The organism is Bacillus cereus group sp. N8, assembly GCF_016483685.1.
Taxonomy (GTDB): Bacteria; Bacillota; Bacilli; order Bacillales; family Bacillaceae_G; genus Bacillus_A; species Bacillus_A proteolyticus.
Map to the genome: position 1 here is coordinate 574,080 of NZ_JAEHBK010000001.1, position 57,671 is coordinate 631,750.

A 57,671-nucleotide genomic window follows, 5' to 3' on the forward strand; every position below is an offset into this window, starting at 1 on the left:
ATTGACAGTGGGAATCAACTTTACGACCCGTTAACAAAAACACCCGTAATGATTATGCATGTTTCATCATTAGAACATTGTTTGCCATCTTGGTTAACAGAACAAATTTATTCCAAAACAGAAATTCCTCAAATACCAGAAAATGATTCTGGATGGGCGACAAAATTACGTTTAATTCCTTTCCGAGCAGTAGGAGTAGAGAGTCAATTTTTGTGGGCAATTAAGCCTGATAGTGTGCAAGTTGATCATGAAGGTAGTTCAATCGTTGTAAACAAAGTATTGATTGGATTAAATACACAACAACTGTCTACCAATGGAGAGTATCAATGCATTGTGCATCCAAAAATGTTGATTTCACAAAAGATGGTAATTGCTTAATTATGAGAGGCGGGATAATATGATGAAATTAAAATTTTATTTAGTATACCTTTGGTATAAAGTATTGCTGAAACTAGGAATTAAGACCGATGAAATTTATTACATTGGTGGAAGTGAAGCGTTGCCACCACCATTAACGAAAGAAGAAGAGGAAGTTCTTTTGAATAAATTGCCAAAGGGAGATCAAGCTGCGAGGTCATTGCTTATTGAACGTAACTTACGGCTCGTTGTATATATAGCAAGGAAGTTTGAAAATACAGGGATAAATATTGAAGATTTGATTAGCATAGGAACAATCGGCCTTATTAAAGCAGTCAATACATTTAATCCAGAAAAGAAAATAAAATTAGCAACTTATGCATCTCGTTGTATAGAAAATGAAATTTTAATGCATTTGCGCCGAAATAATAAAAATCGGTCAGAAGTTTCTTTTGATGAACCGCTTAATATTGATTGGGATGGGAATGAACTGTTGTTATCAGATGTATTAGGTACAGATGATGATATTATTACAAAAGATTTAGAGGCTACTGTAGACCGTCACCTTCTAATGAAAGCATTGCACCAATTAAATGATCGGGAAAAACAAATTATGGAGCTTCGATTTGGGCTTGCTGGAGAAGAGGAAAAAACGCAAAAAGATGTGGCGGATATGCTTGGGATTTCACAGTCATATATTTCGCGTTTAGAAAAAAGAATCATAAAAAGGTTACGAAAAGAATTTAATAAAATGGTGTAAAGAGTAAGACCAGCCTTTATGTAGGCTGGTCTTACTCTGTTTAGTTGTAGTAGAAGAGGTAACTAAAATGAAAAATGAAGAGAAAACCACATGCATAAAATCCCCTTCAAAGGAAATACTTTACACTGTACAGCAACTCCCGATAGGAGGGAACACTTTGACGAGAAACAAAGTAGAAATTTGCGGTGTTGATACAGCTAAACTTCCAGTACTAAAAAATGAAGAGATGCGTAAATTATTTCGTGAAATGCAAAGTGGAGAGATAAGCGCAAGAGAGAAATTAGTGAATGGAAACTTACGTCTTGTACTGAGCGTCATCCAAAGATTTAATAACAGAGGAGAATATGTTGATGATTTATTTCAAGTTGGCTGCATTGGACTTATGAAATCCATTGATAATTTTGATTTAGGCCAAAATGTAAAATTTTCAACGTATGCTGTGCCGATGATTATTGGGGAAATACGCAGATATTTGCGTGATAACAATCCAATTCGCGTATCTCGCTCGTTACGAGATATTGCGTATAAAGCATTGCAAGTAAGAGAGAAATTGATTGCTGAAAACTCGAAAGAACCGACAGCAATGGATATTGCCAAAGTTCTTGAAGTGACGCATGAAGAAATTGTTTTTGCGTTAGATGCTATTCAAGACCCAGTTTCACTATTTGAACCGATTTATAATGATGGGGGAGATCCTATTTTTGTTATGGATCAGTTAAGTGATGAAAAACAAAAGGACGAGCAGTGGGTTGAAGAACTAGCGTTGAAAGAGGGGATGAAGCGTTTAAATGATCGTGAGAAAATGATTATTCGAAAACGTTTCTTCCAAGGGAAGACACAGATGGAAGTTGCCGAAGAAATTGGGATTTCTCAGGCGCAAGTATCACGTTTGGAGAAGTCTGCTATTAAGCAAATGAATAAGACGATTCAAGGATAAGGCCCTCACCAGTTATGGTGAGGCCTTTTTTATATGATATTTTGCGCTCATAGTAAAGTAGGTCGGTTCATATAATGAAAATAAAATGGATGCTCTATTAGTAGCAGTTAAATACTATTTATCTCGCATCAACTGTCCGTAAAAGTCCGATTAGCATGGGGTAATAGTTAGTAGCGAGGAACAAAAGCTCCACTGATTAAGGTTGCACTTTATTTGAGAGCGTACTTACAATTCATGATATAAGGGAGAGGATGAATATGATACGAATTTCGGAGTTTCAAATGAAGGATGTTGTGAATATTTCAGATGGAAAAAGGCTTGGAAATATTGGAGATATTGATTTTGATATAGACACAGGAAAGATTAGGGCAGTAATTATTTCAAAGCAGACACGAATGCTTGGACTATTTGGAAAGGAAGTAGAATTTGTAATCCCTTGGGAGAAAATTATGAAAATTGGGGAAGATGTCATACTTGTGAGAGTGGATAATATTAATTCTGTAACAGAATCAATACAAACACCGACAATTTCTTAAAGAATATTACAAATTCCTCTTTTTTTTCAGTTGTCATTATGAAAAAATAAAAGTATGGTAAAATAGACAGGAAGTACCATGCTTTTTTATGTTATTTTAATTAAAAGGAGCCCTTTATGAGAGAACCATTTAAATATGTGGACGGTATACTGTATTTACAAGCGTGGAAAGAACTTGGAAACATTACTGTTGGATTTACGACAAAAGATGGTGGAGTAAGTACAGGCTCCTTTCATGCGATGAATTTAGGATTACATGTGAATGATATCGTGGAGAATGTTCATGAAAATAGAAGCATTTTAGCGAATAAGTTACAAAAACCATTAGAAAAATGGATTTGCTCTGAACAAGTTCATGACCATCATGTTGAAAAAGTAGGATTGCAAGAAAAAGGGAAAGGCGTTTATTCATATGAAGACGGTATCCCAAAAACGGATGGCATTTATACGACGAACAAAGATGTTCTCTTAACATCTTGTTACGCTGATTGTGTTCCGCTCTATTTTTATGCACCATCACATGATATGATAGGACTTGCGCATGCTGGGTGGAAAGGGACTGTAACAGAGATTGCGAAAGAAATGATTCAAAAGTGGAATGCAGAAGGTGTTTCAAGTGATGAAATTCATGTCGCAATTGGGCCGGCAATCGGATCGTGTTGTTATGTTGTTGATGATCGTGTATTAACAGCAGCGCAGCAAGTAGTAAACGGATCTGTTCCTTATAAAGTAATTTCTGATGGTCAGTACGCAATTAATTTAAAAGAAGTTAATCGTATATTATGTGTACAAGCAGGTATAAAAGAAGAACATATTGTAATGTCATCTCTTTGTACAAGCTGTGAAGAACAATTATTTTTCTCTCATCGTCGTGATCAAGGTAAGACGGGGAGAATGTTGAGTTTCATAGGTTTTAAGGAGGAGTGAAGCAAGTGACAGTGCAAGGGAATTTAGCAGCTGTAAACGAAGCAATTAAAGAATCTTGTGCACGAGCTGGACGTTCGATGAAAGATATTAAGCTCGTTGCAGTTACAAAAACTGTAGGGATTGAAAAAACAAACGAAGTAATTGAAGCGGGAATTATTGATTTAGGTGAAAATAGAAATGAAGGTTTCTTACAAAAATACGAGCATTTCGGTTCAAAAGTGAATTGGCATTTTATTGGCTCATTGCAAACGAGGAAAGTAAAAGAAATCATTAACGAGATTGATTATTTACATTCATTAGATCGCCTTTCGCTTGCAAAAGAAATTCAAAAACGCGCTGAAAAGAAAATTAAATGCTTTATTCAAGTGAAAACATCATCAGAAGAATCAAAGCAAGGATTAGCGATAGAAGAAGCAATTCTATTTATTCAAAGTTTGCAAGAATTTGATAAAATTGAAGTGGTTGGACTAATGACAATGGCGCCTTTTACAGCTGAAGAGGAAGATATTCGTCGCTGCTTTAAGGAATTGCGTATGTTACAAGCAGAGGTGCAAGAGCTAGAGTTGTTACATGCGCCATGTGAAGAATTATCAATGGGAATGTCCAATGATTACACGATTGCAATTGAAGAAGGGGCTACATATATTCGTTTGGGCACGATTTTAGTAGGGAAAGCGTAAAAGGAAGGAGAATATTATTATGAGTTGGTCAAAAGTAAAATACTTCTTTTTTGACACACCAGAAGAAAAAGAAGCAGCTCAATATAGTTATGAAAAGGAGCAAACAGACATGAAAAAGCAACAAGATCCCCCAGAAAAACAGGATGTTCCGTTTGCAAAAGTGCAACCGAAACAAAATGTTGTGAGCATTGAAACGGCGAAGCAATCTTCAAAAGTTGTTTTACTAGAACCGCGCACATATTCGGAAGCACAAGGGATTGCGGATCACTTAAAAGGTAGACGAGCTGTTGTAATTAATTTGCAAAGAATGTCTACAGATCAAGCGGTGCGTATCGTTGACTTTTTAAGTGGTACTGTATACGCTATAGGCGGGGATATTCAAAAAATAGGACCGAAAACATTTATGTGTACACCTGAAAATGTAGATATTGTTGGTGCAATTTCAGAGTTGTTCGGTGAAGAAGAAGAAACAAATATAAAGAGGTGGTAATACGCCATGGCAACAGTTTTAACAGTTTTACTTTATGCTATCGAGATTTACTCGTGGGCACTTATTATTTACATTCTCCTATCATGGTTTCCTGGTGCAAAGGAATCAACTTTTGGAGAGTTCCTTGCACGTATTTGTGAACCATATTTAGAACCATTTCGCAGGTTTATTCCGCCACTTGGTATGATTGACATCTCTCCAATCGTTGCGATTCTTGCGTTAAAGCTTGCTACAAATGGTTTAGTAAGTTTATTCCGCTATTTCTTATAATAAGAGGTTACTTGCATGAGCATCTACGAGCATTTTAGACCTGATGAAGAGGTCTTTGTGGATAAAGTATTAGAGTGGAAACAGGCGGCTGAGTACCATCAAGTCAAGTTAACAGATTTTCTTGATCCAAGACAGCAACAAATTGTCTCTATGGTAATAGGACAAGGAGAGGTTGCTGTACGCTTTGATGGTGCGATGCCTGAATCTGAACGAAAAAGAGCACTAATTTATCCAGACTATCTAGAATTAAATGAAGAGGAATTTCAAATAGAAGTATTAGAAATTGACTATCCTTCCAAATTTTACACGCTAGAACACAGGCAAATATTAGGTGCATTTATGTCACTTGGTTTAACAAGAGAAAAATGTGGTGATATTTTGCTTCAAGAAAATCGTGCCCAAATTGCAGTTGCAAAAGAAGTTGCATCGTATATTGAAATGAACTTACAATCAATAGGGAAAGTGAAAGTATATCTCACGCCTGTACAAGCAGAACAAATTTTGCGTGTAGGTGAAAAGTGGGGAGAAAAATCTGGAACAGTTTCGTCACTTCGTCTAGATGTTTTGTTAGCTGAAATGCTACATATATCCAGGCAGAAAGTACAGCCTCTTATAAAAGGCGGCTTAGTAAAAGTCAATTGGAAAACAGTAGAGCAAACTGCGTATGAATGTTTTCCAGGGGATGTATTCTCGGTTAGAGGATACGGAAGAAGTAAAATATTTTCTGTAGAAGGTAGAACGAAGCGCGACAAATGGAGAATTTTGTATGGTATACTAAAATGATTGGTTTTTTTAGCAGGAAATCCTCCTATTTTGTCGAAGAAAAGATATAATTAAAAGAGGAAATTTAGATAACTACTTGGAGGTGGCGTTGTGCCGTTAACACCATTAGATATTCATAACAAAGAATTTGGTCGCGGATTCCGTGGCTATGATGAAGATCAAGTAAATGAGTTTCTTGATCAAATCATCAAAGATTATGAATTAGTCATTCGTGAGAAAAAAGCTTTAGAAGAAAAGGTTGCGCAATTAGAAGGAAAGTTAGATCATTTTTCTAATATTGAAGATACGCTAAACAAATCTATCGTTGTTGCACAAGAAGCAGCGGAAGAAGTAAAACGTAATGCGCAAAAAGAAGCGAAATTAATTGTACGTGAAGCTGAAAAGAATGCGGATCGTATCATTAACGAAGCGTTAGTAAAATCAAGAAAAGTTGCATTTGATATTGAAGAATTAAAAAAACAAGCAAAAGTATTCCGAACTCGTTTCCGTATGCTATTAGAAACACAGCTTGAAATGTTAAACAACGATGATTGGGATAAGTTAATTGAGTTAGAAGACGAAGTAGATGAGCTGTTGAAAAAAGAAGAAACAGTGTAAGCTTGACGTTTTTCTCATTATTACATATAATTTTAAACAACATATTTATTAAGAAAAACGAAGATAGGGATAAGTACCTTTTTCATACCTTATATAGCGAACTGAGGACGGTGTAAGCTCAGGATAAGGAGATAATGGGAATATCACCCTGGAGTTCCGCGCTGAACAAATGAAGTAAGCGTAGGCGTATATTCGCGTTAAGAATATAAAGAGGATTTTATACATATGTATAGGATCTACTAGGGTGGTACCGCGGGAGACTTTCTCGTCCCTTTTGGGATGAGAAAGTCTCTTTTTTATTCCGTTTTTTAGGTCTTTCTTTTATACATGTAAGGAGGAATTGAGCATGGAGTACAAAAATACATTACTAATGCCAAAAACAGAGTTCCCAATGCGTGGGAATTTACCAAAACGTGAGCCTGCAATGCAAGAAAAATGGGCTGAAATGAATATTTATGAAAAAGTACAAGAACATACAAAAGGCCGTCCTTTATTTGTATTGCATGATGGACCTCCATATGCGAATGGTGACATTCATATGGGACATGCATTAAATAAAGTGTTAAAAGACTTTATTGTTCGCTATAAGTCAATGACTGGTTTCAGTGCACCATATGTTCCGGGTTGGGATACGCACGGTTTACCAATCGAACAAGCGTTAACGAATAAAGGTGTAAAACGTAAAGAAATGACAGTTGCTGAGTTCCGTAAGTTATGTGCAGAGTATGCATATGAACAAGTAGAACGTCAACGTGAACAGTTTAAGCGTCTAGGTGTACGTGCAGATTGGGATAATCCATATATTACTTTAGAGCCAGCTTATGAAGCACAACAAATTAAAGTGTTTGGTGATATGGCGAAAAAAGGTTATATCTATAAAGGACAGAAACCAGTTTACTGGTCTCCAACAAGTGAGTCTGCTTTAGCAGAAGCTGAAATTGAATACCAAGATAAAAAATCAGCATCTATTTACGTAGCGTTCCCTGTAAAAGACGGAAAGAACGTATTAGAAGGTGATGAGAAATTTATCATTTGGACAACAACTCCTTGGACATTACCTGCAAACTTAGGTATTTCTGTTCATCCAGAGCTTGAATATAGCATTGTAAAAGTAAATGACGAGAAATATATTATCGCTTCTGAATTATTTGAGACAGTTGCAAAAACGTTAGAGTGGGAAAATGCTGAAGTTGTGAAAACGGTAAAAGGTAGCGAACTTGAGTATACAGTTGCAAAACACCCATTCTACGATCGCGATTCATTAGTTATGCTAGGAGATCACGTAACAACAGATGCAGGTACAGGTTGTGTTCATACAGCACCAGGACACGGGGAAGATGACTTCGTTGTTGGTAAAAAGTATGGATTAGAAGTACTTTGCCCAGTTGATGATAAAGGTGTATTAACAAATGAAGCACCTGGATTTGAAGGCTTATTCTATGATAAAGCTAACAAGCCAATTACAGAAAAATTAGAAGAAGTAGGCGCGTTACTGAAACTAACATTCATTACGCATTCATACCCACATGATTGGAGAACGAAAAAACCAATTATTTTCCGTGCGACAGCACAGTGGTTTGCATCTATTGAAGCATTCCGTAAAGAGTTATTAGAAGCTGTTGCGGAAACGAAATGGATACCAGCATGGGGCGAAACTCGTCTTCATAACATGGTTCGTGACCGTGGTGACTGGTGTATTTCTCGTCAGCGTGCATGGGGTGTGCCAATTCCTGTATTCTATGCAGAGAATGGTGATCCAATTATTACAGATGAAACAATTAACCATGTAGCAGATTTATTCCGTGAACACGGTTCTAACGTATGGTTTGAGCGTGAAGCGAAAGATCTATTACCAGAAGGATTTACACATCCAGGTAGCCCAGATGGTGAATTCCGTAAAGAAACAGATATCATGGATGTGTGGTTCGACTCAGGTTCTTCTCACCAAGCGGTATTAGAAGAGCGCGATGACTTACAACGTCCAGCCGATTTATATTTAGAAGGATCTGACCAGTATCGTGGTTGGTTTAACTCTTCATTATCAACAGCAGTTGCTGTAACTGGTAAAGCTCCATATAAAGGCGTACTAAGCCATGGTTTCGTACTAGATGGTGAAGGACGTAAAATGAGTAAGTCGATTGGAAACATCGTCGTACCGAAGAAAATTATGGATCAATTAGGCGGAGACATTTTACGCTTATGGGTATCTTCTGTTGACTATCAATCTGATGTACGTATCTCAGATGATATTTTAAAACAAGTAGCAGAAGTGTATCGTAAAATCCGTAACACATTCCGTTTCTTATTAGGAAACTTAGATGACTTTAATCCAAGTGAAAATACAGTAGCGGTAGCTGAACTTCGTGAAGTAGATCGTTACATGTTAGTGAAGTTAAATGATTTAATTACAAAAGTAAAAGATGCATATGAAACATATGACTTTGCTGCTGTATATCATGCAATTCACAACTTCTGTACAATTGATCTAAGTTCATTCTACTTAGACTTTGCAAAAGACATTTTATACATTGAAGGTGCAAATCACGCAGATCGTCGTGCAATTCAAACTGTATTATATGATGTTCTTGTTGCATTAACGAAACTTGTAACGCCAATCTTACCTCATACAGCTGATGAAGTATGGCCATATGTTCCTGGTGCAGAAGAAGAAAGCGTACAGTTAACTAATATGCCAGAAGCTGCAGAAGTAGAGGGTTCAGAAGCATTAAGAGCAAAATGGGATGCATTTATGACATTACGTGATGACGTATTAAAAGCTTTAGAAGTAGCTCGTAATGAGAAAGTAATTGGTAAGTCATTAAATGCGAGCATTACGCTATATCCGACTGCAGAAATGAAGGCTATGTTAGAGTCTATTAGCGAAGACTTAAAGCAATTATTCATCGTCTCTGAGTATAAACTTGGTGGTACAATTGAAGAAGCGCCAACAGAAGCACCAAAGTATGAGCATACAGCTGTAGTTGTAGCACAGGCGACAGGTGAGACGTGTGAACGTTGTTGGGTTGTTTCAGAAACAATTGGTAAAGATGCAGAACATGAAACATTGTGTGAGCGTTGTGCAACAGTTGTTAAAGAAAACTATGTAAAATAATAAAAAACTGACTGCGAGTAAGTGCAGTCAGTTTTTTTTGTTTTTTTCGTTGATGATATATTGAAATAATTTTCACTCTCTTTCCTATGAAGGAAAAATGTGTGTGAGGTAAGCGTGAGAATTTCGGACACACTAATCGTACATTGCAGCTGGGAGGAATGTACACGTGAATGAAATATATATGGAAATAAAAGAAGAATTGCAATTGATGAGAAAAGAGTTGCAAGAGAGACTAGCTAAAGAAGTCATGCACAAATATGATACAGAGTTTAGCGGGGAGCTTGGATATGAAATAAAGGAAGAGATAAAGAAAAAATTGCTATTACATGATATAAAAGAAGATTTAAAAGATGTAGAACGTGCATTGTTTAAAATGGAAATAGATATGTACGGTATTTGTGAAGAAACTGGGAGAGCGATTTCTACAAAACAAATGAAAATAATGCCGACTGCTCGTACGATTCATGAATTTTTCTATGAAAAGGTAAATGTATGAATACGCACAACGATATTATGTTACCTTTTTTTAATTTATTTTATTCTTCTATAAAGGTTCATTGTGAAAAGGTAGCAGCTATGCTAAAATTTTGAGGTACACTGTCTTTGTGGGGGAAATGAAAATGATATATTATGTAATAGCGTTATTTGTCATTGCCATCGATCAAATATCGAAGTGGCTAATTGTAAAGAACATGGAATTGGGTACGAGCATTCCGATTATCGATAATGTATTATACATAACATCACATCGAAATAGAGGAGCTGCCTGGGGTATTTTAGAAAATAAAATGTGGTTCTTCTACATTATTACAGTCGTTTTCGTAGCATTTATCGTATTTTATATGAAAAAATATGCAAAAACGGACAAACTTCTAGGTATTTCATTAGGTCTAATTTTAGGCGGAGCAATTGGCAATTTTATTGATCGTGTATTTAGACAAGAAGTAGTGGATTTCATTCACGTGTATATTTTCTCGTACAACTATCCAGTATTCAATATAGCTGACTCAGCATTGTGTATTGGTGTTGTATTAATTATTATTCAAACAGTATTAGAAGGAAAGAAAACGAAGGAGTAATTGAATGAGTGAAGTAGTACAAGTAACAGTTGCAGAAGAACAAAAAAGCGAGCGAATTGATAAATTCGTTGCAGAAATAAACAGTGAATGGTCACGTTCACAAGTACAGCAATGGATTAAAGATGCCGTTGTGACAGTAAATGGGAAATCAGTTAAAGGGAATTATAAAGTAAAAGGAAATGATGAAATTACGGTAACAATTCCTGACCCAGAAGAGTTAGATATTCAACCGGAAGATATGAATTTAGAAATTTATTATGAAGATGCAGATGTACTCGTTGTAAATAAGCCACGTGGTATGGTTGTGCATCCGGCACCAGGACACACAAGCGGTACGCTTGTAAACGGACTTATGCATCATTGTACAGACCTATCAGGTATTAACGGTGTAATGCGTCCTGGTATCGTGCATCGTATTGATAAAGATACATCTGGACTATTAATGGTTGCTAAAAATGATATGGCGCACGAATCACTTGTAAATCAACTTGTAGCAAAAACAGTAACAAGACGCTACAAAGCGATTGTACACGGTGTAATTCCACATGATAAAGGAACAATTGATGCGCCAATTGGTCGTGATAAGAAAGAGCGTCAAAGTATGACAGTTGATGAAAATGGTAAGAATGCTGTTACGCACTTCCAAGTGTTAGAACGCTTTAAAGACTTTACACTTGTAGAATGTCGCTTAGAAACGGGACGTACGCACCAAATTCGTGTTCATATGAAATATATTGGTTATCCACTTGCAGGGGATCCAAAGTATGGTCCGAAGAAAACATTAAATCTGAATGGGCAAGCACTTCATGCAGGAATTTTAGGCTTCGATCACCCTCGTACTGGTGAATATATTGAGTTTGAAGCACCGATTCCAGAAGTGTTTGAAGAAGTACTAAATATTTTACGGAAATAGTATTGACAAATCGTAAGAAAACTGAGATACTGACAACAGTTAAATAATGATCCTTTAACACAGCCCCGTGAGGTTGAGAAGGTAACGGTTTGAAACACTTAGGGTATGTTGTACCCTTTTTTCAAAAGTCCTCTCGCACACGTTGAGAGGACTTTTTTTATACCATTACTCTCACGCAAGAAAAAAAGCTTGGAGGTGTAGAGCATGCAAGAGAAAGCTGTCGTTTTAGATGACCAAATGATTCGCCGCGCTTTAACACGAATTAGTCATGAAATCGTGGAACGAAATAAAGGTGTCGATAATTGTGTTCTTGTCGGAATTAAAACTCGTGGAATTTTTATTGCACAACGTTTGGCAGAACGAATTGGTCAAATTGAAGGAAAAGAAATGGAAGTTGGAGAGTTAGATATTACGTTATACCGTGATGATCTAACACTACAATCGAAAAATGAAGAACCACTTGTAAAAGGTTCTGATATCCCTGTAGATATTACGAAGAAAAAAGTTATCCTTGTGGATGATGTGTTATATACAGGAAGAACAGTTCGAGCAGCAATGGATGCTCTTATGGATTTAGGTAGACCATCACAAATCCAATTGGCTGTTCTTGTTGATAGAGGTCATCGTGAATTACCAATTCGCGCTGATTATGTAGGAAAGAACATTCCAACATCTAGTGAAGAGCGTATCGAAGTTGATTTGCAAGAGACAGATCAACAAGATCGAGTAAGCATATACGATAAGTAAAGCCCTTTTAAATGTAGTCCTGTGAGGCTGCCAAAGGGTCTTGGCTTTCATATGTCAAATTTGGCATACGAAGGTATAGGACTCTTTGTGCACAGGCACAAAGAGTTTTTTTATTGCAAAGATTATAACTGAAGGAGGATGTAACAATGGAACAAAAGCCAGTGTTAGACATTCATGAAGTACCGAAACCGGGAAAATGGTTATTATTAAGTATACAACATTTGTTCGCGATGTTTGGATCAACAGTGCTTGTTCCGTTTTTAACAGGACTGAATCCATCAGTAGCTTTAATATCAAGTGGATTAGGAACGCTAGCGTTTCTTCTTATAACGAAAGGTCAAGTACCAGCATATTTAGGATCATCATTCGCCTTTATTGCACCAATTATTACAGCAAAAACAGCAGGTGGACCTGGAGCAGCAATGCTTGGTGGAATGCTAGCGGGACTTGTATACATCTTAATCTCAATCGGAATTAAGAAATCTGGATCAGAGTGGATTATGAAATTACTTCCGCCGATCGTAGTTGGTCCGGTAGTAATGGTAATCGGTCTAGCTTTAGCACATACAGCAGTTAATATGGCGATGAACGGTGCAGATGGCAAGTATAGCTTTACACACTTTTCAGTAGCATTAGTAACATTAGCAATTACAATTATCTGCTCTATATTCGGAAGAGGATTTTTCAGCATCATACCAGTACTGCTTGGCATCATCGGCGGATATATCTTCGCTTACTTCCAAGGGCTAGTAGACTTAAAGCCGGTAGCTGAGGCAAAATGGTTTGTTGTACCAGATTTCACAGTACCGTTTGTAACATACACTCCGGAGTTCTCGTGGAAGATTGTACTTTTAATGGTACCAGTTGCACTAGTAACAATTTCAGAACATATCGGACATCAAATTGTACTAGGAAATGTTATTAAAAGAGATTTGATTGAAAAACCAGGCTTACACCGTTCAATATTCGGTGATGGGATAGCAACATTGATCGCATCACTAATAGGTGGACCACCAAATACAACGTACGGTGAAAACATAGGTGTGCTAGCAATTACGAGAGCATACAGTGTATACTTATTCATCGGTTCAGCAGTGTTCGCAATCATGTTTGGATTTATCGGGAAGATTTCAGCACTGATTCATTCGATTCCAACACCGGTTATGGGTGGTGTATCAATCTTACTATTCGGTGTAATCGCATCAAGCGGTTTGCGCATGATGGTAGATGATAAAACAGACTTAAGCGACAAACGAAACTTAATGATTGCATCAGTTATACTAGTAATCGGTATTGGTGGGGCGGTACTACACGTAGGTGAATCATTCCAAGTAGAAGGAATGGCACTAGCAGCAATTATAGGTGTACTGTTAAATCTATTACTACCAGAAACAAAACAAGTAAAACAATCTAAGCAGATTGCTTCATAAAAACAACCTTTTAATTCAGTCCTGTGAGACAGAGAAGGGGGGCTTCTTCCTTGCACCCTAGTCTCACACGACTAGGGTATTTTTATGCGGATATTGTTATATAAATACAAAAGTGATAACATAAAATCAGAAAGATGAGGGATGACGATGAGCCATTTGTTAACGATGAGTGAATTATCGGAACGAGAAATTTCAGAAATCCTAAAAGACGCAGAAGATTTTGCGAATGGAAAAGAGAGAAAAACGACAGAGCAAACATTTGTTGCAAACTTGTTCTTTGAGAATAGTACGAGAACGAGATTTAGCTTCGAAGTAGCTGAGAAGAGATTAGGTCTTGACGTATTAAACTTTTCAGCAGATTCATCTAGCGTACAAAAAGGAGAAACTTTATACGATACGATAAAAACACTAGAATCAATCGGAACAAAAGCGGTAGTCATCCGCCATGAGCAAGATCGTTATTTCGATGAATTAAAAGATCAGGTAAACATCCCGATCTTAAACGCAGGTGATGGATGCGGAAATCATCCAACGCAATGTCTGCTGGACCTTCTAACAATTAAACAAGAGTTTGGAAGATTTGAAGGTTTAAAGATTGCGATAGTAGGAGATGTTCGTCATAGCCGAGTAGCACGTTCTAATGCAGAGGCTTTAACAAAAATGGGCGCGACAATTTACTTTGCAAGTCCAGAAGAATGGAAAGATGAAAATAACACATTTGGAACATACAAAGCATTAGATGAACTTGTTCCAGAAGTGGATGTGATGATGTTACTACGTGTACAACATGAGCGTCATGATCATTATGAAACAGACATCATGAAAGAGTATCACAAGCAACATGGATTAACAGTTGAAAGAGAAAAACGTATGAAAGAAGGAAGCATTATTATGCATCCAGCTCCTTTCAACCGTGATGTTGAAATTGCAAGTGAACTTGTTGAGTGTGAGCGTTCGCGCATATTCAAACAAATGGAAAATGGAGTTTACGTAAGAATGGCTGTACTAAAACGCGCCTTACCAAATGTATTAGGAGGAATGAAACATGAACTATTTGTTTAAAAATGGTCGTTATATGAATGAAGAAGGAAACATCGTAGCAACAGATCTTCTCGTACAAGACGGTAAAATTGCGAAAGTAGCAGAAAATATTACGGCAGATAATGCTGAAGTAATCGATGTAAATGGAAAGTTAATCGCACCTGGATTAGTAGATGTACACGTTCATCTTCGTGAACCAGGTGGTGAACATAAAGAAACAATTGAAACGGGAACATTAGCAGCAGCAAAAGGTGGATTCACTACAATTTGTGCAATGCCAAATACACGTCCAGTACCAGATTGCAGAGAACATATGGAAGACCTGCAAAAACGTATTAAAGAAAAAGCACATGTCAACGTACTACCATACGGAGCAATTACAGTACGCCAAGCAGGTTCTGAAATGACAGATTTCGAAACATTAAAAGAACTTGGAGCATTTGCTTTCACTGATGATGGTGTAGGCGTACAAGATGCGAGCATGATGTTAGCTGCTATGAAGCGTGCAGCGAAATTGAATATGGCAGTAGTTGCACACTGTGAAGAGAATACACTTATTAATAAAGGTTGTGTACATGAAGGGAAGTTTTCTGAGAAACACGGACTAAACGGTATCCCATCAGTATGTGAATCTGTACATATTGCAAGGGATATACTGCTTGCTGAAGCGGCAGATTGTCACTATCATGTATGTCACGTAAGTACAAAAGGATCTGTACGTGTAATCCGTGATGCGAAACGCGCTGGTATTAAAGTAACAGCAGAAGTAACACCGCATCACTTAGTGTTATGTGAAGATGATATCCCGTCAGCTGATCCTAACTTTAAAATGAACCCACCGCTTCGTGGAAAAGAAGACCACGCAGCGTTAATTGAAGGGCTATTAGATGGAACGATCGATATGATCGCAACTGATCATGCCCCGCATACAGCGGAAGAGAAAGCACAAGGAATTGAAAGAGCACCATTCGGAATTACTGGTTTTGAAACAGCATTCCCGCTTCTATACACAAACCTTGTGAAAAAAGGAATTATCACACTTGAGCAGTTAATTCAATACTTAACAGAAAAGCCAGCTGATACATTCGGTTTAGAAGCAGGTCGCCTGAAAGAAGGTAGAGCAGCTGACATTACAATCATTGATTTAGAACAAGAAGAAGAAATTGATCCAACAACATTCTTATCAAAAGGAAAAAATACACCATTCGCAGGTTGGAAATGCCAAGGATGGCCGGTAATGACAATCGTTGGTGGTAAGATCGCATGGCAAAAGGAGAGTGCATTAGTATGAAAAGACAACTTATCTTAGAAGATGGAACAGTATTAATTGGAAAAGGTTTCGGAGGAGAAATCGAAAAGTCAGGTGAGGTTGTATTTACAACAGGAATGACTGGATATCAAGAAACATTATCTGATCCATCATATTGCGGTCAAATTGTAACATTTACGTACCCATTAATCGGAAACTACGGCATTAACCGTGACGATTTTGAATCAATTCACCCATCTGTAAATGGTTTAATCGTAAACGAAATTTGTGATCACCCATCAAACTTCCGTAATGAAATTTCGTTAAATGATTACTTAAAAGGAAGAAACATCCCAGGATTAGCAGGAATTGATACGAGAAAATTAACGAGAAAAATTCGTCAATACGGTACATTACGCGGACGTCTTTGCAATATGGATGTGGATGTAGAGGACATCGTTAGCCAATTGAAAGCAACTGTCTTTACAGATCATGTAAAACGTGTATCAACAAAAGATCCATATCCAAGCCCAGGTCGTGGTCATCGTGTTGTACTTGTAGACTTCGGAATGAAACATGGTATTTTACGAGAATTAAATAAGCGTGACTGTGATGTAATTGTAGTACCTTACAATACAACAGCAGAAGAGATTTTACGCCTTAGCCCAGATGGAATCATGTTAAGTAACGGACCTGGAGATCCAAAAGATGTACCAGAAGCGATTGAAATGTTAAAAGATATTATCGGTAAAGTTCCTTTATTCGGAATTTGCTTAGGACATCAACTATTCGCTCTAGCATCTGGTGCGAATACAAGTAAGTTAAAATTTGGTCACCGTGGTTTAAATCATCCAGTGAAAAATCTTGCAACTGGAAAAGTAGCAATTACATCTCAAAACCATGGTTATGCAGTAGAAGAAGAATCAGTTAAAAATACAGAACTTGAAATTACACATGTTGCTTTAAATGATGGAACAGTAGAAGGTCTTCGTCATACGAAGTTCCCAGCATTTACAGTACAATACCATCCAGAAGCTTCAGCAGGACCAGAAGATGCAAATGATTTATTCGAAGATTTCTTAGCAATGATTGAAAACTTCAAGAAAGAAGGGGAAGAGTTATGCCAAAACGCCTAGACATTAACACAATTTTAGTAATCGGATCAGGACCAATTGTAATTGGGCAAGCAGCAGAGTTTGATTACTCTGGTACACAAGCTTGTCAATCTCTTAGAGAAGAAGGTTACAAAGTAATCCTTGTTAACTCGAACCCAGCAACAATTATGACAGATACTGCAACAGCAGATAAAGTATACATTGAGCCATTAACATTAGAATTCGTAAGCCGTATTATTCGTAAAGAACGTCCAGATGCAATCTTACCAACATTAGGTGGTCAAACAGGATTGAATATGGCTGTTGAACTTGCGAAATCAGGCATACTTGAAGAGTGCGGAGTTGAAATTTTAGGAACAAAATTATCAGCAATCGAGCAAGCGGAGGATCGTGATTTATTCCGTACATTAATGCAGGAATTAAATGAACCAATTCCATCTAGTACGATTATTCATACGCTGGAAGAAGCACATGAATTTGTAAAAGAAATTGGTTATCCAGTTATTGTTCGCCCAGCATTTACAATGGGGGGAACAGGCGGCGGAATCTGTAGTAATGAAGAAGAACTAATTGAAATCGTATCAGGTGGATTAAAACATAGTCCAGTAACACAATGTTTATTAGAAAAGAGTATTGCTGGTTGTAAGGAAATTGAATATGAAGTAATGCGTGATTCAAATGATAACGCGATTGTAGTATGTAACATGGAAAATATTGACCCAGTAGGGGTACACACAGGTGATTCAATCGTTATAGCGCCGAGCCAAACATTAAGTGACCGTGAGTATCAAATGTTACGAAACACTTCATTACGAATTATTCGCGCATTAGGAATTGAAGGTGGATGTAACGTTCAGCTTGCACTTGATCCACATAGCTTCCAATACTATGTAATCGAGGTAAACCCACGTGTAAGTCGTTCATCTGCACTAGCATCTAAAGCAACTGGATATCCAATTGCGAAGTTAGCGGCGAAAATTGCAGTCGGTTTAACATTAGATGAAATTATAAATCCAGTAACACAAAAAACATACGCTTGCTTCGAGCCAGCATTAGACTATGTCGTTTCAAAAATTCCACGTTGGCCATTTGATAAGTTTGAATCAGCGAACAGAACGCTTGGTACACAAATGAAGGCAACTGGTGAAGTTATGTCAATCGGACGTAACTTAGAACAATCCTTATTAAAGGCAGTTCGTTCTTTAGAGCTTGGTATCTATCACTTAGAGTTAGACCACTTAAAAGAGCTTGATAAAGAAACAATGAAAAAACGTATTATAAAAGCTGATGATGAGCGTCTGTTCGTTGTAGCAGAAGCAATCCGTCAAGGTGTAACGAAAGAAGAAATTAACTCATGGTGTGAAATGGACTTCTTCTTCTTACAAAAAGTTGAAAATATCGTAAATATGGAACGCGAAGTAAAAGAAAATGTAGGAAATATGGAAGTATTACAATCTGCGAAAGAAATGGGCTTCAGCGACCATTACATCGCCAATGCTTGGAATAAAACAGAGCGTGAAATTTACGATATACGTAAAGAAAGCAAAATGACTCCTGTTTATAAAATGGTAGATACTTGTGCGGCAGAGTTTGAATCTGCAACACCATATTACTACAGCACATATGGTGACGAGAATGAATCGATTTTAACAGATCGTAAGAGTGTAGTTGTACTAGGGTCTGGTCCAATCCGTATTGGTCAAGGGGTTGAGTTTGACTATGCAACAGTTCACTCTGTATGGGCAATAAAAGAAGCTGGATATGAGGCAATCATTGTTAATAACAACCCAGAAACAGTTTCAACAGACTTCAGTATTTCTGACAAATTATACTTTGAGCCATTAACAATCGAAGATGTAATGCACATTATTGATTTAGAAAAGCCAGAAGGTGTTATCGTCCAATTCGGTGGCCAAACAGCAATTAACTTAGCTGCTAAATTAGAAGCACACGGTGTGAAAATCTTAGGAACATCACTTGAAGATTTAGATCGTGCAGAAGATCGTGATAAGTTTGAATCAGCTCTAACACAGCTTGGTATCCCGCAACCAGTTGGTAAAACAGCAACGACTGTAGAGCAAGCAGTAGCAATCGCTGACAAAATTGGTTACCCAGTATTAGTAAGACCGTCTTACGTACTAGGTGGACGTGCAATGGAAATCGTATATCGTCAAGAAGAACTGCTGCACTACATGAAAAATGCCGTTAAAGTTCACGCAGATCACCCAGTATTAATCGACCGTTACATGGTTGGTAAAGAAATTGAAGTAGATGCAATTTCAGACGGTGAGAATGTATTCATTCCAGGTATTATGGAACATATTGAACGCGCTGGAGTTCACTCTGGTGACTCAATCGGAGTATATCCACCACAGAGCTTATCTGCAAAACTGAAAGAACAAATTATTGAACATACAATTGCACTTGGAAAAGGATTAAACATTATTGGATTACTAAATATCCAGTTTGTAGTATTCGAAGATCAAGTGTATGTAATTGAAGTAAACCCACGTGCGAGCCGTACGGTACCATTCTTAAGTAAAATTACAGGCGTACCGATGGCGAATGTCGCAACGAAAGTTATTTTAGGGCAAAACCTTGTAGAACAAGGATATGGAACTGGCTATCACCCAGAAGAGAAAGAAGTGTATGTGAAAGCACCGGTATTCTCATTTGCGAAATTACGCTCAGTTGATACAACATTAGGACCTGAAATGAAGTCAACAGGGGAAGTAATGGGGAAAGATTTAACACTTGAAAAAGCCTTATACAAAGGGTTAGTTGCTTCTGGAATTAACATCCCAACGCACGGATCAGTAATCATCACTGTAGCGGATAAAGATAAAGAAGAGGCGATGGAAATCGCAAAACGCTTCCACGAAATCGGTTATAACTTATTAGCGACAGCTGGAACAGCACAAACATTAGCAGAGCAAAACATTCCAGTACAAGTTGTAAACAAAATTGATTCTGAAGACTACAACTTACTAGATATTATCCGTCAAGGAAAAGCACAGTTTGTAATCAATACATTAACAAAAGGAAAACAACCAGCGCGTGATGGTTTCCGCATTCGCCGTGAATCAGTAGAAAATGGTGTGGCTTGCTTAACATCACTTGATACAACGAGAGCAATCTTACGAGTATTAGAATCTATGACATTCTCAGCTCATTCAATGAAAGAAATTACGCAAACGAAGCGTCACGAGGTGGTACATGCATGATGCAAAAGCAAAATATGATTGTCGTTAACCAAAAAGAAATCGCAAAAAACATTTACGAATTAGTGCTTCAAGGAACTTTAGTACAGCAAATGAACGAACCAGGGCAGTTTGTACACATTAAGGTAGCAGAGGGCATTGCGCCCCTTCTGCGCCGCCCAATTAGTATTTGTAATGTAGATCAAGAGAAGAACGAATTTACAATGCTATATCGTGCGGAAGGACAAGGAACAAAAACATTAGCAAAAAGAAAACAAGGCGAACTTGTAGATGTATTAGGACCACTAGGACATGGTTTTCCTGTAGAAGAAGCGGAAGCTGGACAAACGGCTCTATTAGTTGGAGGGGGAATTGGTGTACCACCACTATATGAATTGTCACAACGTCTTGTAGCAAAGGGAGTACGCGTTATTCACATCTTAGGTTTCCAAACGAAAGATGTTGTCTTCTATGAAGAGAAATTCGCAGAGCTTGGTGATACGTATGTTGCAACAGTTGATGGTACGCATGGTACAGAAGGCTTTGTAACAGATGTAATTGATAGCTATGGAATTGACTTTGACATTCTATACTCATGTGGACCTTTAGCGATGCTTCGTGCATTAGAAGGACGCTATAAAGAGAGAAAAGCCTACATTTCATTAGAAGAGCGTATGGGCTGTGGCATTGGAGCATGTTTCGCATGTGTATGCCATCTGCAAGCAGATCCGAGTGGACATTCTTACAAGAAGGTGTGTAGCGACGGACCAGTATTTCCAATCGGGGAGGTTGTACTATGAACAGATTGCAAGTTGAATTACCAGGGTTATCATTAAAAAATCCAATCATCCCAGCATCTGGTTGCTTCGGATTTGGTCGTGAGTATGCACAGTTCTATGATTTAAGTGTACTTGGATCAATTATGATTAAAGCGACAACAGAACAACCACGATATGGAAATCCAACGCCTCGTGTTGCTGAAACACCAGGCGGAATGCTAAATGCAATCGGGCTTCAAAATCCTGGATTAGAAAAGGTAATGAATTCTGAATTACCTTTTCTCGAGCAATTTGATCTTCCGATTATTGCAAATGTTGCTGGCTCACAAGCTGAGGATTATGTAGCAGTTGCGAAGGAAATTTCAAAGGCACCTAATGTTCATGCGCTAGAATTAAATATTTCTTGTCCAAACGTAAAAACGGGTGGTATCGCTTTTGGTACGAATCCTGAAATTGCTGCTGATTTAACGAAGCGAGTAAAAGAGGTTTCTGAAGTACCGGTATATGTGAAATTGTCACCGAACGTGGCAAACATTGTGGAGATTGCAAAAGCAATTGAAAATGCAGGTGCGGACGGTTTAACGATGATTAATACATTGCTTGGTATGCGTCTAGATTTAAAAACTGCAAAACCAATTTTAGCAAACCGTACAGGCGGACTATCAGGGCCAGCGATTAAGCCAGTAGCAATTCGTATGGTACATGAAGTAAGTCAAGCGGTTAACATTCCGATTATCGGAATGGGTGGTATTGAAACAGCGGAAGATGTAATTGAATTCTTCTATGCTGGCGCAAGCGCGGTTGCAGTTGGCACAGCGAACTTCATAGATCCGTTCGTATGTCCGACAATTATTGAAGAGTTACCAGCGTTACTAGATGAATTAGGATTTGATCACATTTCGGAGTGTCAAGGAAGGAGCTGGAAGCAAACATGTCACAGTCGTTAATTGTTGCACTAGATTTTCCAGGGAAACAAGATGTAGAACAATTCTTACACCACTTTGAAGGGGAAGAGTTATTTGTCAAAGTTGGTATGGAGTTATTTTACAAAGAAGGCCCTGCGATTATTACGTACTTAAAAGAAAAAGGGCATAAGATCTTCCTAGATTTAAAACTTCATGATATTCCGAATACAGTAAAAAGCGCTATGCGTAGCCTAGCTAGTCTAGATGTTGATATGGTAAATGTTCATGCTGCTGGGGGAAGCAGTATGATGAAAGCTGCGATTGAGGGATTAGAGGAAGGTAAGCAAGAAGGAAAAGAGAGACCGATTTGTATTGCAGTTACACAACTAACAAGCACTTCGGAAGCTATGATGAAAAAAGAGATTGGCATTGAGAAAACGTTAGAAGAAGCGGTTGCTCATTATGCAAAATTAACGAAAGAAAGTGGGCTTGATGGAGTTGTTTGTTCAACACTTGAAGTTCCAAAATTACGTGAAGTATGCGGAAATGAATTTGTAACAGTAACACCGGGGATTCGTCTTGCAAGCGATGATGTGAATGACCAAGTGCGCGTAGCAACACCGAAACGTGCGAGGGAACTTGGTTCAAGCTACATCGTAGTTGGACGTAGTATTACAAAAGCAGAAAATCCGCTTGAAGCGTATAAAACAGTAAAACAACAGTGGGAAGGTGTAACAGTATGAAAAAAGAAATCGCATCGCATTTATTAGAAATTGGAGCAGTATTTTTACAACCGAATGATCCATTTACTTGGTCTTCTGGTATGAAATCACCAATTTATTGTGATAATCGTTTAACTTTATCTTATCCAAAAGTACGTCAAGCGATTGCAGCTGGATTAGAAGAGTTAATTAAAGAGCACTTCCCAACTGTAGAAGTTATTGCAGGAACAGCAACTGCTGGTATTGCGCACGCTGCATGGGTAAGCGATCGTATGGATTTACCAATGTGCTACGTACGTAGTAAAGCAAAAGGTCACGGTAAAGGGAACCAAATCGAAGGAAAAGCTGAAAAAGGTCAAAAAGTAGTAGTAGTAGAAGACTTAATTTCAACTGGCGGTAGTGCAATTACATGTGTAGAAGCACTTCGCGAAGCTGGCTGTGAAGTATTAGGAATCGTATCAATCTTCACATACGAGCTAGAGTCAGGAAAAGAAAAATTAGAAGCAGCTAACGTAGCTTCATATTCTTTAAGTGATTACAGTGCATTAACTGAAGTTGCAGCAGAAAAAGGTATGATCGGACAAGCTGAAACGAAAAAATTACAAGAGTGGCGTAAAAATCCAGCTAACGAGGCTTGGGTTACAGCGTAATACGAGAAAAGACGACTGCGGGGGAACGCGGTCGTCTTTTTATATCATCGTTAAAACTTCATGTAAAGAACATATAGTAGGAACATCACACTTGCGTTGAGAGTTATCTCGATTTAACCATATCCCTTGCGTTCCAGCTACTGTACTACTAATTGCATCAGTCTCTAATCGATCACCAATATAATAGCAATCTTTCATTTTAAGATTCGATTGTAATACGGCTCTGTGAAAAATTTCAGGGTCTGGTTTTGATATACCAATTTCACTAGAAGTAAAAATATATTTGAAATATTGTAGAATGTTTAGAGCTGTTAATTTTTCGATTTGTTGTTCATAGTTACCATTACTAATGATACCTAATGAGTGGCCTCTTTGCTGCAAGGTTTTTAATGTATAGAGTACATCTTCAAACAGGGTCCAGTTGTTCTTATATAGTTTTATATATTGATTGAATCTGTGCTGAGATTCCCAGGGTGATAAGTTTACTCCGTATGTTTTAAATAAATGATACATTCGCATCCCTTGTTGTTCTTGAAAAGATAATTCCTTGGATAAAAACTTGTTGAAATATTTTTCTGATAATGCATTCCAGACTTTTGTGGCTTCTAATTCATTACCTGAAAAAAGGGTGTTATATGTTTGAAAGAAATCTATAATACCTTTACTTTCAGCGGTATCATAATCAAGTAAAGTACCATCAATATCAAAGAAAATCATATTATAATCTCCCTGCTAACAACTATTTAGCGTTTTCCACAACCTCATACCCTCTCAAAAACAAGAGCGTCATGTAAGAAACGATAAATGAGAAGATGCTGTACATGCCAACCCAAAAGAAAAATTTTGGAGTAAAGGCGATAACACCTATTATTAAAAAACTAGCAAACGTTACAACCGGCATTACGTAATACGTTTTCGTCTTGCGTGTTCCAATAACAGAAACGATAAAGATAAGTAATGGACAAATTAATAAGACGAAAATCAATTCATTCATAGTTATGTCCCCTTTTCTAATTGAAGTAATCTGTTTCTCGTAAACGTTTTGAAATAAATACTCTCCTAATATAACTTCGCTGCCATATACATAATACCTTTTGAAAGCCGGTAATAGATGATGAATTTTACAATAAAAAACCGTAAGCAAGAGAATATTTGCTTACGGTTATAAAATAAACATCGCAACGATCGTGGTGACGATTAAGCCGATAACAACTGGTAAAAAGTTTCGACGTGCGAGTTCAAATGGATCTACTTTACATATAGCAGTGGCAGGAATAAGTGCCCAAGGAATTAACGTTCCTCCCCAGGTCCAGATTGCTGCAATTTGTCCGAGTGCTGTTAATGTAGCTGTTCCATGCCCAAGTGCTGTTCCGAAAAGGTTTGCAATCGAACCAGCAAGCGAAATACCGGAAAAGCCAGATCCGTCTAAACTAGTAATAACACCAACGATAGTTAATGTCCCTGCCGATACATATTGATTTAAAGGAACAGTTTGAGATAAGGCGATTCCTAAGTCATTGATGATTCCATGTGAACCTTTCGGTAAATAATCTCCAAAAATTTTCACAAATCCGCTATCTCCTAAATAAAAGAGTGCAGCAATTGGAATAATTGGTCCGAAAATTTTAAAGCCAAATTGGAGCCCTTCTATGAAATAATCGGTCGTTTTATTTAATCCATTTCCTTTGTAGGCGATGAGAGAAATAATCATAATAACAGTCGTTCCGCCGATAAGTGCAGTTGCATCGCTTCCTTCTAGTTTAAATTGAATCATACAAAGATATATATGATAGGGATACATATTGCGAGCCATTTCTTTATGTGAGGAGATAATAAAATAGTAGTTTTAGATGGTTCAGTTGATGAAGAGGAATCTTGTAAGGATAGTCCTGTATGAAATTCTTTTCGTAAGAAGAAAAATGCGACGGAAGTTGTCACAATGCCTATAACAATTACGAGGGGAACACTGGCAGAACCAACGCTGGAAACAGGAAGACCAGCAGCGTCTGCAGTTAATTTCAGTGCACCTTGAATAACGAAGTCACCTGATAAAGATGGAACAAAATCACGCAACAAGCATTAGCGGACATTAGGAATCTGTTCTATAAAGAACCGGATTCCTTTTCTGTCTTTATTTGGGGTTCAGCCGAGATATGTGTAAAGATAGGTCATGCCCTTACTTTTATTTCCAGTCGAATAGGAGGGAAGTATCAACCTCTACTACTACAACAAACCCAACACATCTAAAAAGATAAACACTGGTATCATCGTAATGACATATATAATAATTTTACAAATAAAAGGAATCTTAATACCTAACTTATTCGGAAGAAGCCATACCGACAATCCCAACAGCGTACGCCCTACAGCCAAATATAATTGCGGTAAAAGAACATTATCCATTCTTACCTCCATATACTCTTTACCAGACTCAAACAATACAGCATATAGGATCAATATAATGAAATAAAGAATAAACACTTTCACATAACTTTTCCATTTGTTTTTTCTCAACTTATAAAAACGCCTTTTATTTTCCATTCCCAGCGATGCCCTCAACGATTTCCCTTGCTGATTTTCTGTTTTTATTTATTTCGATTATCTCACTTAATCCTTTACGTACATCAGCAAAGCCTTGTTCGAATGTAGCTTGCAATCCAGTATGTACATTCTTTAAATCGTCCATCTTACTTTCTACCGAGGTTAATTTAATATCTAAATTAACCATTCTACCGTCCAACTTATCGACCTTCTTTTCCATTGATACTACCTTGTCATATATCTGTTCAATCAATTTCTTTTCATTTTCTGTCATCGCAGCAAGACCTCCCAAAAGTTTTTAGAAACCATCGCAAAATTATCTTTTATCAAAAATGTCTATTCATTATTAACAAATGGCAAGATACACCCTCTTAAAGTAAAGCCCCCGTTAGTTGAAAAAGAAATTACTCAATACTCAACTATATTTAGCCATTGACCATCGGGACCAATGGTTATATGAGGAACCTTATTTAATTGAAGCATTTTGTAAATGTCCAAATTCTTTTTGGTTAATTTACATAATTGTTCCGATACATCGGTCTCGGAAAATATCAGATAATCCATTGTAGTTGACCGTAAATAAAATTCATAGATATATCGTTTTTGACTGTCTTTTAAATAACCCATATAACCCATTTCCCTTGGAAAAGTACGTGGTAACGGGAATTTATTAACTTCAATAAAGTCATTTGAAAGTTCATTTAATAGGTCTTGTTCATATTCAGGAATAATCGCATAGATATAACACTCTTGCTTGTAAATGCTATTGATTATGCTAACAAACTCTTGTTCATCAATTTCTTCATCGAGTAATATTTCCTGTTTTTTCGAAATGTTTTTCAAAGACCAATCACCCCTTTTTTATGATGATACAATTAGACTGGAGAAGTTTCCTTTTTCAAGTAACCTGCCCGTTAGTTTAATTATAGGGTAACCCCCTATCAAGTAAAAGTTAATTTCGTTAGAATCGTTCTCAGCAACACGCCTTGTGCCTGAAAAAGTTTTAAAAATGTGGTGTGTTTTTTTCATCTATCAGACCGATATATATATAGGTCGCCCACCCATGGTACGGTCTGTAGCTTCACTAGTTCGTTATGATCTTTGTTAGAGGATTATCTATATTGTTGGTAATAGCTCAGTAATGGCGTAAATGAAACTTTGAAAAATACCGCTAATAGCAAGAGGGATAGAACTTGTAGCGGTTAATGCTAATAAAAAGATAAAAACGATACAAATAATCGTCGTATCTTTTCGGAGAATAAAAAAGGTAATAATAGTGAGTAAACAAAGAATATAGAGAGCGTGCAACAGCGTTAATTCAACTCCCATAACATTCACATCCTTTAGGCATTTGTGTAGTTTACTGTATGAAAGCAGTGAAAGTATGTGAGTGTAGAAAAATTTCATGTACTGTAATGGTAAGAATAAGAAATGGATGTTACAATACAATTAATCCTAAAAATGGAATTTAAGGAGGGGCTATGCACAAAAAAATTGGATTTTGGGGATTCATCATATCTTGCAGTCTATTAATCATTTTAAGTCAATTTACAAACAATGAATGGGTAAGTATCATACCTGTTTTCGGGTTTGTTTTTGTACTGTTATATAACTGGGATGATATGAAACAATATAGCAAGAAAAGTATCGGAATTATGATAGGTATCACTGTTGTTTGCTCATTTTTCGTAGGGTTTATTTTAATAGAAGGGCAGAAACAAATGGAGAAAATGTCTATTTTTCAAGAATGGATGTCTTCTGCAAAAGGTCTTTATATTGTACTTGTAGTTGTTATTTTTCTAAGAATTGTTATAAGCATAGCAAGTTACATATTAAAGGCGAAGTAGAATGGGGGAGTACGAATGAGAGAGAAAATAGGGTATTATGGTGTGCTCGTTTGTTTACTATTATCAGTTATTTCAGGGCAATTTCTTAAAAGTGAATGGGTACCAGTTATATTATGTATAGGAGTATTGATTTTTGCTCCTATGTATCGCTGGGATGAATGGAAAGCATATAGTCGAAAAAAGAAAATTGTTTTCAGTATCGAGTTTGTTATTATAATTAGCACGATTCCGTTTTTGTTATTGAAAGGAAATGAGATAATAGATGGAATTGTAATGTTTCAAGGGTGGTTATTTATTGCGAAATTGCTATATTTAATATGCATTTTAATTTCGGTAGCGGTAGTCGCTAAAAAAGTAAACGAAAAGTTATTCGTTAATGAATAAAAGAAAATGCCACCTTATTCGGTGGCATTTTCTTACTTTACTGAATGAGCTTTTTGCATCTTTTTAATTAAACGAATTTGTCCGCGATGGTTGATCTCATCTTCAAATACGTGAAACCACTTAAAGTAGTTATTTGCTGGTTTGTCATGCCAAAAGTCTGTCGTTTTAAATAGCCATTCGTCCGGTAACGATTGAAACGTTTCAATCGTTTTGGAGCGTACTTCTTGTAATGTATTGATGTAAAATTCAATGGAGCTTCCTTTTATTTTCTCACGTCCAAGATTCCCTAACTCAACAGCAGGTAACCAACGTTCTAATTCAGCATCTGTCGGTTCACGATCTTCAAAGGTATGAATTTGGTAGTAAAATTCAATAGCGGCCATATGGTACAATAACATGCCAATTGAATTTGCTTCATCATCATATAAATAATCAAGTTCTTCAATTGTTAAACCTTCCACCGCTTGCATCGTTGTGTGACGAGCGTAATTCATCATGGAAACAAGTTTTGAAAATTCAGGCTGTAAACCATCTATTTTATCAATTACAAAATTCAATTAAAATTCCCCCTCTTTAAACGATGACTCCAGAGAAAGAATTCTATGTGTAGAGAAAAACTCCTTTTAAAAAAGGCCATGCTTTTAACAAGGAATAACAATTAGTTCTCTATTTGATTTTGTAATAACTTCATATCCGTCTTTTGTAATGACGATATCATCTTCAATTCTACAACCGCCCCAGTTCGGTATGTAAATACCCGGCTCAACCGTAACAACCATACCTTCTTCTAAAGTAGCCTTACTTTCTTGGGATAGGCGAAGAGGTTCATGTATTTCTAAACCAAGACCATGCCCGGTAGAGTGGCCGAAATATTGACCGTATCCATGCTCTGTAATGTAATCTCTTGTTATATCATCGATACTTTTCGCAGTTTCTCCAGGTTTAATTGCTTCAGTTCCACGTTTTAATGCTTCAAGTACAACATTGTATATCTTTTTGAATTCTTCTGATGGTTCCCCGATTGCTACAGTGCGTGTTATATCGGAACAATATCCGTCGTAAAGTGCACCGAAGTCTAATGTAACGATATCGCCTCGTTCGATTATTTTATTTGATGCAACTCCATGAGGAAGTGAAGAACGAATGCCAGAAGCTACAATAATTTGAAATGATGAGGAGGTAGCTCCTTTTTTTCGCATGAAAAATTCTAACTCATCTCGAACATCATTTTCACTTATTCCCGGTTTTAGAAACGTAATGATGTGGTGAAATGCTTCATCAGCGATATTAGCAGCGATTTTCATTGTTTCTATTTCAGGCGTGTCTTTAATAATACGAATATTTTCGATGATTTCGCACACTTGAATCATTTCCGCATGTACATATTTTTGTAAGTTTTTATATTGTTGCAATGTCATGTTGTTTTCTTCAATTCCGAGTTTTTGAATGTTTAATCTCGATACTTGATTTGCAACTTCTTCTTCCAAATTCCCTTTATGCATAATGATTTCCGCGTCTTTTATTTGTGATTTCGCTTGATCTACATAGCGAAAATCAGTTATAAAAACCGCTTGATCTGCAGAGATTAAGACGACGCCAGCGCTACCTGTAAAGCCTGTTGCATATTGGCGATTTTCTTTTTTTGTAATAAGTAATCCGTCAATTTCATAGTTTTGTAGTTGATTTTGGATTTTATTAATTTTTAAAGTCATGTTAATTCCCCCTATTCACAGTATTGAATAAAGCAAATAGCGTGCCAAAATGTATATTTGAAGAAAAGATAGTAGGAACTACATATGTTTTAGGGGAGATAAAAAATTAGCCCGCTATTTGTGGGAGGCGGTTTGTTCATAAAATCAAGATTACTTCAATAATCAGTGGGGGGATGAAAAAATATTGATTGGAGGTGCACTTTATATACATACTGTCAAAAAATTTATACAGATGTGAAATGACACTGTCAATTTTTTTGACAATATTGAAGGGAAGAAAGATGTTGTAAATTAGTGAATGGATATATGAACGGAATTGAAACCATATAAAAAATGCGTCGCTTGCAAGCGACGCATTTTTTTATATTTATGCTTTTAATTTCATTACAGTATCAGCATCCGGTGTTACATATACAGTTTGCTGATTGTCATATGTAACAAAGCCAAGTTTTGCACCACTCGGTTTTTTCACATGACGTATTTTCGTGAAATCAACGGGTACAGAGCTAGACTCTTTTGCTTTACTGTAATAAGCGGCGATTTTTGCAGCCTCTAGTACAGTTTCTTCAGCCGGTTCCAAAGAACGAATGACAACGTGAGAGCCAGGTATGTCTTTCGTATGTAACCAAATTTCATCACGACGGGCAAATTTCGTTGTTAAATAATCATTTTGTTTATTGTTTTTGCCGACGAAAATTTCTGTTCCATCACTAGCTAAATATTTGTCCAATACCGGTTTAGTTGGTTTCTTCTTAGCATTTTTTGCTTTGCGATTGCGCATATAACCTTCTTCGGCTAATTCCTCGCGAATTTCTTCGATGTCTTTTGAAGAAGCAGCTTCCATTTGTTGAAGTAAGCTATCAAAATAAAGAATTTCTTCATTTGTTTTTTCGATTTGTTCTTCTACAACAACAACTGAATTTTTTGCTTTTTGATATTTTTGGAAATAGCGTTGTGCATTGTCGGATGGTGTTTTTAAAGGATCTAATGTGATTTTTACAGTCCCACCATTTTCGTCGTAATAGTTAACGACTTCAATATCTTTGTCACCTTTTTTCAAAGCATACATATTGGCTGTAAGTAGCTCTCCGAAAAGTTGGTATTTATCTGCTTTTCCGGCATCTTGTAATGTTTTTTCTAGTTTAATGAGTTTTTTCTCGTTTTTATTTTTTTCGTTTTGCATAAAGCGCTCTAAATCATGCGCCTGTTGTTTTACACGATCACGTTCTGCTTTACCGAAGAAGAAGCGATCTAACAATTCGCTTACTGATGAGAATGTTTTTTCTTCTCCTTGCAAGTGCGTAAGAGGGAAAAGATAAAAGAATTCTTTCCCGTTTGCAGTACTCATTGTTGGTGAATATGTATGAGTTAGTAATGGCTTCTGTATGGAGAAAAATGCTTCAGATAATGCTTTTTCATTTACCATACTTGCTTTTTTCACTACTTCTTTTGCGAATAACGGTGATATTCCCGTAAAGGTGCCGACAAGCTGTTTATCCATGTTTCCAGATAGAAAGTCTAGCGGTCTAATAAATTCATCATCTGTTTCAATCTGAAGCGGGTTAATTTTATGTTGTGCTGGTGGTGCAATATATTCAGCTCCAGCGTATACAGTTCGATGTCGGTTTACTGCTAAAGAAATGTGTTTTAAGCTATCTAAAATATTGTTTGTTTTTGTGTCTACTAAAATGATGTTACTATGTCGTCCCATGATTTCAATTACTAATGTCTTTAGCGATTCATCACCAATTTCATTTCTGCTGCGGACTGTAATTTGAATAATGCGCTCTAAATCAATTTGTTCAATCTTTTCAATGAAACCACCTTCTAAATGCTTGCGGAGAAGCATACAAAACATTGGTGGAAGTGCAGGTGAATCGTAATTTTGGTTTGTTAAGTGTAAACGTGCATATGTCGGATGAGCGGAAAGAATCAGTTTTTGATTCTTTCCGTTTGCGCGAATATGTAATAAAATCTCGTATTTTGAAGGTTGATATATTTTGGAAATTCTTCCCGTGTAAAGAGAATTTGCAACTTCATGTGTAATCGCTCTTGTAAATAATCCATCGAATGCCATAAATGAACACTCCTTTCTAACTAAAAGTTAATTATAGCATTTTTTTGGACGAGGCTGAATAAGCTTTCATTAGAGTATGTCTGGAATCAGGAGGTCGATGGCAAGATGAATTGGTATGAAATGCGAGCACATGAAGTGGAGGAAAGAACGAATACGAATGTGGAGGTAGGTCTTACAGAGCAAGAAGCAGAGGGGCGATTAAGGAAATTTGGTACAAATGAATTGCAAGAAGCAAAGCGGCCTTCTGCACTTATGGTGTTTTTAGCGCAATTTAAAGATTTTATGGTACTTGTTTTATTTGGTGCAACAATTATTTCAGCTTTTTTAGGAGAATATATCGATTCAATTGCAATTGTTGCAATCGTTATTATCAATGGTATCCTCGGTTTCTTTCAAGAAAGGAAAGCTGAAAAATCGTTGGAAGCTTTAAAAGAGTTGGCAGCTCCTCAAGTTACGGTACTAAGAAATGGAAAGTGGATAAAAGCACCGTCTAAAGCGCTTGTCTTAGGTGATATTATTAAGTTTTCTAGTGGTGATCGTATTGGCGCGGATGTTCGTCTTGTGGAATCTTCGAGTTTATATATCGAAGAGTCTGCTCTTACAGGGGAATCAGTACCGGTACAAAAGAAGGTAGAAGCATTACAAGGCCAAGATGTTTCAATTGGTGATCAAAAAAACATGGCATTTATGGGGACGATGATAACGAGAGGTGCTGGAACAGGGGTAGTCATAGCGACAGGAATGAATACAGCTATGGGCCAAATTGCAAATATGTTGCAAAATGCTGAGCAAATGGAAACACCATTACAAAGAAGGTTAGAACAGCTAGGGAAAATTTTAATTATTGTCGCTCTTATTTTGACAGCTCTTGTAGTATTAGCTGGTGTATATCAGGGGAATGAAGTGTATCACATGTTTTTGGCTGGGGTTTCGCTCGCAGTTGCGGCTATTCCGGAAGGATTACCAGCTATCGTTACAGTTGCGCTATCACTTGGTGTACAGCGTATGATTAAAAAGAGAGCAATTGTGCGAAAGTTGCCAGCTGTAGAAACGTTAGGGTGTGCTTCTGTTATTTGCTCAGATAAAACAGGAACAATGACACAAAACAAAATGATGGTAACACATATGTGGTCAGGCGGAGAATTGTGGAAAGTAACAGGTCAAGGCTATGAGCCGGCAGGTTCGTTTATGAAAGGTGAAGAAGTAATTGACCCTACTAAGACGAAATCACTGTATCAACTACTCACATTTGGCTGTTTATGTAATAATGCGAATGTTATTCAAAAGAAAAAGACGTATGTGTTAGATGGAGATCCAACAGAGGGAGCTCTCGTAGCTGCTGCAATGAAGGCGGGAATATCACGTGAAGCTCTTAAAGGAAAGTTTGAAGTGATTCGTGAATTTCCTTTTGATTCAACTAGAAAAATGATGAGCGTTATCGTTCGTGATTGTGAAGGGAAAAAATTTGTTATTACAAAAGGAGCGCCAGATGTTCTATTGCAAATGAGCCAAACGATTTTATGGGGGAATAAACAGCAGCCTTTAAGTGAAATGTATCGAAAAGAAGTGCAGGCAGCGATTCATAGTTTAGGAAGTCAAGCTTTACGAACGATTGCGGTGGCATTTAAACCGTTAAAAGCTACAGATTCAATTGAGCATGAAAGAGAAGTAGAGCAGGATTTTATGCTTGTTGGAATACAAGGAATGATAGATCCGCCAAGACCAGAAGTGGCGCAGGCGGTGAAGGAGTGTAAGGAAGCTGGTATTAGAACGGTAATGATTACAGGAGATCATAAGGTGACAGCAATGGCAATTGCGGAACAGTTAGGGGTTTTACCAGCGGGTGGGCGCGTTGTTGAAGGTGTAGAACTTGCGAATATGGATGTAGAGGCATTAGAAGATATTGTAGAAGATACGTATGTATTCGCTCGAGTGTCTCCTGAGCATAAATTGAAAATCGTTAAGGCGCTGCAAAATAAGGGGCATATAGTAGCTATGACAGGTGATGGAGTGAACGATGCTCCAGCTATTAAAACAGCTGATATAGGGATTGCGATGGGAATTACAGGGACAGATGTTGCAAAAGAAGCTTCTTCACTTGTTTTGTTAGATGATAACTTTGCTACGATTAAATCGGCGATTAAAGAAGGTAGAAACATATATGAAAATATTCGGAAGTTTGTTCGATATTTGCTAGCATCTAACGTTGGTGAAATTTTAGTTATGTTATTTGCGATGTTACTTGCACTGCCATTGCCGATGGTTCCAATTCAAATTTTATGGGTGAACTTAGTTACTGACGGTTTACCAGCGATGGCATTAGGTTTGGATAAGGCTGAAGGAGATGTCATGAAGAGAACACCACGCCATCCGAAAGAAGGGGTGTTCGCTAGAGGGCTTGCCTGGAAAATTATAAGTCGTGGTTTTCTAATCGGAGCAGTGACATTAGTAGCGTTTATTATTGCATTTAACCAGCATCCAAATGAATTAAAGTATGCACAAACGGTAGCCTTCGCAACATTAGTACTTGCTCAGCTTATTCATGTATTTGATTGTCGTAGTGAACATTCTATATTTCATCGTAACCCGTTTGGAAATATATATTTGGTAGGGGCGGTTATTATTTCTTTACTGTTAATGCTTGTAGTTATATATTATCCACCATTACAGCCGATTTTTAGCACAATGCCGATACAAGCACGAGATTGGTTGTTAATTGGAGGATTATCATCTATTCCGACTTTTTTATTAGTAGGATCTTTATTAACAAGAAAAAAGGATCAAAAGAAAAAGCCACTGTTATATAAGAAGGGATTAAACTTGAAATAGTCAATGATATGAAAATATGATATAATTTACAGAAGGTAGTAGAGCCTTGTCTCTATTACCTTTTTCATTGAGTTATTTCATGGCTTGGATGTGATAAAGATGATTTGTAGTATGACAGGATTTGGAAGGTCGAAAGTAGAAAATGATACTTTTCAAATAACAGTAGAAATGAAGTCGGTGAACCATCGCTTTTTAGAAATGAGTATTCGACTTCCGAAGCAAATGATGGTGTTTGAAGACAAAATTCGTAAAATAATTGCAGGACAAGTTCGCCGTGGACGTATTGAAGTGTCTATTAGTATAACAGGTGAAGGGCTTGTTGAAAGAAAATTAAGTGTGAATTGGGAGCTTCTCAAGCAGTACCAATCCATTATGGAAGATATAAAAGGGAAATTTCAATTACAAGATTCTATTACACTCGGGCAACTAATGGGAATGCCAGAAGTAACGGCAATTGAAGAAATAGAAAATGTAAATGAACAATTTGAAAACAGTTTATATGAGGCTGTTCGCCAAGCTGCTCATATGTTAAAAACGATGAGAGATGGCGAAGGAGAACGATTACATAAAGATATAGCGTATCGTTTGCAAGAGATTCACAATTGTGTAAATGCAATTATTCCACATGCACCAATTGTTACACAAAAGTATCGTGAACGATTAGAAAATCGCTTAAAAGAATTACATAATCAAGATTTAGATGAACAAAGATTGCTAACAGAAGTCGCAATGTTTGCAGAGCGTTGTGATATTCACGAGGAGTTAGTTCGTTTACAAAGTCATTTAGATCAATTTCGTGAAACACTGCAGATTGAAGAGCCTGTTGGAAGGAAAATGGACTTCATCGTGCAAGAGATGCATAGAGAAATTAATACGATTGGTTCTAAGGCAAATGACTTAACAATTTCAAAATATGTTGTAGAAATGAAAAATAACCTTGAAAAAATTCGTGAACAAGTACAAAATATTGAGTAGCTTTCAAAAAATATATAAAGTTATACGTGGTGGAGAAATCGGATAGACTTACTAGGAGGCGCAAACTATGGCCATGCGGTTTTTAAATATTGGATACGGAAATATTGTATCTGCTCATCGAATTATTGCTATTGTAAGTCCGGAGTCAGCTCCTATTAAACGAACAGTACAGGAAGCACGTGAACATAATGCTTTGCTTGATGCTACGTATGGGAGAAAAACAAGGGCGGTTATTGTAATGGATGATGGGCATGTAGTATTAAGTCCAATTCAGCCAGAGACGATTGCACATCGTTTGAATAATAAAGAAGATTTAAGTGAGGAAGGGTAGGTTTTACATATTTATGAGAAGTAGAAGAGGATTGCTCATCGTTCTTTCAGGACCTTCTGGGGTTGGGAAAGGAACGGTTCGAAAAGAGCTGTTTAGCCATGAGGATACACGTTTTCAGTACTCTATTTCAGTAACGACGCGTAAACCGCGTGAAGGTGAAGTAGATGGTGTGGATTATTTCTTTAAAGAGAGAGAAGAATTTGAAGAAATGATTCGTAATGAAAAGTTACTTGAATGGGCTGAGTTTGTTGGTAATTATTACGGAACACCAATTGATTATGTTGAAAAAACATTACAAGAAGGAAAAGACGTGTTCCTAGAAATTGAAGTACAAGGAGCAATTCAAGTTAAGAAAGCCTTCCCTGAAGGTGTATTTATTTTCTTAGCACCTCCAAGTTTATCTGAACTAAAGAACCGAATTGTCGGTCGTGGTACAGAAACTGAAGATGTTATTGAAAATCGTTTAACTGTAGCGAAAGAAGAAATCGAAATGATGGACGCTTATGACTATGTTGTAGAAAACGATCAAGTTGAATTAGCTTGCGACAGAATTAAAGCAATTGTGGTTGGCGAACATTGCCGCCGCGAAAGAGTAGCAAAATATTATAAAGAAATGACGGAGGGTCTATAATTATGTTAAATCCATCAATTGATTCATTATTAACAAAAATCGATTCTAAATATACGCTTGTAACAGTAGCTGCAAAGCGTGCGCGCGAAATGCAACTTGCGAACAATTGTGTTATTGAAAAGCCTGTTTCTCATAAATGTGTAGGTAAATCATTAGAAGAAATCGATGCAGAAGTATTAAAATATGTACCAAGCGAAGACAAAATCATCGATTAAGACATTCTTTTCGACAAATTAAAACATAGACTTTATAATTTTCTATGTAACGGTAACAACCTATTTACAAGTAGGTTGTTATTTTTTTACGATAGGGAAGAAATAATCGTAAAAAGGTGGAACAACATATTGGTACTGACGAGCTGAAAATTCTATTTCAGTAGAATAAGTTTGAAAAAGAAAGAGGACGAGTCATATGCTAAAAGGGAAAAAGATACTTCTATGTGTAACAGGAGGCATTGCAGTTTTTAAGGCAGCTGCGTTAACGAGTAAATTGACACAGGCGGGTGCTACTGTAAAAGTAATGATGAGTGAATCGGCAATGAAGTTTGTTACACCTCTTACATTTCAAGCGCTTTCTCGCCACGATGTATATACGGATACGTTTGATGAAAAAGACTCAGCGGTTATCGCTCACATTGATTTAGCGGATTGGGCAGATGTTGTACTTGTGGCACCTGCTACAGCGAATTGCATTGGGAAGTTAGCGAATGGTATTGCGGATGATATGATAACGACTACGTTGTTGGCTACTACAGCTCCAGTTTGGATTGCGCCTGCTATGAATGTGCATATGTATGAAAATAAAATTGTTCAAAAAAATATGATGACGTTAAAAGCGTTAGGATATACATTTATTGAGCCTGGCGAAGGTTTTTTAGCATGTGGTTATGTAGCTAAGGGAAGACTGGAAGAACCTGAGGTAATTATTGGAAGGTTAGAAGAGGTTTTCTCAGAACAAAAACCATTGCAAGGAAAGCGAATATTAATAACGGCTGGCCCGACACGTGAAAAGATTGACCCAGTCCGTTTTATGACGAATTTTTCTTCTGGAAAGATGGGGTATGCGATTGCAGAAGTTGCAGCAAGCTTAGGTGCTGATGTCATACTTGTGTCAGGACCGACAGCATTAAATCCGCCATTACATGTAACAACAATACAAGTAGAATCTGCACAAGATATGTTAGAGGCGGTTCTTCAAAATTATCAGAATGTAGATGTTGTTATCAAGACAGCGGCAGTTGCAGATTATCGCCCAAAATATGTTCACGATAATAAAATGAAAAAGCAAAATGGCGATGCTGTTATTGAATTGGAAAGAACAGTAGATATTTTAAGAACATTAGGTGAGAAAAAAGAGCGACAGTTACTTATCGGATTTGCAGCTGAAACGACGAATATAGAGGAATATGCGACGAGAAAATTACGTGAGAAAAATGCAAATATGATTGTTGCGAACGATGTGAAGGCGCAAGGAGCTGGCTTTGGTACAGATACGAATATTGTAACAATGTATAGAAAAGATGGAGAGATTATTGAGTTACCACTTTTAACGAAGAAAGAAGTGGCTCGTGAAATATTAAAGCAAATCGAAATGATGTTAGAAGATGATTGTGTATGAAGTTTGCAAGTGTAATTGTTGATGTACCAGCACGTCAAACAGATCGGCCGTTTGATTATATCATCCCTAAAAAATGGGAAGATATCGTGCAAACAGGAATGCGTGTAGTAGTTCCATTCGGTCCAAGAAAATTGCAAGGTTTTATTATTGGCATAAAAGACTCGGCTGAGGTAGAAAGTAAAAAATTAAAGGCACTCCATGAAATATTAGATGTTACTCCGGTTTTAAATGAGGAATTATTAAGGCTTGGATATTGGCTTACAAGTGAAACATTATGTTATATGATTTCAGCTTTTCAAGTGATGCTTCCGACAGCGATAAAAGCGACGTATAAAAAACGGTTACAACTTCGTAAACAAGAAGAAGTAACGCCAGAAATCCTTAGTTTATTCCATGGGAAGGAAACGATAGATTGGGAAGCTGTCGAGATGCAACCGCATCTATATCGCACTATTCAACAAGAAATTAAAAATGGAACGATTGAAGTTGTTTATCAGGTAAAGGATAAAGTGCAAAAAAAGAAACAAAGAGTAGTACAGCCGGAGTTACCAGAAGATAAATTAGAATTAGCGGCATTTGAACTGAAAAGTAAAAAACAACAAGATGTACTCTATTATTTTGTGGAAAATTATAAAAGTGTACCGTTGAAAGTGATAACAGAAGAGTTGCAAATAACAGATGCTCCAATAAAAGCACTTGTTAAAAAGGGGCTAATCTCAGAAAAGTATGTGGAAGTATATCGGAATCCATATGACGATGATGATTTTGAACAAACGAAACCATTTCCGCTTACTGAGGAACAAAAGCAAGTTATTACACCGATCTTATCATCAATTGCAAATGAAACTTATAATCCATTTTTACTATATGGTGTTACAGGAAGTGGGAAGACAGAAGTATATTTACAATCTATAGCAGCGGTGTTGAAAAAGGGAAAAGAAGCTATTGTACTTGTTCCGGAAATCGCGTTAACGCCTCAGATGGTAGATCGTTTCAAAGGTAGGTTCGGTTCGCAAGTTGCGGTTCTTCATAGTGCGCTTTCAGTTGGTGAAAAATATGATGAATGGCGAAAGATTTTAAGGAAAGAAGTAAAAGTTGTAGTTGGTGCACGTTCAGCTATTTTTGCTCCTTTTGAAAATTTAGGAATTATCATTATAGATGAAGAGCATGAATCGAGTTATAAGCAAGAAGATAATCCGAGATATCATGCAAGAGATGTAGCGGTGTGGAGAGGACAATATCATAAGTGCCCGATCGTTCTTGGAAGTGCAACCCCAACACTTGAATCATTTGCTAGAGCAAAAAAGGGTGTCTATGAGCTGCTGACGATGGAGAAACGTATGAATGAACAAGCTTTGCCGACCGTAGAAATTGTAGATATGCGTGAAGAACTTCGTGATGGAAATCGTTCAATGTTTTCAAAGGCACTACATGAGAAAATAGCAGATCGATTAGAAAAGAAAGAACAGATGGTTCTCTTTTTAAATAGAAGGGGGCATTCTACGTTTGTGATGTGCCGTGATTGTGGATATGTCGTACAATGTCCGCATTGTGATATTTCGTTGACATACCACAAAATGAATCATCGTTTAAAATGTCATTATTGTAGCCATGAGGAAAATATGCCAACAGAATGTCCGGCTTGTAATAGTACATATATTCGTTTCTTTGGTACTGGTACACAAAAGGTAGAAGAAGAAATCACAAAACTATTTCCACAGGCGCGAGTCATTCGAATGGACGTAGATACAACAAGCCGTAAAGGAATGCATGAAAAATTATTAAAGGCATTTGGAGAAGAGAAAGCAGATATATTACTGGGAACACAAATGATTGCAAAAGGACTTGATTTTCCGAAAGTGACGCTTGTAGGTGTATTAACGGCAGATACGATGCTTCACCTACCTGATTTTCGAGCGAGTGAAAAGACCTATCAGCTATTGACGCAAGTGAGTGGACGTGCTGGAAGGCATGAATTGCCAGGGGAAGTTGTAATTCAAACGTATACACCGGAACATTACAGTGTAGAATTAGCAAAGAATCAGCAATATGATGTGTTTTTTGAACATGAAATGCAAATGAGACGAACCAGACAATATCCGCCGTATTATTACGTCGTGCTTGTAACCGTATCTCATCCAGAATTATTAAAGGCAGTCCAAGTGACGGAAAAAATTGTCGGTCATTTACGAACGCATTGCTCGCAGCAAACAATGGTGTTAGGCCCAGTTGCTTCAGCGATTCCAAGGATAAAAGATAGATATCGTTACCAATGCATGATAAAATACAAACGGGAACCAAACTTAAAGAACGTGCTCAAAATGGTAAATGAACATTATCAAGCAGAAATGCAAAAAGAGCTACAAATCTCAATTGATTTTAATCCAACAATGTTAATGTAGCGGAGGGAAATATGGCAGTTTTAGAAATTGTAAAGCATCCAAATGAAGTATTAGAAACACCATGTGAAAGAGTAATTAACTTTGATAAAAAGTTAGTGAAATTGTTAAAAGATATGCATGAAACAATGTTAATTGCAGACGGCGTTGGTTTAGCTGCGCCACAAGTAGGTGTGAGCTTACAAGTTGCTGTTGTTGATATCGATGATGATACGGGTAAAATAGAATTAATAAATCCGGTTATTTTAGAAAAACGTGGTGAACAAGTAGGTCCCGAAGGCTGCTTAAGCTTTCCGGGACTTTATGGTGAAGTGGAGCGTGCAGATTACATTAAAGTGCGTGCGCAAAATCGTCGTGGGAAAATATTCTTATTAGAAGCAAAAGACTTCTTAGCACGTGCGATTCAGCATGAAATCGATCATTTACATGGTGTTTTATTTACATCTAAAGTGACGAGATATTATGAAGAAAACGAATTAGAATAGGTGTTAAAAGGAGCGGTTTTTGAATGATAAAAGTAGTATTTATGGGAACACCGGACTTTTCTGTACCGGTGCTTCGTCGTCTTATCGAGGATGGATATGACGTAGTGGGTGTTGTAACACAACCTGATCGTCCAGTAGGTAGAAAAAAGGTTTTAACGCCTACTCCAGTTAAAGTTGAAGCGGAGAAACATGGTATTCCGGTGCTACAGCCACTGAAAATTCGTGAAAAAGACGAATATGAAAAAGTATTAGCACTAGAGGCGGACTTAATTGTAACAGCTGCGTTCGGTCAGATTGTACCAAACGAAATTTTAGAAGCACCAAAGTACGGATGTATTAATGTCCATGCATCATTACTTCCAGAGCTTCGCGGTGGTGCGCCGATCCATTATGCGATCATGGAAGGAAAAGAGAAAACAGGCATTACAATTATGTATATGGTAGAAAAATTAGATGCTGGTGATATCTTAACACAAGTAGAAGTGGAAATTGACGAGCGTGAAACGACGGGCTCGTTATTCGATAAGTTAAGTGAAGCAGGTGCACATCTTCTATCTAAAACAGTACCTTTATTAATTCAAGGTAAGCTAGAACCAATTAGACAAAATGAAGATGAAGTAACGTTCGCATATAATATAAAACGTGAGCAAGAGAAAATTGATTGGACAAAAACAGGTGAAGAAGTATACAATCACATTCGCGGATTGAATCCATGGCCAGTTGCTTATACAACTTTAGCAGGACAAGTTGTAAAAGTATGGTGGGGAGAGAAAGTTTCTATGGCAGAGAAAGCTGAACCAGGTACAATAGTAGCTCATGAAGAAGATGGATTTGTTGTTGCAACAGGTAATGAGACAGGTGTTAAAATTACTGAATTACAACCGTCTGGTAAAAAGCGCATGAGTTGTTCACAGTTTTTACGTGGAACAAAACCTGAAATTGGTACGAAGTTAGGAGAAAATGCATGAGACAAAATGTTCGTGAGTTAGCTCTTGATGGTTTAATTCAAGTAGAAAAAAGTGGCGCATATAGCAACTTACTTTTAAATAACCTGATTGAAAAAAGTGCAATTGATAGAAAAGATATCGGCTTATTAACTGAAATTGTATATGGAACAATTCAACGTCGTGACACATTAGACTACTATTTACAACCATTTTTAAGAAAGAAGGTTGAGGCTTGGGTAAGAGTGTTGCTTCGCCTATCTTTATATCAAATGCTATATTTAGACCGAGTTCCAGAAAGAGCGGCTATTCATGAAGCTGTTGAGATTGCGAAACGTCGTGGGCATAAAGGGATTTCAGGCATGGTGAACGGAGTATTACGTTCAATTCAGCGAGAAGGTGTACCATCGTTAGAAGAAATCAAGGATCCGGTAGAACGTCTTGCGATTACAACGAGTCATCCAGCTTGGCTTGTACAAGACTGGGTATCTGAATACGGTTTAGAGACAGCAGGGAAAATGTGTGAAGTAAATATGTTACCACCTGTACCGACAGCGCGTGTGAATGTTGATAAAGTTACGGTGGAAGAAGCGATTGGGCTATTAGCAAACGAGGGTATAGAAGCGAAACGTGGCGATTTGTCAGATGATGCAATTCAAATTGAAAGAGGGAATGTAGCGCATACAGAAGCGTTTAAAAAAGGATTTCTCTCTATTCAAGATGAAAGCTCTATGCTGGTGGCACGTGCTTTAGAACCAAATGAGGGCGATGCGGTCCTTGATAGTTGTGCTGCCCCAGGCGGGAAAACAACGCATATTGCAGAGCGATTAAAGGGAACTGGTAAGGTAATGTCCCTTGATTTACATGCACATAAAGTGCGTTTAATTAGACAACAAGCAGATCGACTTGGTCTAGAAAATGTAGAAACAAAGGTATTAGATGCTAGAAAAGTTCAAGAGCATTTTGAAAATGAAACCTTTGATAAAATATTAGTAGATGCGCCATGTTCAGGATTCGGTGTTATAAGACGTAAACCTGATATTAAGTTAGGGAAAGATAAGGGCGATAGTGAACGATTATCAACGATTCAATTTGCGATATTAGAAAAAATAGCACCATTATTAAAACAAGGTGGTCGCCTTGTTTATAGTACGTGTACAATTGAAAAAATAGAAAATGAACAAGTAATAGAACGGTTTTTACAAGAGCATCCTGAATTTGAGTGGGATACTACGATAAAAGAACGTATGCCAGAAAAATTAAGTAAGTACATTGATGAAGGTCAAGTACAAATTTTACCGCATTATTTTGCAACAGATGGCTTTTATATTGCTTGTTTAAGAAAGAAGGTGTAGCATCATGGAAACAACTGTAAAAAAACAAAAGAAAAATCTAGAAACAAAGAAACCGTCAATTTACTCTTTACAACTTCATGAAATGCAAGATTGGTTAAAGGAACAAGGGGAACCTAAATTCCGTGCAGGGCAAATTTTTGATTGGTTATATAAAAAACGTGTAAAAAATTATGAGGATATGTCAAACCTTTCTAAAGGATTGCGCGATAAATTGTCGAATTCCTTTGATATTACTACTTTAAATACATTAGTAAAACAAACGTCTTCGGATGGAACAATTAAATTCTTATTCCAGTTATACGATGGATACTCTATTGAAACGGTATTAATGCGACATGAATATGGAAATTCGATTTGTGTAACAACACAGGTTGGTTGCCGAATTGGCTGTACGTTCTGTGCTTCTACACTTGGTGGGCTAAAACGAAACCTAGAAGCTGGAGAAATTGTAGCGCAAGTAGTGGAAGTTCAGCGTGCGCTTGATGAAACAGAAGAGCGTGTAAGTTCTCTTGTTGTTATGGGAATTGGAGAGCCGTTTGATAATTACGACAACTTAATGTCATTCTTACGCATTGTAAACCATGAAAAAGGAATTCATATTGGTGCAAGGCATATGACAGTTTCAACAAGTGGAATTGTTCCGAAAATTTATAAGTTCGCTGAAGAAGATATGCAAATCAATTTTGCGATTTCATTGCATTCTGCAAATACAGAGTTACGTTCAAAATTAATGCCGATTAACCGTGCGTATAAGCTACCAGATTTAATGGAAGCTGTTAAATACTATGTAAATAGAACAGGGCGTCGTATTACATTTGAATATGGCTTATTTGGAGGAGAAAATGACCAAGTTGAGCAAGCTGAAGAACTTGCTGCGCTCTTAAAAGGTGTAAAATGTCATGTAAACTTAATTCCGGTAAACTACGTGCCAGAACGTGATTATGTACGTACGCCACGAGAGCAAATTTTCTTATTTGAAAAAACGCTAAAAGATCGTGGAGTGAATGTAACAATTCGCCGTGAACAAGGTCATGATATTGATGCAGCCTGCGGTCAGTTGCGTGCAAAGGAGCGCAAAGAAGAGACGAGGTGACGAGATGAAAGCCGTGTTTCTATCGGATAAAGGGAAAGTTCGTCAACATAATGAAGATAGTGCAGGAGTTTTTCACAATTTAGATGGAAATATTTTAGCGGTAGTAGCAGATGGAATGGGAGGTCATCGAGCTGGCGATGTAGCTAGCTCGATGGCTATTCAATTATTCCATGATTATTGGAAGCAAACGCATAATATGAATGAGCCTAAAAAGGTAGAAAAGTGGTTACATACTAACGTTGGAATTATTAATGAGCGTATATATGCTTACTCTAAGCAGCATGTAGAATGTAATGGCATGGGAACAACGGTTATCGTAGCGATTTGTACACCTAGTTTTGTAACAATAGGTCATATAGGAGATAGTCGTTGTTATATGGTATCAGAGGGAGAAATATCGCTTATAACGGAAGATCACTCACTTGTAAATGAACTTGTTAGGCACGGTGAAATTTCAAAAGAAGATGCAGAATATCACCCGAAAAAGAATGTTCTATTAAGAGCGTTAGGAACAGAAGAGACAGTTGGATTAGATGTTAAAACATTAGTTCTCGAAGAAGATGATCAATTGCTTCTTTGCTCTGATGGATTGTCTAACAAAGTCCCTATGGCTGATATGCAACAAATTTTACAATTGAATGAACAGCTCGAGGCGAAGGGAGAGCATTTCATTCAATTAGCAAATGATCGTGGTGGAGAAGATAATATCACTCTCGTTATTATTGATTATGCGGATTCGGCAAACGAAAGTAGGTGAAGTGCAACGTGCTGATTGGAAAACGCTTAAATGACCGTTATAAGCTGCTGAAAATGATTGGCGGTGGAGGAATGGCCAATGTATATTTAGCTCATGATGAAATACTTGGCCGAGATGTAGCGGTAAAAATATTAAGACTCGACTATTCAAATAATGAAGAGTTTATTAAACGTTTCCATCGAGAAGCGCAATCTGTTACAACGTTGTCGCATCCAAATATTGTGAATATGTATGATGTTGGGGAAGAGGATGGTATATATTATCTTGTAATGGAATATGTACCTGGACGAACATTGAAGCAATACATAATTGATCGAGGGATGTTACCGATAGGAGAAGCTCTTGATATAATGGAGCAGTTAACGTCCGCCATGGCACACGCCCATCATTTTGAGATTGTGCATCGTGATATAAAACCGCACAATATTTTGATTCGAGATGATGGAGTGATAAAAGTCACAGACTTTGGAATTGCGACAGCTACAAGTGCAACAACAATTACGCATACAAATTCGGTGCTCGGTTCTGTACATTATTTATCACCAGAACAAGCACGTGGTGGTATAGCGAATAAACAATCAGATATTTATTCACTTGGCATTGTTATGTTTGAATTGTTAACAGGAAGACAACCGTTTTCGGGTGAATCTGCTGTTGCAATTGCTTTAAAACATTTACAAAATGAAATACCATCTCCAAAAAGATGGAATGAAAATATTCCACAAAGTGTTGAAAATATTATATTAAAGGCAACTGCGAAAGATCCGTTCCATCGATATCAATCTGCTAACGCGATGAAACGGGATATTGAAACAGCGCTATATCCTGAAAGAATAAATGAACAACCATTTTACATACCAGAAGATATGGAAGCAACGAAAGCGATTCCAATTATTCAACAAGAACAATTATTCCAAAATGTGAGTGATGAAACAATTGTGCTAAAAGGAAGTAAAGTGGATGAACAAGTAAGAAAAGAAGAGACCGAATCAGGTAAGAAGAAAAAGCGCAGTAACAAATGGCTGAAGGTTTTAATTACAACATTTTTACTTTTAGCGATAGGGATAACATTAGCACTTACTGTTATTCCAGGCTTCTTTATTCCGAAAGATGTGAAGGTTCCTGATGTGGCTGGTATGAAGTATACGACAGCTGTAAATACATTAGTTGAAAAAGGCTTTGAAGTTACAGAACCTAACATTGTATATACAGATAATGTTGAAGCTGGAAAAGTGATAAAAACAGATCCAATAGCAGGAAGAGTAGTGAAAGAAAGCTCTAAAATTACTATCTATCAATCAGGTGGAAAAAAGAAAAGTAAAATGAGTGACTTCACAGGAAAAGATTTCGAGAGTATAAGAGCTGAGTTAGAAGAAAAATATAAACAGGTTACCGTTAATTTTATTGAAAATGATAAGCCGAAAGGTGAAATCGTAGAGCAAATACCAACGCCTGATCAAATGGTTATAGAGGCAGAACAAGACCTGAAGATTTGGGTAAGTAAAGGACCTTATCAAATTAGGCCAGGTGATTTTTCAGGATGGACTGAAAACAGTGTAAAAGGTTACTTAAATGAAAGAAAGCTTGTTTCTGATATAAAAAGGGAGTATTCAGATACTGTTGAAAAGGGACTTGTTATTTCTCAATTCCCAAAACCTGGGACTCCTTTGAAAGAAGGAGATAAAGTAACAATTGTTATCTCTGATGGTCCGAAGCCCAAAGTGACGAAAACAGTAAAAGTGGATAATATTTCTATCCCATATGAAGCTTCTGCAACAGGTGAGAAAAAACCGCAAACAATAGAAATTTATAAAGAAGATATGCAGCAAAAAATGGATAGACCAGTTGAAACGAGAACGATTACTGAGTCAGCGACTATTTCTTTGGAATTTGTAATTCAAGAAGGTTCAAAGGGGCATTATAAAATTGTTCGAGATGGAGTAACGATTATAGAAAAAGAAGTACCATATCCAGCTCAATAATAATGGATTCCATTCTTGTTTTATAGGGGATGGAATTTGTCCTGCTATCTGTTGGTAGTAAGACTCTCGCCTCAAAATTCGGCTGTAAAGCAGAGAAGATAGGCAGGAATTGACTGCCCGTAAAAGCCCGATTGGTGAGGGCTTTTACTAATCAGAAGGGATCGATAAAACCCCAATGATTAAAGTTTCACTTTATTACTCTTGCCTGTTATCTGTCTATATAATGGATGGTGTAGCAGGCAAAAATATATGATTCAAAAGCTATAAAGGTGATACTATTGTGAATAATATTTTGAATGTGATGGTAGTTTAAATATATTAACTGGGTATATATTTAGTTAGTTTTAAATAATTGTTTAAAGAACTCTAGTCAATTCATTATTAATTACAGTTTCACTTTATACAAAATAAAGGAGAATTATATGCCAGAAGGAAAAATTGTAAAAGCTCTAAGTGGATTTTATTATGTGCAGCATGAAGAAGGAATTACACAGTGTCGCGGGCGTGGTGTATTTAGAAAGAATAAAATTACGCCACTTGTAGGAGACCAAGTCGTTTTTCAAGCAGATAATCCGAGTGAAGGATATGTGTTAGAAGTATTTGATCGAAAAAACGAACTTGTTAGACCTCCTATTGCTAATGTTGATCAAGCGATTCTCGTTTTCTCTGCAGTAGAACCAGATTTTAATCCCGGACTGTTAGATCGATTTTTAGTACAGATTGAATATCATAATATTAAGCCGATTATTTGTATTAGTAAGATGGATTTAGTGGATGAAAAAATGAAGGAAACTGTTGAAGCTTTTGCAAATGATTATCGTGAAATAGGTTATGATGTATTATTTACTTCTATAAATACATCGGAAAGTATCGATATTTTGAAACCATTCTTAGAAGGCTGTGTTTCTGTCGTTGCAGGACAATCTGGTGTTGGAAAATCTTCAATGTTAAACGTTTTACGTCCAGATTTAGAATTGAAAACAAATGATATTTCTTCACATTTAGGGCGCGGGAAACATACGACAAGACACGTGGAATTAATTACAGTGGGGAGCGGGCTTGTTGCGGATACACCTGGTTTTAGTTCGCTTGATTTCATAGATATAGAGGTAGAAGATCTTACATATTGTTTTCCAGAGTTGAAAGAAGCGAGCCAATACTGTAAATTTAGAGGGTGTACACATCTTTCTGAGCCGAAATGCGCGGTGAAAGCTGCGGTTGAAGAAGGAAAGATAACTGAATATCGTTATAAGAATTACAAACAATTCGTAGAAGAAATTAGAGAGAGAAAGCCGAGGTATTAGTCATGATTAAAATTGCACCATCGATTTTATCAGCAGATTTTTCAAAATTAGGGGAAGAAATTAAAGATGTAGAAAAAGGCGGAGCTGATTATATTCACGTCGATGTAATGGATGGGCATTTCGTACCAAATATTACGATTGGACCATTAATTGTAGAAGCTATCCGTCCGATTACATCATTACCATTAGATGTACATTTGATGATTGAAAATCCTGATAACTATATCCCGACTTTCGCAAAAGCGGGTGCAGATATTATTACTGTTCATGTAGAGGCGTGTCCTCATCTACATCGTACAATTCAGTTAATTAAATCTCATGGCATTAAAGCAGGGGTTGTATTAAATCCGCATACGCCAGTATCGGTAATTGAACATGTATTAGAAGATATAGATATGGTATTATTAATGACAGTAAATCCTGGATTTGGTGGACAGAAGTTTATTCATTCTGTATTACCGAAGATTAAAGAAGTTGCAGAAATGGTTAAAGAGCGAAATCTAGAAGTAGAAATTGAAGTTGATGGTGGTGTAAACGCTGAAACGGCAAGACTTTGTGTTGAAGCAGGAGCGAATGTTCTTGTAGCAGGATCAGCAGTATACAATCAAAAAGACCGCGGTGAAGCAATTCGTATAATTCGTGGATAAAGAATGAATGGCCTTTATTCTAGTGAAGCATCTAGTTAATTAAGACTTCACTATTTTATACAGGATAGAGCGAAAAATAAGGAGAAAGGCAATCTACCGAATGGCAGATTGCCTTTTTACAATAGAAGGGGAAGAAAAAATGATTGTTCATATTTTGGCAGGAGGACCTGTAGAATACTGCGCAGATTTTTCTCGATATGAAAATGAAGAAGTAGTGTGGGCGGCGGTTGATAGGGGAGTGTACCGTTTGTTAAAAAGTGGAATCACTCCGGCCGTTGCGTTTGGGGATTACGATTCAGTTACTGAGGATGAGCTAGCATGGATGAGGCAGCAAACAAATGAGTTACATATTGTTCCGCGAGAAAAAGATCAAACAGATTTAGAAATTGCAATTAGCTGGGCTTTAGAACAAAAACCGAAATTAATTCGTATTTTTGGCGCGACTGGTGGAAGACTTGATCATGGTTTGGCAAATATACAAATGCTTTTAAAAGGTTTAGCGGCAGAGATAGAAATGTGTATTGTAGACAATAAAAATGAAATAACAGTAAAAAAAGTTGGTACACATATAATTGAAGAAAATGAAAATTTTCCTTATGTATCTTTTGTACCGGTTACTGAAACAGTTAAAGGTATTACATTACGTGGATTTAAGTACTCTCTTACTAACAAAACAATAGAGTGGGGATCGACACTTTGTATTAGTAATGAACTCATTGTGGAAAAAGGTACTTTTTCATTTACTTCGGGCATATTAATGATGATAAGAAGCACTGATTGAAGAAACAATTTTGCTCCTTGCATCATATAGTAAACAAGTGGAGTAATGGGGATTAGGAGGGAAACCATGAGATTTTATACAATTAAGTTACCTAAATTTCTTGGTGGAATTGTACGTGCGATGTTAAATACCTTCAAAAAAGACTAAAAAAAGCACCTATTACCGGTGCTTTTTCCATTGGTATAATAAAAAAAGAGCCTAGCGGCTCTTTTTTTTATTATTAAACACGTTCGATTTTGCCAGATTTTAATGCTCTAGCAGAAACGTAAACACGTTGAACTTTTCCGTCGATGCGTACGCGAACTTTTTGAAGGTTAGCGCCCCATTTACGTTTTGTAGCGTTCATTGCGTGAGAACGAGAGTTACCAGAACGAGCTTTTCTTCCAGTGATAGCACAAACACGAGCCATTTATATTTCCCTCCCTTGATACCTTACCATACGTAATTTTTCAATGTTAGTCTTTTTTGCGATGCTAAAAACACTACTATAATTTAACACAACTAAAAAGAGAATGCAACACCGTAGAAAAAAGAAATCAAGAAAAATTACTTGACACCATATATCAATGAAGAAAAGCTGAAATCAAGAAAAATTGCTTGACATATTATAGTGGTACATGTTGTATAATAACAATGGACTATTTTGCTCATCATAGAAAAGTGTAGTATAAAACATAAAATATGAGAGTGAAAAGAAAGAACGATGGAATTTTCTTTAAAAAGATTATATGATAGTAACTAAAGTAGTCTAGCTCACTTTCACCATTTATGAAGGGGGAAACGAGATGTCAATTGAAATTAAAACGAAGTACGGTCAAATTGATATTAGTACAGATGTAATTGCAACGATTGCTGGAGGTGCCGCAGTAGATTGCTACGGTATCGTAGGTATGGCATCAAAAAATCAGTTAAAAGATGGATTAACAGACATTTTACGAAAAGAAAATTTCACTAGAGGTGTTATTGTTCGTAAAGATGAAGATGAAGTACATATTGATATGTATATTATTGTGAGCTATGGTACGAAAATTTCAGAAGTAGCACATAACGTGCAGACTAAAGTGAAATATACATTAGATCAAACTGTAGGACTAGCAGTAGATTCTGTAAACATCTACGTACAAGGAGTTAAAGTAATAAACTTGTAATGTGCATTAAGGAGGAAAATCTGTGTCAATTCAAAAAATTGATGGAAAACGTTTATCACAAATGATCATTCAAGGAGCAAATAATTTAACAAATAATGTTCAGCTTGTTGATGCATTAAACGTATTTCCAGTTCCAGATGGCGATACCGGTACAAACATGAACTTATCAATGACTTCAGGCGCACGTGAAGTGAAAGAAAATCCTTCACTGCATGCTGGTAAAGTCGGCGTAAGTTTAGCCAAAGGATTATTAATGGGAGCTCGTGGTAACTCTGGGGTTATTTTATCTCAGTTATTCCGTGGTTTTTCTAAATCCATTGAACAAAAAGAAGAATTAACAACAGTTGATTTTGCTGCAGCTTTAGAAGCTGGAGTAGAGGCAGCTTATAAAGCGGTTATGAAACCAATTGAAGGAACGATTTTAACGGTTGCAAGAGAAACGGGTAAATATGCAGTGACAGTTGCGAAAAAACAGCGCGACTTTGTTTTGTTTATGGAAGACGTTGTAAAAGAAGCGAATGCATCGTTAAATCGTACGCCAGATTTATTACCTGTATTAAAACAAGTTGGCGTTGTAGATAGCGGTGGTAAAGGTCTTGTCGTTGTATATGAAGGATTTTTAGCTGACTTAAAAGGAGAAACGATTTCTTCTAATGTGCAGACGCAACCATCTATGAATGACATGGTACGCGCAGAACATCACCGTAGTGTACAAAGCCAATTGAGTACAGAAGATATTAAGTATGGATATTGTACGGAATTCATGGTGAAATTAGAGCCTGAAAAAATGAAGGAACATAATTTCTCTGAACAAAAATTCCGTGAAGATATTAGTGTGTACGGAGATTCGCTACTTGTTGTATCAGATGATGAGGTTGTTAAGGTTCATATTCATGCGGAACACCCTGGAGATCCTATGAACTATGGACAGCGCTACGGTAGTCTAATTAAGATTAAAGTAGAAAATATGCGTGAACAGCATACGGCTTTATTAGATGAACCTACTATGGTGCCTGAACAAACGAATCAACCAAAAGAGAAACAACCGTATGGTATTGTGACTGTAGCTATGGGATCTGGTATTAAAACTTTATTTGAGAGCATTGGCGCAACGAAAGTTATCGAAGGTGGCCAAACGATGAATCCGAGTACGGAGGATATCGTGAAGGCGATTGAAGAGGCGAATGCTGAAAAGATCATTATTTTACCGAATAACGGAAATATCGTAATGGCAGCAGAACAAGCAGCTTCAGTAGTAAATCAAGAAGTTATTGTTGTTCGTTCGAAAACAGTTCCTCAAGGTATGGCTGCAATGTTAGCATTTAATCCAGTTGGAACGTTAGAAGAGAATAAAGAAAACATGAACGAAGCTTTATCTCATGTGAAAACAGGTCAAATTACGTATGCTGTTCGTGATACGGAAATTGACGGTGTGGCAATTCAAAAAGATGATTTCATGTGTATTGCAGATGGAAAAATCGTATCAACAAACGCTGAAAAAGTAGGAGCTGCGAAGCAATTACTAGAAGCACTAATTGATGAGGATTCTGAAATCGTAACGATTCTACAAGGTGAAGATGCAACAGACGAAGAAGTGGCTGAATTAGTTGCGTTTGTTGAAGAGAACTTTGAAGATGCAGAAGTAGAAGTACATGCAGGGAACCAACCGGTGTACTCTTTCATCTTCTCTGTAGAATAAGAAAAGATTCGTTTTAAAAATAAATGGATTACTTACTTGCTAATGGATGAAAAGTAGTGATATGAAATTTATTACTAGTTTTTATTCAAAGGGCTAGCATATTGATGATAGAAAAGAGCCTTGCTGCTAATAGTGAGGCTCTTTTCTTACGTGTTGTATATCTTTGTTTTGTCCCGCTATTTGTGGGTAGTAAAATTTCCACCCCTAAATTCGGCTGGAGCAAAGAAGTTAGGGGGGAGATTAACTGCCCGTAAAAGCCCGATCGGTGAGGGCTAATAATTAGTGGGGGATGAACAAAACCCCCACTGATTATAGTTTCACTTTATATAGAGGGATTAGAGTAGTTTCTCTTAGAATGCCTATGATAGAATATATAGGGTGAAAGAGAGCGATTATAGATGTCGATGATGTTAATAGAGAATCAATAGAATGAATCGAAGAAAATAATGTGACGGAGCGTGAGAATCTTGAATGAAGTTGTACAAGTTCCTGTTACGGATGTAAAGGGAATCGGAGGAGAAACATCTGAGTTATTACACGAGATGGGAATTTATACAGTTTCTCATCTATTAGAACATTTTCCGTACCGTTATGAAGACTATGCGATGAAAGATCTTGCTGAAGTAAAGCATGATGAGCGTGTGACGGTTGAAGGGAAAGTTCATAGTGCTCCTTTACTTCAATATTATGGAAAGAAAAAGTCGCGTCTTACAGTTCGTGTTCTTGTTGGGCGTTATTTAATTACAGCCGTATGTTTTAATAGACCATATTATAAACAAAAGTTAAAGCTCGATGAAACGGTAACGATTACTGGTAAATGGGATCAGCATCGCCAAACGATCGCTGTATCAGAACTTCATTTTGGACCGGTTGTGCGTCAACAAGAAGTAGAGCCAGTATATTCAGTGAAAGGGAAATTGACAGTAAAGCAGATGCGCCGTTTTATTGCCCAGGCTTTAAAGGAATATGGAGACTCTATAATTGAAGTGTTACCTGACGGTTTGTTAAGTAGGTATAAATTATTACCACGTTATGAAGCGCTCAGGGCGTTACATTTTCCAGTGGGACAGGAAGACTTAAAGCAAGCGCGGCGCCGTTTTGTATATGAGGAGTTTTTCTTGTTCCAGTTGAAAATGCAAACATTGCGGAAAATGGAAAGGGAAAATTCAAAGGGCACGAAAAAAGAAATTTCGTCAGTAGAATTGCAAGAGTTTACTGATGCACTTCCGTTTCCGTTAACTGGCGCACAAAGCCGGGTTGTAGATGAAATAATGAAAGATATGACATCTCCCTATCGCATGAATCGATTATTGCAAGGGGATGTAGGATCTGGAAAAACAGTTGTTGCTGCGATTGCCCTTTATGGAGCAAAATTAGCTCATTATCAAGGTGCTATGATGGTTCCTACGGAAATTTTAGCTGAACAACATTATCAGTCGCTCGCTGAGACGTTTTCATATTTCGGTATGAAGGTTGAACTGCTAACGAGTTCTGTTAAAGGTGCGAGACGACGAGAAATTTTGGCGAGATTAGAGCAAGGGGAAGTAGATATCCTTGTTGGGACGCACGCTTTAATTCAAGATGAAGTTATATTTCATAGATTAGGTCTTGTTATTACTGATGAACAGCATCGATTTGGTGTAGCGCAGCGCCGGGTTTTACGTGAGAAAGGTGAAAGTCCAGATGTGTTGTTTATGACGGCGACCCCAATCCCTCGTACGTTAGCTATCACTGCATTTGGAGAGATGGACGTTTCTATTATCGATGAAATGCCGGCTGGTAGAAAGGTGATCGAAACGTATTGGGCAAAACATGATATGTTAGATCGCGTTCTCGGTTTTGTGGAGAAAGAGATAAAAAAAGGAAGACAGGCATATGTTATTTGTCCTCTAATTGAAGAGTCTGAGAAACTTGACGTACAAAATGCTATCGACTTACATAGTATGCTGACTCACCATTATCAAGGGAAATGCCAAGTTGGATTAATGCATGGGAGACTATCATCTCAAGAAAAAGAAGAGATAATGGGACAGTTTAGTGAAAATAAAGTGCAAATTCTTGTATCGACAACAGTTGTTGAAGTAGGTGTGAATGTACCGAATGCGACTGTTATGGTTATTTATGACGCGGAGCGTTTCGGTTTATCGCAGCTTCATCAGCTCAGGGGGCGCGTTGGGCGTGGTAGTGAACAATCGTATTGTTTATTAATTGCGGACCCGAAATCGGAAACGGGAAAAGAAAGAATGCGCATTATGACTGAAACAAATGATGGATTTGTATTGTCAGAAAAAGATTTAGAGTTACGAGGTCCTGGAGATTTCTTTGGAAGTAAGCAAAGTGGTCTACCAGAGTTTAAGGTTGCTGATATGGTACATGATTATCGAGCGTTAGAAACAGCGAGACAAGATGCGGCGATACTAGTTGATTCAGAAGCGTTTTGGCATAATGATCAGTATGCTTCGTTGCGTACTTATCTTGATGGAACAGGTGTGTTCCAGGGAGAGAAGCTCGACTAAGAGTGGTCTGCAAAAGTTTTTGTTGCATTCTACTTTTAATGATTATATACTACTGTTAGTACCTAGTCATAAAAATGGATGGTGCGGTATGAAAAAAAGAAGAAGTAAAAAAGAAAGACAAGAATTATTACAACAAACAATAGAAGCGAATCCTTTTATAACGGATGAAGATTTAGCGGAAAAATTTCAAGTGAGCATACAAACTGTTCGCCTTGATCGTATGGAATTATCTATTCCTGAATTAAGAGAACGAATTAAGCATGTGGCCACAAAACAACATGAAGAAGATGTGAAATCTTTACCGTTAGAAGAGGTTGTCGGAGAAATTATCGATATAGAATTAGATAGACATGCGATTTCTATCTTTGAAGTGAAGGTAGAACATGTATTTAAAAGGAATCAAATTGCTCGTGGGCATCATTTGTTTGCACAAGCAAACTCACTAGCTGTTGCAGTTATTGATGAAGAATTAGCTTTAACTGCAAAGTCTACCATTCGATACATTCGTCCTGTAAAATTAGGAGAGCGTGTTGTTGCAAAAGCACGTGTTGAAGATGTAGAGAATGATAAAGGACGGACGGTTGTCAAAGTGCGTAGCTTTGTTGGAGAAGAACTTGTTTTTACAGGCACTTTTGAAATGTATCGATCTAGTAATTATAGTGAGGAAGGTAACAACTTATGAAAATCGCAATAGATGCAATGGGCGGCGATCATGCTCCAAAGGCTGTAGTGTTAGGGGCAATGAAAGCTATTAAGGAATATTCAGATTTACATATTACGTTAGTAGGGAAAGAAGAGGGAATTCGTCAATACTTAACGAGTGAAGAGCGAATTACTATACTTCATACAGACGAAAAAATTGAATCGACAGATGAACCAGTAAGAGCGGTTCGTCGAAAAAAACAAGCTTCAATGGTACTAGCAGCAGAGCAAGTAAAGAACGGCGTAGCGGATGCTTGTATATCAGCAGGAAGTACAGGAGCTTTAATGGCAGCAGGATTATTTGTTGTTGGTCGTATGGAAGGAATTGAACGACCAGCTTTATCACCTACAATGCCAACTGTTGATGGAGAAGGTTTTGTGATGTTAGATGTTGGAGCAAACGTTGATGCAAAACCAATTCATTTATATCAATATGCAGTAATGGGCTCTGTTTATGCAGAGAAGGTAAGAGGAATTGAAAATCCTCGCGTTGGACTTTTAAACGTTGGAACAGAGGACGGTAAAGGAAACGAGCTTTCAAAACAGGTCTTTGCTATGCTCAAGGATGCACCAATTAATTTTGTTGGAAACGTTGAATCAAGAGACTTATTGCAAGGTGTAGCAGATGTTGTTGTATGTGACGGTTTTACAGGTAACGTAGCTCTAAAATCATTAGAAGGAACAGCGCTTGCATTATTCTCTATGTTAAAAGAGCAATTAATGAGTTCGTTTACGAGCAAATTAGCAGCAGCGGTATTAAAACCAAAACTTATGGTATTAAAAGATAAAATGGATTATTCGGAGTATGGAGGAGCGGCATTATTTGGGTTAAAAGCTCCTGTCATTAAGGCTCACGGTTCTTCAAATGACCAATCGATATTTAGTGCGATTCGTCAAACAAGAGAAATGGTAGCGAAAGAAGTAATTCCTACAATTTCAAGTGTAATGGAGAAAGAGCCGCTTCAATAAGAGGAGGATTTGAAATGGGAAAACTAGCATTTCTTTTTCCGGGCCAAGGTTCACAGGCAGTTGGAATGGGTAGACAGTTAGCGGAGAATAATAACGAGGTTGCGAAAGTGTTTGCGAAAGCGGATGAAGTTCTGCAAGATTCACTTTCAGAAGTGATTTTTGAAGGGCCACAGGAAAAGCTTACATTAACGACAAATGCGCAGCCGGCATTATTAACGACGAGTTATGCAATTTTGACAGCTTTGAAGGAGTACGATATTACACCTGATTTCGTAGCAGGACATAGTTTAGGTGAATATAGCGCTCTTGTGGCAGCGGATGCATTAACTTTCGAAGATGCTGTATATGCTGTAAGGAAACGCGGGGAATATATGGAAGAAGCCGTTCCGGGTGGGGAAGGTGCAATGGCAGCTATTTTAGGTGCTGATCCGGAAATGCTGAAACAAGTTACAGAAGAAGTAACAAGTGAAGGACATGCGGTGCAAATTGCTAATATGAATAGCACGAAGCAAATTGTTATTTCTGGAACAAATCAAGGAGTAGAACTTGCTTCTCAAAGAGCGAAAGAAAATGGTGCTAAAAGAGCAATTCCTCTTAAAGTAAGTGGACCGTTTCATTCCTCACTTATGAAGCCAGCTGCTGAGAGATTCCAAAGTGTTTTAAATGAA

58 protein-coding genes, 2 pseudogenes and 1 other annotated feature (2 of these 61 cut by a window edge) are annotated in these 57,671 nt (G+C 37.2%); of the genes and pseudogenes, 49 read left to right on the forward strand and 11 right to left on the reverse strand.

Features of this window, described 5'->3' with window-relative positions; all coding sequences use genetic code 11:
* The 24 genes from spoIIGA to pyrE form a co-directional block, all read left to right on the forward strand.
* Positions 1-378, forward strand: partial view of a sigma-E processing peptidase SpoIIGA gene (gene spoIIGA, locus JDS80_RS03115; RefSeq protein WP_199637057.1) — the 3' end only. Its footprint begins 540 nt before the window's first position; 378 of the gene's 918 nt are visible here — the last part of the coding sequence; the start codon falls outside the window, past its left edge; its stop codon occupies positions 376-378.
* Positions 379-397: 19 nt separating this feature from the next.
* The gene (gene sigE / locus JDS80_RS03120) at positions 398-1,117 is read left to right on the forward strand and encodes an RNA polymerase sporulation sigma factor SigE (protein WP_000976947.1); all 720 of its coding nucleotides are present in this window, start codon (positions 398-400) and stop codon (positions 1,115-1,117) included.
* Between the two features lie 157 nt (positions 1,118-1,274).
* On the forward strand, positions 1,275-2,054 hold the full coding sequence (sigG, locus tag JDS80_RS03125; protein WP_000197755.1) for an RNA polymerase sporulation sigma factor SigG: 780 nt from the start codon (positions 1,275-1,277) through the stop codon (positions 2,052-2,054).
* Between the two features lie 257 nt (positions 2,055-2,311).
* Positions 2,312-2,590, forward strand: coding sequence for a YlmC/YmxH family sporulation protein (locus JDS80_RS03130; protein WP_000619396.1), 279 nt, complete (start codon positions 2,312-2,314; stop codon positions 2,588-2,590).
* Between the two features lie 116 nt (positions 2,591-2,706).
* Positions 2,707-3,516 (forward strand): peptidoglycan editing factor PgeF, encoded by an 810-nt coding sequence (gene pgeF / locus JDS80_RS03135; RefSeq protein ID WP_071746838.1) that lies wholly within the window; start codon positions 2,707-2,709, stop codon positions 3,514-3,516.
* Between the two features lie 5 nt (positions 3,517-3,521).
* A complete protein-coding gene (locus tag JDS80_RS03140) occupies positions 3,522-4,196 on the forward strand; it encodes a YggS family pyridoxal phosphate-dependent enzyme (protein ID WP_199637152.1) in 675 nt (224 codons plus the stop codon).
* A 19-nt stretch (positions 4,197-4,215) separates the two neighbouring features.
* Positions 4,216-4,686: a cell division protein SepF gene (locus JDS80_RS03145; RefSeq protein WP_071746836.1), complete on the forward strand. Its 471-nt coding sequence runs from the start codon at positions 4,216-4,218 to the stop codon at positions 4,684-4,686.
* 6 nt (positions 4,687-4,692) lie between these two features.
* A complete protein-coding gene (locus tag JDS80_RS03150) occupies positions 4,693-4,956 on the forward strand; it encodes a YggT family protein (protein ID WP_071746835.1) in 264 nt (87 codons plus the stop codon).
* 15 nt (positions 4,957-4,971) lie between these two features.
* On the forward strand, positions 4,972-5,739 hold the full coding sequence (locus JDS80_RS03155; RefSeq protein ID WP_199637059.1) for a YlmH family RNA-binding protein: 768 nt from the start codon (positions 4,972-4,974) through the stop codon (positions 5,737-5,739).
* 90 nt (positions 5,740-5,829) lie between these two features.
* Complete coding sequence (divIVA, locus tag JDS80_RS03160; protein ID WP_001131611.1) at positions 5,830-6,336, forward strand: septum site-determining protein DivIVA; 507 nt, start codon at positions 5,830-5,832, stop codon at positions 6,334-6,336.
* A 51-nt stretch (positions 6,337-6,387) separates the two neighbouring features.
* Positions 6,388-6,612, forward strand: a binding site (T-box leader).
* A gap of 70 nt (positions 6,613-6,682) precedes the next feature.
* Positions 6,683-9,448, forward strand: coding sequence for an isoleucine--tRNA ligase (ileS2, locus tag JDS80_RS03165; RefSeq protein ID WP_199637061.1), 2,766 nt, complete (start codon positions 6,683-6,685; stop codon positions 9,446-9,448).
* Between the two features lie 166 nt (positions 9,449-9,614).
* Positions 9,615-9,944 carry a molecular chaperone DnaK gene (locus tag JDS80_RS03170; RefSeq protein ID WP_199637063.1) on the forward strand — a complete coding sequence of 110 codons (330 nt, stop codon included), beginning with the start codon at positions 9,615-9,617 and terminating at the stop codon, positions 9,942-9,944.
* A gap of 124 nt (positions 9,945-10,068) precedes the next feature.
* A complete protein-coding gene (gene lspA / locus JDS80_RS03175; protein WP_000642178.1) occupies positions 10,069-10,527 on the forward strand; it encodes a lipoprotein signal peptidase LspA in 459 nt (152 codons plus the stop codon).
* A gap of 4 nt (positions 10,528-10,531) precedes the next feature.
* Positions 10,532-11,440 carry an RluA family pseudouridine synthase gene (locus JDS80_RS03180; RefSeq protein ID WP_199637065.1) on the forward strand — a complete coding sequence of 303 codons (909 nt, stop codon included), beginning with the start codon at positions 10,532-10,534 and terminating at the stop codon, positions 11,438-11,440.
* Positions 11,441-11,644: 204 nt separating this feature from the next.
* Entirely contained in the window at positions 11,645-12,187 is a 543-nt protein-coding gene (gene pyrR / locus JDS80_RS03185) for a bifunctional pyrimidine operon transcriptional regulator/uracil phosphoribosyltransferase (protein WP_001156490.1), read from the forward strand.
* A 146-nt stretch (positions 12,188-12,333) separates the two neighbouring features.
* On the forward strand, positions 12,334-13,617 hold the full coding sequence (gene uraA / locus JDS80_RS03190) for a uracil permease (RefSeq protein WP_071746830.1): 1,284 nt from the start codon (positions 12,334-12,336) through the stop codon (positions 13,615-13,617).
* A 147-nt stretch (positions 13,618-13,764) separates the two neighbouring features.
* Positions 13,765-14,679, forward strand: a complete 915-nt coding sequence (gene pyrB / locus JDS80_RS03195) for an aspartate carbamoyltransferase (protein WP_199637067.1) — start codon at positions 13,765-13,767, stop codon at positions 14,677-14,679.
* A complete protein-coding gene (pyrC, locus tag JDS80_RS03200; protein WP_199637069.1) occupies positions 14,663-15,949 on the forward strand; it encodes a dihydroorotase in 1,287 nt (428 codons plus the stop codon). The genes pyrB and pyrC overlap by 17 nt, the downstream gene beginning before the upstream one ends.
* Positions 15,946-17,043 carry a carbamoyl phosphate synthase small subunit gene (locus JDS80_RS03205; RefSeq protein WP_071746827.1) on the forward strand — a complete coding sequence of 366 codons (1,098 nt, stop codon included), beginning with the start codon at positions 15,946-15,948 and terminating at the stop codon, positions 17,041-17,043. Before pyrC ends, JDS80_RS03205 begins: the two co-directional genes overlap by 4 nt.
* Positions 17,028-20,246, forward strand: a complete 3,219-nt coding sequence (gene carB / locus JDS80_RS03210) for a carbamoyl-phosphate synthase large subunit (protein ID WP_071746826.1) — start codon at positions 17,028-17,030, stop codon at positions 20,244-20,246. Before JDS80_RS03205 ends, carB begins: the two co-directional genes overlap by 16 nt.
* Positions 20,243-21,022, forward strand: a complete 780-nt coding sequence (pyrK, locus tag JDS80_RS03215; protein WP_071746825.1) for a dihydroorotate oxidase B electron transfer subunit — start codon at positions 20,243-20,245, stop codon at positions 21,020-21,022. Before carB ends, pyrK begins: the two co-directional genes overlap by 4 nt.
* Positions 21,019-21,948, forward strand: a complete 930-nt coding sequence (pyrD, locus tag JDS80_RS03220) for a dihydroorotate oxidase B catalytic subunit (protein WP_001081053.1) — start codon at positions 21,019-21,021, stop codon at positions 21,946-21,948. The genes pyrK and pyrD overlap by 4 nt, the downstream gene beginning before the upstream one ends.
* Complete coding sequence (gene pyrF / locus JDS80_RS03225; RefSeq protein WP_000083488.1) at positions 21,933-22,649, forward strand: orotidine-5'-phosphate decarboxylase; 717 nt, start codon at positions 21,933-21,935, stop codon at positions 22,647-22,649. Before pyrD ends, pyrF begins: the two co-directional genes overlap by 16 nt.
* Positions 22,646-23,278, forward strand: a complete 633-nt coding sequence (gene pyrE, locus JDS80_RS03230; protein WP_016086574.1) for an orotate phosphoribosyltransferase — start codon at positions 22,646-22,648, stop codon at positions 23,276-23,278. The genes pyrF and pyrE overlap by 4 nt, the downstream gene beginning before the upstream one ends.
* A 39-nt stretch (positions 23,279-23,317) precedes the next feature.
* Here pyrE and JDS80_RS03235 read toward each other — a convergent pair whose 3' ends face one another.
* From JDS80_RS03235 to JDS80_RS03265, 7 genes and pseudogenes are all read right to left on the reverse strand, one after another.
* Complete coding sequence (locus JDS80_RS03235) at positions 23,318-23,995, reverse strand: HAD family hydrolase (protein ID WP_199637071.1); 678 nt, start codon at positions 23,993-23,995, stop codon at positions 23,318-23,320.
* A 22-nt stretch (positions 23,996-24,017) separates the two neighbouring features.
* A complete protein-coding gene (locus JDS80_RS03240) occupies positions 24,018-24,272 on the reverse strand; it encodes a YbeF family protein (RefSeq protein WP_199637073.1) in 255 nt (84 codons plus the stop codon).
* A gap of 168 nt (positions 24,273-24,440) precedes the next feature.
* Positions 24,441-25,333, reverse strand: a pseudogene (locus JDS80_RS03245) (hypothetical protein); the annotation flags it as partial.
* 168 nt (positions 25,334-25,501) lie between these two features.
* Entirely contained in the window at positions 25,502-25,681 is a 180-nt protein-coding gene (locus JDS80_RS31335) for a hypothetical protein (RefSeq protein WP_242477333.1), read from the reverse strand.
* A 127-nt stretch (positions 25,682-25,808) separates the two neighbouring features.
* The gene (locus JDS80_RS03255; RefSeq protein WP_071746820.1) at positions 25,809-26,093 is read right to left on the reverse strand and encodes a chromosome segregation protein SMC; all 285 of its coding nucleotides are present in this window, start codon (positions 26,091-26,093) and stop codon (positions 25,809-25,811) included.
* A gap of 134 nt (positions 26,094-26,227) precedes the next feature.
* Positions 26,228-26,662 carry a hypothetical protein gene (locus tag JDS80_RS03260; protein WP_199637075.1) on the reverse strand — a complete coding sequence of 145 codons (435 nt, stop codon included), beginning with the start codon at positions 26,660-26,662 and terminating at the stop codon, positions 26,228-26,230.
* 276 nt (positions 26,663-26,938) lie between these two features.
* Positions 26,939-27,148, reverse strand: a pseudogene (locus JDS80_RS03265) (hypothetical protein); the annotation flags it as partial.
* A 152-nt stretch (positions 27,149-27,300) separates the two neighbouring features.
* Here JDS80_RS03265 and JDS80_RS03270 point away from each other — a divergent pair.
* Together JDS80_RS03270 and JDS80_RS03275 are read left to right on the forward strand one after the other, a co-directional pair.
* Positions 27,301-27,666: a YoqO family protein gene (locus JDS80_RS03270; RefSeq protein WP_071746818.1), complete on the forward strand. Its 366-nt coding sequence runs from the start codon at positions 27,301-27,303 to the stop codon at positions 27,664-27,666.
* 15 nt (positions 27,667-27,681) lie between these two features.
* Entirely contained in the window at positions 27,682-28,050 is a 369-nt protein-coding gene (locus JDS80_RS03275; RefSeq protein WP_071746817.1) for a YoqO family protein, read from the forward strand.
* A gap of 32 nt (positions 28,051-28,082) precedes the next feature.
* Here JDS80_RS03275 and JDS80_RS03280 read toward each other — a convergent pair whose 3' ends face one another.
* The 3 genes from JDS80_RS03280 to JDS80_RS03290 form a co-directional block, all read right to left on the reverse strand.
* The gene (locus JDS80_RS03280; RefSeq protein ID WP_199637077.1) at positions 28,083-28,607 is read right to left on the reverse strand and encodes a DinB family protein; all 525 of its coding nucleotides are present in this window, start codon (positions 28,605-28,607) and stop codon (positions 28,083-28,085) included.
* A gap of 84 nt (positions 28,608-28,691) precedes the next feature.
* Positions 28,692-29,762: a M24 family metallopeptidase gene (locus tag JDS80_RS03285; protein ID WP_071746815.1), complete on the reverse strand. Its 1,071-nt coding sequence runs from the start codon at positions 29,760-29,762 to the stop codon at positions 28,692-28,694.
* Between the two features lie 367 nt (positions 29,763-30,129).
* Positions 30,130-31,839 carry an Rqc2 family fibronectin-binding protein gene (locus JDS80_RS03290; protein WP_199637078.1) on the reverse strand — a complete coding sequence of 570 codons (1,710 nt, stop codon included), beginning with the start codon at positions 31,837-31,839 and terminating at the stop codon, positions 30,130-30,132.
* 105 nt (positions 31,840-31,944) lie between these two features.
* Here JDS80_RS03290 and JDS80_RS03295 point away from each other — a divergent pair, with 105 nt between their 5' ends.
* The 17 genes from JDS80_RS03295 (at position 31,945) to spoVM (ending at position 50,116) form a co-directional block, all read left to right on the forward strand.
* Positions 31,945-34,668, forward strand: a complete 2,724-nt coding sequence (locus tag JDS80_RS03295) for a calcium-translocating P-type ATPase, SERCA-type (RefSeq protein ID WP_199637080.1) — start codon at positions 31,945-31,947, stop codon at positions 34,666-34,668.
* A gap of 99 nt (positions 34,669-34,767) precedes the next feature.
* Positions 34,768-35,643, forward strand: a complete 876-nt coding sequence (locus JDS80_RS03300) for a YicC/YloC family endoribonuclease (RefSeq protein WP_071746812.1) — start codon at positions 34,768-34,770, stop codon at positions 35,641-35,643.
* A 67-nt stretch (positions 35,644-35,710) separates the two neighbouring features.
* Entirely contained in the window at positions 35,711-35,974 is a 264-nt protein-coding gene (remA, locus tag JDS80_RS03305; RefSeq protein WP_001251456.1) for an extracellular matrix/biofilm regulator RemA, read from the forward strand.
* A 13-nt stretch (positions 35,975-35,987) separates the two neighbouring features.
* Positions 35,988-36,605, forward strand: a complete 618-nt coding sequence (gmk, locus tag JDS80_RS03310; protein ID WP_001257739.1) for a guanylate kinase — start codon at positions 35,988-35,990, stop codon at positions 36,603-36,605.
* Positions 36,606-36,607: 2 nt separating this feature from the next.
* Positions 36,608-36,820: a DNA-directed RNA polymerase subunit omega gene (rpoZ, locus tag JDS80_RS03315; protein ID WP_071746811.1), complete on the forward strand. Its 213-nt coding sequence runs from the start codon at positions 36,608-36,610 to the stop codon at positions 36,818-36,820.
* A gap of 196 nt (positions 36,821-37,016) precedes the next feature.
* The gene (coaBC, locus tag JDS80_RS03320) at positions 37,017-38,222 is read left to right on the forward strand and encodes a bifunctional phosphopantothenoylcysteine decarboxylase/phosphopantothenate--cysteine ligase CoaBC (RefSeq protein ID WP_071746810.1); all 1,206 of its coding nucleotides are present in this window, start codon (positions 37,017-37,019) and stop codon (positions 38,220-38,222) included.
* Complete coding sequence (gene priA, locus JDS80_RS03325; RefSeq protein WP_199637082.1) at positions 38,219-40,624, forward strand: primosomal protein N'; 2,406 nt, start codon at positions 38,219-38,221, stop codon at positions 40,622-40,624. The genes coaBC and priA overlap by 4 nt, the downstream gene beginning before the upstream one ends.
* 11 nt (positions 40,625-40,635) lie before the next feature.
* Positions 40,636-41,106, forward strand: a complete 471-nt coding sequence (gene def / locus JDS80_RS03330; protein ID WP_000279466.1) for a peptide deformylase — start codon at positions 40,636-40,638, stop codon at positions 41,104-41,106.
* Between the two features lie 23 nt (positions 41,107-41,129).
* On the forward strand, positions 41,130-42,074 hold the full coding sequence (gene fmt / locus JDS80_RS03335; RefSeq protein WP_071746808.1) for a methionyl-tRNA formyltransferase: 945 nt from the start codon (positions 41,130-41,132) through the stop codon (positions 42,072-42,074).
* Entirely contained in the window at positions 42,071-43,405 is a 1,335-nt protein-coding gene (rsmB, locus tag JDS80_RS03340; protein WP_199637084.1) for a 16S rRNA (cytosine(967)-C(5))-methyltransferase RsmB, read from the forward strand. The genes fmt and rsmB overlap by 4 nt, the downstream gene beginning before the upstream one ends.
* 4 nt (positions 43,406-43,409) lie before the next feature.
* A complete protein-coding gene (gene rlmN / locus JDS80_RS03345) occupies positions 43,410-44,498 on the forward strand; it encodes a dual-specificity RNA methyltransferase RlmN (RefSeq protein ID WP_000450535.1) in 1,089 nt (362 codons plus the stop codon).
* Positions 44,499-44,502: 4 nt separating this feature from the next.
* Entirely contained in the window at positions 44,503-45,255 is a 753-nt protein-coding gene (locus JDS80_RS03350) for a Stp1/IreP family PP2C-type Ser/Thr phosphatase (RefSeq protein ID WP_000648692.1), read from the forward strand.
* A gap of 8 nt (positions 45,256-45,263) precedes the next feature.
* On the forward strand, positions 45,264-47,237 hold the full coding sequence (pknB, locus tag JDS80_RS03355; RefSeq protein ID WP_098888658.1) for a Stk1 family PASTA domain-containing Ser/Thr kinase: 1,974 nt from the start codon (positions 45,264-45,266) through the stop codon (positions 47,235-47,237).
* A gap of 422 nt (positions 47,238-47,659) precedes the next feature.
* On the forward strand, positions 47,660-48,541 hold the full coding sequence (gene rsgA / locus JDS80_RS03360) for a ribosome small subunit-dependent GTPase A (RefSeq protein ID WP_001113940.1): 882 nt from the start codon (positions 47,660-47,662) through the stop codon (positions 48,539-48,541).
* Positions 48,542-48,543: 2 nt separating this feature from the next.
* Positions 48,544-49,188 (forward strand): ribulose-phosphate 3-epimerase, encoded by a 645-nt coding sequence (gene rpe, locus JDS80_RS03365; protein ID WP_000589964.1) that lies wholly within the window; start codon positions 48,544-48,546, stop codon positions 49,186-49,188.
* 100 nt (positions 49,189-49,288) lie between these two features.
* On the forward strand, positions 49,289-49,969 hold the full coding sequence (locus JDS80_RS03370) for a thiamine diphosphokinase (RefSeq protein WP_071746804.1): 681 nt from the start codon (positions 49,289-49,291) through the stop codon (positions 49,967-49,969).
* A gap of 66 nt (positions 49,970-50,035) precedes the next feature.
* Positions 50,036-50,116 carry a stage V sporulation protein SpoVM gene (spoVM, locus tag JDS80_RS03375; protein WP_001213599.1) on the forward strand — a complete coding sequence of 27 codons (81 nt, stop codon included), beginning with the start codon at positions 50,036-50,038 and terminating at the stop codon, positions 50,114-50,116.
* A gap of 73 nt (positions 50,117-50,189) precedes the next feature.
* Here the strand turns inward: spoVM and rpmB are convergent, their stop codons facing one another.
* Complete coding sequence (gene rpmB, locus JDS80_RS03380) at positions 50,190-50,378, reverse strand: 50S ribosomal protein L28 (protein WP_000124776.1); 189 nt, start codon at positions 50,376-50,378, stop codon at positions 50,190-50,192.
* 376 nt (positions 50,379-50,754) lie between these two features.
* Here rpmB and JDS80_RS03385 point away from each other — a divergent pair, with 376 nt between their 5' ends.
* From JDS80_RS03385 to fabD, 6 genes are all read left to right on the forward strand, one after another.
* On the forward strand, positions 50,755-51,117 hold the full coding sequence (locus JDS80_RS03385) for an Asp23/Gls24 family envelope stress response protein (protein ID WP_000021109.1): 363 nt from the start codon (positions 50,755-50,757) through the stop codon (positions 51,115-51,117).
* Between the two features lie 22 nt (positions 51,118-51,139).
* A complete protein-coding gene (locus JDS80_RS03390; protein ID WP_199637086.1) occupies positions 51,140-52,816 on the forward strand; it encodes a DAK2 domain-containing protein in 1,677 nt (558 codons plus the stop codon).
* Positions 52,817-53,283: 467 nt separating this feature from the next.
* Complete coding sequence (recG, locus tag JDS80_RS03395) at positions 53,284-55,332, forward strand: ATP-dependent DNA helicase RecG (protein WP_199637088.1); 2,049 nt, start codon at positions 53,284-53,286, stop codon at positions 55,330-55,332.
* A gap of 88 nt (positions 55,333-55,420) precedes the next feature.
* On the forward strand, positions 55,421-56,014 hold the full coding sequence (fapR, locus tag JDS80_RS03400) for a transcription factor FapR (protein ID WP_071746801.1): 594 nt from the start codon (positions 55,421-55,423) through the stop codon (positions 56,012-56,014).
* Complete coding sequence (plsX, locus tag JDS80_RS03405; protein ID WP_071746800.1) at positions 56,011-57,003, forward strand: phosphate acyltransferase PlsX; 993 nt, start codon at positions 56,011-56,013, stop codon at positions 57,001-57,003. Before fapR ends, plsX begins: the two co-directional genes overlap by 4 nt.
* 14 nt (positions 57,004-57,017) lie before the next feature.
* Positions 57,018-57,671: the 5' portion of an ACP S-malonyltransferase gene (gene fabD / locus JDS80_RS03410; RefSeq protein WP_199637090.1), read on the forward strand. It continues 291 nt past the right edge of the window; the window shows 654 of its 945 coding nt (coding positions 1-654); its start codon is at positions 57,018-57,020; the stop codon falls past the right edge of the window.

Coding starts and splice junctions, on each gene's coding strand:
- sigE (WP_000976947.1), top strand. CDS start 398: ATGATGAAATTAAAATTTTATTTAGTATACCTTTGGTATAAAGTATTG.
- JDS80_RS03130 (WP_000619396.1), top strand. CDS start 2,312: ATGATACGAATTTCGGAGTTTCAAATGAAGGATGTTGTGAATATTTCA.
- pgeF (WP_071746838.1), top strand. CDS start 2,707: ATGAGAGAACCATTTAAATATGTGGACGGTATACTGTATTTACAAGCG.
- JDS80_RS03145 (WP_071746836.1), top strand. CDS start 4,216: ATGAGTTGGTCAAAAGTAAAATACTTCTTTTTTGACACACCAGAAGAA.
- JDS80_RS03150 (WP_071746835.1), top strand. CDS start 4,693: ATGGCAACAGTTTTAACAGTTTTACTTTATGCTATCGAGATTTACTCG.
- JDS80_RS03155 (WP_199637059.1), top strand. CDS start 4,972: ATGAGCATCTACGAGCATTTTAGACCTGATGAAGAGGTCTTTGTGGAT.
- ileS2 (WP_199637061.1), top strand. CDS start 6,683: ATGGAGTACAAAAATACATTACTAATGCCAAAAACAGAGTTCCCAATG.
- lspA (WP_000642178.1), top strand. CDS start 10,069: ATGATATATTATGTAATAGCGTTATTTGTCATTGCCATCGATCAAATA.
- JDS80_RS03180 (WP_199637065.1), top strand. CDS start 10,532: ATGAGTGAAGTAGTACAAGTAACAGTTGCAGAAGAACAAAAAAGCGAG.
- pyrR (WP_001156490.1), top strand. CDS start 11,645: ATGCAAGAGAAAGCTGTCGTTTTAGATGACCAAATGATTCGCCGCGCT.
- uraA (WP_071746830.1), top strand. CDS start 12,334: ATGGAACAAAAGCCAGTGTTAGACATTCATGAAGTACCGAAACCGGGA.
- pyrB (WP_199637067.1), top strand. CDS start 13,765: ATGAGCCATTTGTTAACGATGAGTGAATTATCGGAACGAGAAATTTCA.
- pyrC (WP_199637069.1), top strand. CDS start 14,663: ATGAACTATTTGTTTAAAAATGGTCGTTATATGAATGAAGAAGGAAAC.
- JDS80_RS03205 (WP_071746827.1), top strand. CDS start 15,946: ATGAAAAGACAACTTATCTTAGAAGATGGAACAGTATTAATTGGAAAA.
- carB (WP_071746826.1), top strand. CDS start 17,028: ATGCCAAAACGCCTAGACATTAACACAATTTTAGTAATCGGATCAGGA.
- pyrK (WP_071746825.1), top strand. CDS start 20,243: ATGATGCAAAAGCAAAATATGATTGTCGTTAACCAAAAAGAAATCGCA.
- pyrD (WP_001081053.1), top strand. CDS start 21,019: ATGAACAGATTGCAAGTTGAATTACCAGGGTTATCATTAAAAAATCCA.
- pyrF (WP_000083488.1), top strand. CDS start 21,933: ATGTCACAGTCGTTAATTGTTGCACTAGATTTTCCAGGGAAACAAGAT.
- pyrE (WP_016086574.1), top strand. CDS start 22,646: ATGAAAAAAGAAATCGCATCGCATTTATTAGAAATTGGAGCAGTATTT.
- JDS80_RS03235 (WP_199637071.1), bottom strand. CDS start 23,995: ATGATTTTCTTTGATATTGATGGTACTTTACTTGATTATGATACCGCT.
- JDS80_RS03240 (WP_199637073.1), bottom strand. CDS start 24,272: ATGAATGAATTGATTTTCGTCTTATTAATTTGTCCATTACTTATCTTT.
- JDS80_RS31335 (WP_242477333.1), bottom strand. CDS start 25,681: ATGGATAATGTTCTTTTACCGCAATTATATTTGGCTGTAGGGCGTACG.
- JDS80_RS03255 (WP_071746820.1), bottom strand. CDS start 26,093: ATGACAGAAAATGAAAAGAAATTGATTGAACAGATATATGACAAGGTA.
- JDS80_RS03270 (WP_071746818.1), top strand. CDS start 27,301: ATGCACAAAAAAATTGGATTTTGGGGATTCATCATATCTTGCAGTCTA.
- JDS80_RS03275 (WP_071746817.1), top strand. CDS start 27,682: ATGAGAGAGAAAATAGGGTATTATGGTGTGCTCGTTTGTTTACTATTA.
- JDS80_RS03285 (WP_071746815.1), bottom strand. CDS start 29,762: ATGACTTTAAAAATTAATAAAATCCAAAATCAACTACAAAACTATGAA.
- JDS80_RS03290 (WP_199637078.1), bottom strand. CDS start 31,839: ATGGCATTCGATGGATTATTTACAAGAGCGATTACACATGAAGTTGCA.
- JDS80_RS03295 (WP_199637080.1), top strand. CDS start 31,945: ATGAATTGGTATGAAATGCGAGCACATGAAGTGGAGGAAAGAACGAAT.
- JDS80_RS03300 (WP_071746812.1), top strand. CDS start 34,768: ATGATTTGTAGTATGACAGGATTTGGAAGGTCGAAAGTAGAAAATGAT.
- remA (WP_001251456.1), top strand. CDS start 35,711: ATGGCCATGCGGTTTTTAAATATTGGATACGGAAATATTGTATCTGCT.
- gmk (WP_001257739.1), top strand. CDS start 35,988: ATGAGAAGTAGAAGAGGATTGCTCATCGTTCTTTCAGGACCTTCTGGG.
- rpoZ (WP_071746811.1), top strand. CDS start 36,608: ATGTTAAATCCATCAATTGATTCATTATTAACAAAAATCGATTCTAAA.
- coaBC (WP_071746810.1), top strand. CDS start 37,017: ATGCTAAAAGGGAAAAAGATACTTCTATGTGTAACAGGAGGCATTGCA.
- priA (WP_199637082.1), top strand. CDS start 38,219: ATGAAGTTTGCAAGTGTAATTGTTGATGTACCAGCACGTCAAACAGAT.
- def (WP_000279466.1), top strand. CDS start 40,636: ATGGCAGTTTTAGAAATTGTAAAGCATCCAAATGAAGTATTAGAAACA.
- fmt (WP_071746808.1), top strand. CDS start 41,130: ATGATAAAAGTAGTATTTATGGGAACACCGGACTTTTCTGTACCGGTG.
- rsmB (WP_199637084.1), top strand. CDS start 42,071: ATGAGACAAAATGTTCGTGAGTTAGCTCTTGATGGTTTAATTCAAGTA.
- rlmN (WP_000450535.1), top strand. CDS start 43,410: ATGGAAACAACTGTAAAAAAACAAAAGAAAAATCTAGAAACAAAGAAA.
- JDS80_RS03350 (WP_000648692.1), top strand. CDS start 44,503: ATGAAAGCCGTGTTTCTATCGGATAAAGGGAAAGTTCGTCAACATAAT.
- rsgA (WP_001113940.1), top strand. CDS start 47,660: ATGCCAGAAGGAAAAATTGTAAAAGCTCTAAGTGGATTTTATTATGTG.
- rpe (WP_000589964.1), top strand. CDS start 48,544: ATGATTAAAATTGCACCATCGATTTTATCAGCAGATTTTTCAAAATTA.
- JDS80_RS03370 (WP_071746804.1), top strand. CDS start 49,289: ATGGCAGATTGCCTTTTTACAATAGAAGGGGAAGAAAAAATGATTGTT.
- spoVM (WP_001213599.1), top strand. CDS start 50,036: ATGAGATTTTATACAATTAAGTTACCTAAATTTCTTGGTGGAATTGTA.
- rpmB (WP_000124776.1), bottom strand. CDS start 50,378: ATGGCTCGTGTTTGTGCTATCACTGGAAGAAAAGCTCGTTCTGGTAAC.
- JDS80_RS03385 (WP_000021109.1), top strand. CDS start 50,755: ATGTCAATTGAAATTAAAACGAAGTACGGTCAAATTGATATTAGTACA.
- fapR (WP_071746801.1), top strand. CDS start 55,421: ATGAAAAAAAGAAGAAGTAAAAAAGAAAGACAAGAATTATTACAACAA.
- plsX (WP_071746800.1), top strand. CDS start 56,011: ATGAAAATCGCAATAGATGCAATGGGCGGCGATCATGCTCCAAAGGCT.